Source organism: Mesorhizobium sp. P2_D6, assembly GCF_056404315.1.
This window is the reverse complement of sequence record NZ_JBFUEG010000004.1, coordinates 222,239-278,438: the sequence shown is the minus strand read 5'-3', so window position 1 is coordinate 278,438 and position 56,200 is coordinate 222,239. Positions and strand designations below refer to the sequence as shown.

The 56,200-nt window shown below is 63.5% G+C and carries 53 protein-coding genes and 1 tRNA gene (2 of these 54 cut by a window edge); 38 read left to right on the top strand and 16 right to left on the bottom strand.

Annotated features, from left to right (window positions below):
- Window positions 1–534 carry the 3' portion of an LPS assembly lipoprotein LptE gene (gene lptE / locus AC1D1L_RS10995; protein ID WP_477341168.1) on the top strand. The gene continues 42 nt to the left of window position 1, outside the view, so the window shows 534 of its 576 coding nt (coding positions 43–576); its start codon lies beyond the left edge, outside the window; its stop codon occupies window positions 532–534.
- 219 nt (window positions 535–753) lie between these two features.
- Here the strand turns inward: lptE and fsa are convergent, their stop codons facing one another.
- Entirely contained in the window at window positions 754–1,410 is a 657-nt protein-coding gene (fsa, locus tag AC1D1L_RS10990) for a fructose-6-phosphate aldolase (protein ID WP_477341166.1), read from the bottom strand.
- Window positions 1,411–1,501: 91 nt separating this feature from the next.
- Here fsa and AC1D1L_RS10985 point away from each other — a divergent pair, with 91 nt between their 5' ends.
- From AC1D1L_RS10985 to AC1D1L_RS10970, 4 genes are all read left to right on the top strand, one after another.
- On the top strand, window positions 1,502–3,685 hold the full coding sequence (locus AC1D1L_RS10985; protein ID WP_477341164.1) for a primosomal protein N': 2,184 nt from the start codon (window positions 1,502–1,504) through the stop codon (window positions 3,683–3,685).
- 336 nt (window positions 3,686–4,021) lie between these two features.
- The gene (locus AC1D1L_RS10980; RefSeq protein ID WP_477341163.1) at window positions 4,022–6,169 is read left to right on the top strand and encodes a TonB-dependent receptor; all 2,148 of its coding nucleotides are present in this window, start codon (window positions 4,022–4,024) and stop codon (window positions 6,167–6,169) included.
- Window positions 6,170–6,208: 39 nt separating this feature from the next.
- The gene (locus AC1D1L_RS10975; protein ID WP_477341161.1) at window positions 6,209–6,559 is read left to right on the top strand and encodes a hypothetical protein; all 351 of its coding nucleotides are present in this window, start codon (window positions 6,209–6,211) and stop codon (window positions 6,557–6,559) included.
- Window positions 6,556–7,842, top strand: coding sequence for a RhtX/FptX family siderophore transporter (locus tag AC1D1L_RS10970; RefSeq protein ID WP_477341159.1), 1,287 nt, complete (start codon window positions 6,556–6,558; stop codon window positions 7,840–7,842). The genes AC1D1L_RS10975 and AC1D1L_RS10970 overlap by 4 nt, the downstream gene beginning before the upstream one ends.
- A gap of 11 nt (window positions 7,843–7,853) precedes the next feature.
- Here AC1D1L_RS10970 and AC1D1L_RS10965 read toward each other — a convergent pair whose 3' ends face one another.
- On the bottom strand, window positions 7,854–9,029 hold the full coding sequence (locus AC1D1L_RS10965; protein WP_477341157.1) for an MFS transporter: 1,176 nt from the start codon (window positions 9,027–9,029) through the stop codon (window positions 7,854–7,856).
- A 113-nt stretch (window positions 9,030–9,142) separates the two neighbouring features.
- Here AC1D1L_RS10965 and AC1D1L_RS10960 point away from each other — a divergent pair, with 113 nt between their 5' ends.
- The 11 genes from AC1D1L_RS10960 to AC1D1L_RS10910 all read left to right on the top strand — a co-directional run bounded on the left by AC1D1L_RS10960 (window position 9,143) and on the right by AC1D1L_RS10910 (window position 22,054).
- Window positions 9,143–10,915 carry an IucA/IucC family protein gene (locus AC1D1L_RS10960; protein ID WP_477341155.1) on the top strand — a complete coding sequence of 591 codons (1,773 nt, stop codon included), beginning with the start codon at window positions 9,143–9,145 and terminating at the stop codon, window positions 10,913–10,915.
- Window positions 10,912–11,976: a GNAT family N-acetyltransferase gene (locus AC1D1L_RS10955; protein ID WP_477341153.1), complete on the top strand. Its 1,065-nt coding sequence runs from the start codon at window positions 10,912–10,914 to the stop codon at window positions 11,974–11,976. Before AC1D1L_RS10960 ends, AC1D1L_RS10955 begins: the two co-directional genes overlap by 4 nt.
- On the top strand, window positions 11,973–13,799 hold the full coding sequence (locus tag AC1D1L_RS10950) for an IucA/IucC family protein (protein WP_477341152.1): 1,827 nt from the start codon (window positions 11,973–11,975) through the stop codon (window positions 13,797–13,799). The genes AC1D1L_RS10955 and AC1D1L_RS10950 overlap by 4 nt, the downstream gene beginning before the upstream one ends.
- Window positions 13,783–15,117, top strand: coding sequence for a lysine N(6)-hydroxylase/L-ornithine N(5)-oxygenase family protein (locus AC1D1L_RS10945; RefSeq protein WP_477341150.1), 1,335 nt, complete (start codon window positions 13,783–13,785; stop codon window positions 15,115–15,117). The genes AC1D1L_RS10950 and AC1D1L_RS10945 overlap by 17 nt, the downstream gene beginning before the upstream one ends.
- Window positions 15,118–15,449: 332 nt before the next feature.
- A complete protein-coding gene (locus AC1D1L_RS10940; RefSeq protein WP_477341148.1) occupies window positions 15,450–16,145 on the top strand; it encodes an aspartate/glutamate racemase family protein in 696 nt (231 codons plus the stop codon).
- Between the two features lie 96 nt (window positions 16,146–16,241).
- Window positions 16,242–16,637 carry an AGROH133_08824 family phage infection protein gene (locus AC1D1L_RS10935; protein ID WP_112559758.1) on the top strand — a complete coding sequence of 132 codons (396 nt, stop codon included), beginning with the start codon at window positions 16,242–16,244 and terminating at the stop codon, window positions 16,635–16,637.
- A gap of 247 nt (window positions 16,638–16,884) precedes the next feature.
- On the top strand, window positions 16,885–17,445 hold the full coding sequence (locus tag AC1D1L_RS10930) for a F0F1 ATP synthase subunit delta (RefSeq protein ID WP_477341146.1): 561 nt from the start codon (window positions 16,885–16,887) through the stop codon (window positions 17,443–17,445).
- On the top strand, window positions 17,445–18,974 hold the full coding sequence (gene atpA / locus AC1D1L_RS10925) for a F0F1 ATP synthase subunit alpha (RefSeq protein ID WP_023822025.1): 1,530 nt from the start codon (window positions 17,445–17,447) through the stop codon (window positions 18,972–18,974). Before AC1D1L_RS10930 ends, atpA begins: the two co-directional genes overlap by 1 nt.
- A 32-nt stretch (window positions 18,975–19,006) precedes the next feature.
- A complete protein-coding gene (locus AC1D1L_RS10920) occupies window positions 19,007–19,891 on the top strand; it encodes a F0F1 ATP synthase subunit gamma (protein ID WP_112559755.1) in 885 nt (294 codons plus the stop codon).
- A gap of 70 nt (window positions 19,892–19,961) precedes the next feature.
- Entirely contained in the window at window positions 19,962–21,545 is a 1,584-nt protein-coding gene (gene atpD, locus AC1D1L_RS10915) for a F0F1 ATP synthase subunit beta (protein WP_185970412.1), read from the top strand.
- Window positions 21,546–21,646: 101 nt separating this feature from the next.
- On the top strand, window positions 21,647–22,054 hold the full coding sequence (locus tag AC1D1L_RS10910; protein WP_192252660.1) for a F0F1 ATP synthase subunit epsilon: 408 nt from the start codon (window positions 21,647–21,649) through the stop codon (window positions 22,052–22,054).
- A gap of 159 nt (window positions 22,055–22,213) precedes the next feature.
- On the opposite strand, the gene AC1D1L_RS10905 is transcribed toward AC1D1L_RS10910, so the two are convergent.
- The gene (locus tag AC1D1L_RS10905) at window positions 22,214–23,713 is read right to left on the bottom strand and encodes a mannitol dehydrogenase family protein (protein ID WP_477341143.1); all 1,500 of its coding nucleotides are present in this window, start codon (window positions 23,711–23,713) and stop codon (window positions 22,214–22,216) included.
- A gap of 173 nt (window positions 23,714–23,886) precedes the next feature.
- Here AC1D1L_RS10905 and uxaC point away from each other — a divergent pair, with 173 nt between their 5' ends.
- The 11 genes from uxaC (at window position 23,887) to AC1D1L_RS10850 (ending at window position 35,133) form a co-directional block, all read left to right on the top strand.
- Window positions 23,887–25,296 carry a glucuronate isomerase gene (gene uxaC, locus AC1D1L_RS10900; protein ID WP_477341141.1) on the top strand — a complete coding sequence of 470 codons (1,410 nt, stop codon included), beginning with the start codon at window positions 23,887–23,889 and terminating at the stop codon, window positions 25,294–25,296.
- 38 nt (window positions 25,297–25,334) lie between these two features.
- Window positions 25,335–26,312, top strand: a complete 978-nt coding sequence (locus tag AC1D1L_RS10895; protein ID WP_477341139.1) for a TRAP transporter substrate-binding protein — start codon at window positions 25,335–25,337, stop codon at window positions 26,310–26,312.
- A 70-nt stretch (window positions 26,313–26,382) separates the two neighbouring features.
- On the top strand, window positions 26,383–26,946 hold the full coding sequence (locus tag AC1D1L_RS10890) for a TRAP transporter small permease (protein ID WP_477341137.1): 564 nt from the start codon (window positions 26,383–26,385) through the stop codon (window positions 26,944–26,946).
- Complete coding sequence (locus AC1D1L_RS10885) at window positions 26,947–28,227, top strand: TRAP transporter large permease (RefSeq protein ID WP_203280293.1); 1,281 nt, start codon at window positions 26,947–26,949, stop codon at window positions 28,225–28,227. It abuts the gene before it with no gap.
- Window positions 28,228–28,260: 33 nt separating this feature from the next.
- Complete coding sequence (locus AC1D1L_RS10880; protein WP_477341135.1) at window positions 28,261–29,037, top strand: FadR/GntR family transcriptional regulator; 777 nt, start codon at window positions 28,261–28,263, stop codon at window positions 29,035–29,037.
- Window positions 29,038–29,057: 20 nt separating this feature from the next.
- Window positions 29,058–29,909: a 5-dehydro-4-deoxy-D-glucuronate isomerase gene (gene kduI, locus AC1D1L_RS10875; RefSeq protein ID WP_477341133.1), complete on the top strand. Its 852-nt coding sequence runs from the start codon at window positions 29,058–29,060 to the stop codon at window positions 29,907–29,909.
- Complete coding sequence (gene kduD / locus AC1D1L_RS10870; protein ID WP_477341131.1) at window positions 29,906–30,673, top strand: 2-dehydro-3-deoxy-D-gluconate 5-dehydrogenase KduD; 768 nt, start codon at window positions 29,906–29,908, stop codon at window positions 30,671–30,673. Before kduI ends, kduD begins: the two co-directional genes overlap by 4 nt.
- Window positions 30,674–30,683: 10 nt before the next feature.
- Complete coding sequence (locus AC1D1L_RS10865) at window positions 30,684–31,022, top strand: cupin domain-containing protein (RefSeq protein WP_477341129.1); 339 nt, start codon at window positions 30,684–30,686, stop codon at window positions 31,020–31,022.
- Window positions 31,023–31,269: 247 nt separating this feature from the next.
- Window positions 31,270–32,016: a sulfotransferase gene (locus AC1D1L_RS10860; RefSeq protein ID WP_477341127.1), complete on the top strand. Its 747-nt coding sequence runs from the start codon at window positions 31,270–31,272 to the stop codon at window positions 32,014–32,016.
- Window positions 32,017–32,237: 221 nt separating this feature from the next.
- Window positions 32,238–34,076, top strand: coding sequence for a DNA helicase RecQ (gene recQ / locus AC1D1L_RS10855; RefSeq protein WP_477341125.1), 1,839 nt, complete (start codon window positions 32,238–32,240; stop codon window positions 34,074–34,076).
- Between the two features lie 418 nt (window positions 34,077–34,494).
- On the top strand, window positions 34,495–35,133 hold the full coding sequence (locus AC1D1L_RS10850) for a glycoside hydrolase family 25 protein (protein WP_477341123.1): 639 nt from the start codon (window positions 34,495–34,497) through the stop codon (window positions 35,131–35,133).
- Between the two features lie 29 nt (window positions 35,134–35,162).
- On the opposite strand, the gene AC1D1L_RS10845 is transcribed toward AC1D1L_RS10850, so the two are convergent.
- Window positions 35,163–36,104, bottom strand: a complete 942-nt coding sequence (locus AC1D1L_RS10845; protein WP_352556795.1) for an AraC family transcriptional regulator — start codon at window positions 36,102–36,104, stop codon at window positions 35,163–35,165.
- 127 nt (window positions 36,105–36,231) lie between these two features.
- Here AC1D1L_RS10845 and AC1D1L_RS10840 point away from each other — a divergent pair, with 127 nt between their 5' ends.
- A complete protein-coding gene (locus AC1D1L_RS10840; protein ID WP_477341121.1) occupies window positions 36,232–37,125 on the top strand; it encodes an SDR family oxidoreductase in 894 nt (297 codons plus the stop codon).
- Between the two features lie 52 nt (window positions 37,126–37,177).
- On the opposite strand, the gene AC1D1L_RS10835 is transcribed toward AC1D1L_RS10840, so the two are convergent.
- The 3 genes from AC1D1L_RS10835 to AC1D1L_RS10825 form a co-directional block, all read right to left on the bottom strand.
- The gene (locus AC1D1L_RS10835; RefSeq protein ID WP_477341119.1) at window positions 37,178–37,507 is read right to left on the bottom strand and encodes a hypothetical protein; all 330 of its coding nucleotides are present in this window, start codon (window positions 37,505–37,507) and stop codon (window positions 37,178–37,180) included.
- 88 nt (window positions 37,508–37,595) lie between these two features.
- Window positions 37,596–37,874, bottom strand: a complete 279-nt coding sequence (locus AC1D1L_RS10830) for an Atu4866 domain-containing protein (RefSeq protein ID WP_477341466.1) — start codon at window positions 37,872–37,874, stop codon at window positions 37,596–37,598.
- Between the two features lie 26 nt (window positions 37,875–37,900).
- Window positions 37,901–38,629 (bottom strand): SDR family oxidoreductase, encoded by a 729-nt coding sequence (locus AC1D1L_RS10825; RefSeq protein WP_477341117.1) that lies wholly within the window; start codon window positions 38,627–38,629, stop codon window positions 37,901–37,903.
- A 112-nt stretch (window positions 38,630–38,741) separates the two neighbouring features.
- On the opposite strand from AC1D1L_RS10825, the gene AC1D1L_RS10820 reads away from it, so the two are divergent.
- Window positions 38,742–39,635, top strand: a complete 894-nt coding sequence (locus AC1D1L_RS10820; protein WP_477341115.1) for a LysR family transcriptional regulator — start codon at window positions 38,742–38,744, stop codon at window positions 39,633–39,635.
- A gap of 40 nt (window positions 39,636–39,675) precedes the next feature.
- On the opposite strand, the gene AC1D1L_RS10815 is transcribed toward AC1D1L_RS10820, so the two are convergent.
- On the bottom strand, window positions 39,676–40,722 hold the full coding sequence (locus AC1D1L_RS10815; protein ID WP_477341113.1) for a class I SAM-dependent methyltransferase: 1,047 nt from the start codon (window positions 40,720–40,722) through the stop codon (window positions 39,676–39,678).
- Window positions 40,723–40,992: 270 nt separating this feature from the next.
- Here AC1D1L_RS10815 and AC1D1L_RS10810 point away from each other — a divergent pair, with 270 nt between their 5' ends.
- Window positions 40,993–42,972: a putative bifunctional diguanylate cyclase/phosphodiesterase gene (locus tag AC1D1L_RS10810; protein WP_477341111.1), complete on the top strand. Its 1,980-nt coding sequence runs from the start codon at window positions 40,993–40,995 to the stop codon at window positions 42,970–42,972.
- A 193-nt stretch (window positions 42,973–43,165) separates the two neighbouring features.
- Here the strand turns inward: AC1D1L_RS10810 and AC1D1L_RS10805 are convergent, their stop codons facing one another.
- The 6 genes from AC1D1L_RS10805 to AC1D1L_RS10780 all read right to left on the bottom strand — a co-directional run bounded on the left by AC1D1L_RS10805 (window position 43,166) and on the right by AC1D1L_RS10780 (window position 46,849).
- Window positions 43,166–43,369 (bottom strand): hypothetical protein, encoded by a 204-nt coding sequence (locus AC1D1L_RS10805; RefSeq protein ID WP_477341109.1) that lies wholly within the window; start codon window positions 43,367–43,369, stop codon window positions 43,166–43,168.
- Between the two features lie 514 nt (window positions 43,370–43,883).
- A complete protein-coding gene (locus AC1D1L_RS10800; protein ID WP_477341108.1) occupies window positions 43,884–44,105 on the bottom strand; it encodes a hypothetical protein in 222 nt (73 codons plus the stop codon).
- A 524-nt stretch (window positions 44,106–44,629) separates the two neighbouring features.
- Window positions 44,630–44,827: a hypothetical protein gene (locus AC1D1L_RS10795; protein ID WP_477341106.1), complete on the bottom strand. Its 198-nt coding sequence runs from the start codon at window positions 44,825–44,827 to the stop codon at window positions 44,630–44,632.
- 84 nt (window positions 44,828–44,911) lie between these two features.
- On the bottom strand, window positions 44,912–45,622 hold the full coding sequence (locus AC1D1L_RS10790) for a pentapeptide repeat-containing protein (RefSeq protein WP_352593052.1): 711 nt from the start codon (window positions 45,620–45,622) through the stop codon (window positions 44,912–44,914).
- A 350-nt stretch (window positions 45,623–45,972) separates the two neighbouring features.
- Entirely contained in the window at window positions 45,973–46,191 is a 219-nt protein-coding gene (locus tag AC1D1L_RS10785) for a hypothetical protein (protein WP_477341104.1), read from the bottom strand.
- 568 nt (window positions 46,192–46,759) lie between these two features.
- Window positions 46,760–46,849: transfer RNA gene (locus AC1D1L_RS10780), tRNA-Ser, on the bottom strand.
- A 347-nt stretch (window positions 46,850–47,196) separates the two neighbouring features.
- Here AC1D1L_RS10780 and AC1D1L_RS10775 point away from each other — a divergent pair.
- The 3 genes from AC1D1L_RS10775 (at window position 47,197) to AC1D1L_RS10765 (ending at window position 49,003) form a co-directional block, all read left to right on the top strand.
- Window positions 47,197–47,910: a 50S ribosomal protein L21 gene (locus tag AC1D1L_RS10775; RefSeq protein WP_477341102.1), complete on the top strand. Its 714-nt coding sequence runs from the start codon at window positions 47,197–47,199 to the stop codon at window positions 47,908–47,910.
- A 100-nt stretch (window positions 47,911–48,010) separates the two neighbouring features.
- Complete coding sequence (gene rpmA, locus AC1D1L_RS10770; RefSeq protein ID WP_015315190.1) at window positions 48,011–48,280, top strand: 50S ribosomal protein L27; 270 nt, start codon at window positions 48,011–48,013, stop codon at window positions 48,278–48,280.
- 135 nt (window positions 48,281–48,415) lie between these two features.
- A complete protein-coding gene (locus AC1D1L_RS10765) occupies window positions 48,416–49,003 on the top strand; it encodes a GNAT family N-acetyltransferase (protein WP_477341100.1) in 588 nt (195 codons plus the stop codon).
- A 195-nt stretch (window positions 49,004–49,198) separates the two neighbouring features.
- Here AC1D1L_RS10765 and AC1D1L_RS10760 read toward each other — a convergent pair whose 3' ends face one another.
- Window positions 49,199–50,062, bottom strand: a complete 864-nt coding sequence (locus tag AC1D1L_RS10760) for an endonuclease/exonuclease/phosphatase family protein (RefSeq protein WP_477341099.1) — start codon at window positions 50,060–50,062, stop codon at window positions 49,199–49,201.
- Between the two features lie 170 nt (window positions 50,063–50,232).
- Here AC1D1L_RS10760 and obgE point away from each other — a divergent pair, with 170 nt between their 5' ends.
- The 5 genes from obgE (at window position 50,233) to AC1D1L_RS10735 (ending at window position 55,841) form a co-directional block, all read left to right on the top strand.
- The gene (gene obgE, locus AC1D1L_RS10755; RefSeq protein ID WP_477341097.1) at window positions 50,233–51,264 is read left to right on the top strand and encodes a GTPase ObgE; all 1,032 of its coding nucleotides are present in this window, start codon (window positions 50,233–50,235) and stop codon (window positions 51,262–51,264) included.
- Window positions 51,265–51,266: 2 nt separating this feature from the next.
- The gene (proB, locus tag AC1D1L_RS10750; RefSeq protein ID WP_477341095.1) at window positions 51,267–52,445 is read left to right on the top strand and encodes a glutamate 5-kinase; all 1,179 of its coding nucleotides are present in this window, start codon (window positions 51,267–51,269) and stop codon (window positions 52,443–52,445) included.
- Between the two features lie 3 nt (window positions 52,446–52,448).
- Window positions 52,449–53,735, top strand: coding sequence for a glutamate-5-semialdehyde dehydrogenase (locus AC1D1L_RS10745; RefSeq protein ID WP_477341093.1), 1,287 nt, complete (start codon window positions 52,449–52,451; stop codon window positions 53,733–53,735).
- Window positions 53,736–53,898: 163 nt separating this feature from the next.
- A complete protein-coding gene (locus AC1D1L_RS10740) occupies window positions 53,899–54,486 on the top strand; it encodes a nicotinate-nucleotide adenylyltransferase (protein ID WP_477341091.1) in 588 nt (195 codons plus the stop codon).
- Between the two features lie 74 nt (window positions 54,487–54,560).
- Window positions 54,561–55,841, top strand: a complete 1,281-nt coding sequence (locus AC1D1L_RS10735) for an MFS transporter (protein ID WP_477341089.1) — start codon at window positions 54,561–54,563, stop codon at window positions 55,839–55,841.
- Between the two features lie 15 nt (window positions 55,842–55,856).
- Here AC1D1L_RS10735 and AC1D1L_RS10730 read toward each other — a convergent pair whose 3' ends face one another.
- Window positions 55,857–56,200, bottom strand: partial view of a mechanosensitive ion channel family protein gene (locus tag AC1D1L_RS10730; RefSeq protein WP_477341087.1) — the end only. 511 nt of this gene lie beyond the right edge of the window; only the last 344 of its 855 coding nucleotides appear in the window; its start codon lies off the right edge, out of view; the stop codon is at window positions 55,857–55,859.

Genomic DNA, 56,200 nt, shown 5'->3' with positions numbered 1-56,200 from the left:
CGCGCCGCGCTGTACGGCATGGTCGCCTCGATGACGCTGGTTTCGGCCTGCACGGTCAGGCCGCTCTATTCCAGCGCGCCGTTGACGGCAGGCTCGACCGTCAGCGCTTCAGCCGAATTGGCGTCGATCGCGGTCAAGCCGGTCAAGACCCGCTACGCCCAGCAGGTCCGCAACAATCTGATCTTTGCCTTTGGCCAGGGCGCCGGCGAGCCGCCAGCGCCGGTCTACATGCTCGATCTCGGCGTCACCGAACTTGTCGAATCGGCTGCTGTGGTGCAGGTCCAGACCGACGAGGATGAGCCGACCGCAGGCACGGTGACGCTGACGGCGAACTATGTGCTGACCGATGCCAAGACCGGTGCGGTCATCGCCACCGGCAAGCGCTCGATCCCGTCATCCTTCGACAAGCCAAGGCAGGAGTTCGCTTCCTACCGGGCGCAGCTCGACGCCGAGAACCGCGCCGCGCGCGAACTGGCTGAAATGGTGAGCCTGTCGGTCGCCCAGGACTTGGTCAGGCACGGCAAAAAGGCCTGAGAGACCGTTTGGAAATTCTACTCCGGCGGTCATCTGATGGCGTTTTCTGCGCTTCCGGTGCTCACGGACCGAAATGTCCGCTGCGCTCCGGTTCTCGAAACCACCACCATATGACTCGCCAGAGCGAATTTCGAAACGGTCTCTGAGCGTTGCCCAATATGCGGATCGCAATAAAAAAGGCCGGTTTCCCGGCCCTTTCGTTGATATCGAAGCCTGATCTCAGCCGATCTTCTGGCCGGTCTTGGCCCAGTCGGCGAGGAACTGTTCGAGGCCCTTGTCGGTCAGCGGGTGCTTGACCAGGGCCTTTAGCGTCGCCGGCGGGGCGGTGATGACATCGGCGCCGATCAGCGCGGCCTGCTTGACGTGGTTCACGGTGCGCACCGACGCGGTCAGGATCTCGGTCGGGTAATCGTAGTTGTCATAGATCTGCCGGATCTCCTGGATCAGCTCCATGCCGTCCGAACCGGTGTCGTCGATGCGGCCGACGAAGGGCGAGATGAACGAGGCGCCGGCCTTGGCGGCGAGCAGCGCCTGGTTGGCCGAGAAGCACAGGGTGACGTTGACCATGCGGTTCATCTGGGTACGGATCGTCTTGCAGGCCTTCAGCCCGTCCAGAGTCAGCGGCACCTTGATGCAGACATTGGGCGCGATCTTGGCCAGCACCTCGGCCTCCGCCATCATGTCCTTGTATTCGGTCGCCACGACCTCGGCCGAAACCGGGCCCTTGACGATGTCGCAGATCTGCTTGGTGACATCGGCGATCTTGCCGCCGGATTTCAGGATCAGCGAGGGATTGGTGGTAACGCCGTCGAGCAGCCCCAGGTCGTTCAGTTCCTTGATGTCCTTGATGTCAGCGGTGTCGACAAAAAATTTCATGGGGGTCTCCTGAAAGATTTCCATGTGCAGGTTATGCACATTTGGGGGTTGCCCTTTGATCTAGACCAAAGTCGGGGCAAGGTCACGCCCGATGATCGAAGATTCGCCCTTTGTCGCAGCCGCGCCGGTGCTGGTGCCGATGCCCGCCGAACGGCCCTACACCTATGCGGTGCCCGCCGGCATGCGCGTGGTACCGGGCTCGATCGTGCGCGTGCCGCTCGGTCCGCGCCAGGTTGCCGGCATCGTCTGGGACGGTGTGACCGAACAGGTCGACGCGAAGAAATTGCGGCCGATCGAGCAGGTTTTCGACTGCCCGCCGATCGACCGCGGCATGCGCCGCTTCGTCGACTGGATCGCTCAGTACACGCTGTCGCCGCCCGGCATGGTGGCGCGCATGCTGCTCAGGGCGCCGGAGGCGTTCGATCCCGAACCGTGGATCGAGGGCCTGCAGCGGACGCTTCTCATGCCCGATCGGATGACGGACGCGAGGACACGCGTGCTGGAGACGGCGGAAGGTGGCCTCGCCTGGACGCGATCCGGGCTGGCGCATGCGGCAGGCGTGTCGTCGACGGTGATCGAGGGGCTCAAGGCGCAAGGCGTGTTCGAGACAGTGATGATCCCGCCGCGACCGGTGGTCGCAGCGCCCGATGCCTCTTACGCCCTGCCGGAGCTTATGCCGGATCAGGCTGATGCGGCCGCCATGCTGCGCGCCAATGTCGCGGCCGGTGCTTTCAACGTGACGCTTCTGGACGGTGTTACCGGATCGGGCAAGACGGAGGTCTATTTCGAAGCGGTGGCGGCGGCTCTCGACCAGCGCAAGCAGGTGCTGATCCTGTTGCCGGAAATCGCGCTGACGCATGCCTTCCTCGAACGCTTCCAGCAGCGCTTCGGCGCCAAGCCGGCCGAATGGCATTCCGACCTGCCGCCCAGAATGCGCGAAAAGGTCTGGCGGCAAGTGGCGGAAGGCGGCGTGCGCGTCGTCGCCGGCGCGCGCTCCGCACTGTTCCTGCCGTTCCGCGAGCTCGGCCTCATCGTCGTCGACGAGGAGCACGACCCCGCCTACAAGCAGGAGGACCGCGTCTTCTACAATGCCCGCGACATGGCGGTGGTGCGCGGCCATATCAGCAGCTTTCCGGTGGTACTGGCATCAGCGACGCCGTCCGTCGAAAGCCGGGTCAATGCGCAGCAGGGCCGCTACAGCAGGGCGGTGCTTTCGGCGCGCTTTGCCGAGGCCGCCCTTCCCGACCTCAAGACCATCGACATGCGGCGAGCGCCGCCGGCGCGCGGCGGCTTCCTGTCGCCGCTGCTGATCGATCAAATGCAGCGCACGCTGGAGAAAAAAGAACAGTCGCTGCTGTTCCTCAACCGACGTGGCTATGCGCCGCTGACGCTGTGCCGGGTCTGCGGCCACCGCTTCGGCTGCCCGGTCTGCTCGGCCTGGCTGGTCGAGCACCGCTTTCGCGGCCAGCTTGTCTGCCATCATTGCGGGCACAATGAAAAGCGGCCGGAGGCCTGTCCCGAATGCGGCACGCTCGACCATCTCGTCGCCTGTGGGCCGGGCGTCGAGCGCATAGCCGAGGAGGTTGTGGCGCATTTCCCCGACGCGCGCACCATCGTCTTGTCCTCCGACCTGATGGGCGGCGTGCGGCGGCTGCGGCTGGAGCTGGAGGCCATCGCCAATGGCGAGGCCGATATCGTCATCGGCACGCAACTCGTCGCCAAGGGGCATAACTTCCCGAACATGACGCTGGTCGGTGTCGTCGATGCGGATCTGGGTCTCGCCAATGGCGATCCGCGCGCTGCCGAGCGCACCTTCCAGTTGCTCAGCCAGGTGACAGGCCGCGCGGGGCGCACCGGCAAGAAGAGCCTCGGCCTGCTGCAGACGTTCCAGCCGGACCATCCGGTGATGCGGGCGATCGTCTCGGGCGATGCCGAGGCGTTTTACGAGCGCGAGATCACTGAGCGCGAACGCGCCGCGCTCCCACCCTTCGGCCGGCTCGCCGGCGTCATCGTCAGCGCAGTGACCCGGGCGGAGGCCGAGGGCCATGCACGCGGCCTGCGCCGCGCCGCACCCCAGGCCAGCGACCTGTTCGTGCTTGGCCCGGCCGAGGCGCCGCTGTCGCTGCTTGGCGGGCGCCACCGCTTCCGCTTGCTGATCCAGGGCGAGCGGCGGGCCGACATGCAAGGCTTCATCCGCACCATGCTGGCCGAAGGGCCGAAGCAACGCGGCTCGGTCCGCGTACAGGTCGACATCGACCCGCAAAGCTTTTTGTAAGCAAAGGCTAACGCTCGCGGCGGCGCCCCGAAGTCGTTTTGTCAAGAAAGCTCAGCGTCTTAGCATGCGCTAAAATGCGCGTGGCTCATATACCTGACTGCCGTTCCGTTTGCTGAGTAATCCTGATCAAAAAACTCATAAAATAAATGTTGACTCGTTTTATCATGAATTATAACTGGGCCTTTCCGCTTTGGCACTGGGGATCAGGGCATGGTTGGGGGCAGCATGCGCAGATTTTACATTTCACTTCTCTGGTCATCGGCTTTGGGGTCGTCGATCCTGGCAGGCGCGGCATTCGCCCAGGAAGCCGCCCCAACAGATAGTCAGGGAGCCACCGTGCTAGACCAGATCCTGGTCACCGGCCGCAATGAAAGGTCCATTTCCAGCGTTGCCCAGTCTGTCCAGGTCGTGGAACGGGAACAGGTCGAGGAAGCTGCGCAGGAGAACATCGACGCCGCGACCCTGATCAGCCGCGTCGTTCCCGGCTACGCGCCACGCAACCAGACCATTTCGGGCGCCTCGGAAACCTTCCGCGGGCGCAGCGTGCTCATCATGGTCGACGGCGTGCCGCGCAACACGCCGCTGCGTGACGTGTCACGCATTCTGTCGATGATCGACCTGAATTCGGTCGAGCGCATCGAGGTCATCAACGGTGCGTCCAGCCTCTATGGCGCCGGCGCCACCGGCGGCACGATCAACTTCATCACCAAGCGCGGCGACAGCGACAAGCCGAAGGTGACGGTGCGCACCGGCGTCACCGCCTTCACCGAGAATCCCGGCAAATCGGCGGGGCCTAGTACCAGCATCTCGGTCGAGGGCAAGAAAGGCGATTTCGACTATTTCTTCTCGGCCTCCGGCGATCTGTCGCGCCGCACCTATGACGGCCACGGCAACGAGATAGCTTCCGACGCCATGCTTGGGCAAGGCGGCGGCGACCGCACCGGCACGGGCAATCTGTTCGGCGTGGCCGGTTATCAGTTCGATGCGCGGCGCTTTGAGGTCAGTGTCGACTGGACCTATGCCAACCAGAAGCCGGACTGGTTCACCGATTACACGACCAATCCTGTCTCCCCGGATTTCGGCGATCCCTATGAAGGCAAGCCGCTGAAGGAAGATTCGAAATACCTGACCGCCAAATACACCGACAGCGACTTCGCGCTCGGGAACCTCGAGGTCAAGGCGTTCTACAACGACATCTTCAAGCAGTCGCCCTTCACCAAATTCTCTGCCGTCAACAGTCAGGTCTACCTGCCGACAAACCCGACGCGGCCGGTGATCCTGCCGCCGGGCACGGACCCGACGGCCGACTTCAACCAGACGGCGCTGCAGTCACGGCGCAGCGGCGTCAATCTGACCGTCAACACGCCGATGGACTTCATAAAGGAGGGCAGCACGCTGACCTGGGGCACCGACTACGTCTTCGATGCCACCGATCAACAGCTGACCAACGGTCAGCACGCCATCTCGCCCACGACCCAGAACTCGGTCGCCTTGTTTGCGCAGGGCGAAATTCCGGTGACGGATCGTTTTCGCATCAGCGGCGGGGCGCGCTTCGACCAGTTCTACCTCAATGTGGAGGATTTCACCCGGCCTGCCGCCGCGGTCCTGCTTGGCCGCAACATTATCGGCCTGCCGGCGATCCGGGTGACCGGCGGCTCGTTCGACTACGATGCCGTCACCTTCAATGCCGGCGCCGTCTACGATGTGACCGAAAGGATGCAGCTTTTCGGCAATTTCTCGCAAGGCTACAGCCTGACCGACATTGGCGGCTTCACCCGCCGTGCAGGGTTGAACTCGAACGCCGAAACCTGCGACGCCTATGGCACCGCCATCCGGCCGCTGCTGCCCTGCACCAACGCACCGGACTATGCGATCAGCTATGCCGATATCGCGCCGGAACCCCAGCTGGTGAACACCTGGGAAGCCGGCCTGCGCGGGGACTGGGGCGACTATCGCGGCGGCGTCAGTACCTATCTGTCGACCTCGGACAACGGCGTCAGCTACGACATCGCAAACAACCGGGTGTCGCAGCAGAAGGAACGCATCTGGGGCGTGGAAGCCAATATCGAGGCCGACCTCAGCGGCATGTTCACGCTTGGCGGATCGGTCGGCTATGTCGAAGGCAAATACGATGCGGATCGCGACGGCCACATCGAAGCCAACGAATATTTGCCCAACAACCGCATTCCCTCGACCTACAAGGGGCTGGTGTATCTCACGACCCATTTCGAGAACGAGCTGACCCTGCGCAGCGAGCTGGAGCTGTTGTCCGGCCGCGACCGCATCGCCACACAGGAACTGGACGGTGCCGCGCTGGTCAATCTCGCCGTCTCGAAGAAGTTCGCCAATGAGAGCGTGCTGAACCTTGCGGTGCGCAACGTGTTCGACGCCTACTACATCAACCCTTCCGCATCGGCGACGCGCGGTGCCGACGTTCCCGGTCTGGGACGTTCGGTCGCGCTGTCCTACCAGATCACCTTCTGAGGGGCGGCGATGGCGGTGTCTCTCCAACGAAACGGTGCATTGGTCTCGCTGCTGGCAGAGGCTCCCGCCGATCCGGCGGATGGCGGGGCCTATGTCGAGGCGCTCGGCCGTCTTTCGCTGGAACAAGAGCCGTTCGTGCTGCTGGTCGATATCGGCATCGAGATCGCGCTAAGCGACACCCAGCGCAAGGCACAAAACCTCTGGTACAAGGCAGAACACGACCGGCTCGAAAAGGTCTGCCGCGCCTGCGCGCTGGTGCGCCCCGCGGCCGACGCGAACATGCAGCGCGTCTGGCAAAGCCTGTTCGGCTTTCCGGTGCTCGTCACCCGCAGCCGGGCGGAGGCCGACGCCTTCCTGAGCGGCTACGCGCCGAAGGGACATGCCAAATGAGCGGCGACGCCGACCGACCGGCGCCTGCCGGGCTTTCGCGCCTGCGGCTCTTCGTCGTCCTGGCCTGCCTCTATCTGGCGCAGGCCATTCCGAGCTATCTGTTCGCGGCGGCGATCCCGCCGATCCTGCGCGAGCAGGGCGTCTCGCGCACCGCCATCGGCATGATGGCGCTGCTGATGCTGCCGCTGGTGTTGAAATTCCTGTGGGCGCCGCTGGTCGACCGCTTCCGGCCGTTGGCCCGCGCACATCGCGCCGGCTGGGTCATCATCACCCAGGTCGGCGTCATCGCCGGCATCGTCCCCATGCTGTGGATCGAGCCGACCGATGTCGCCGGTATCTTTGCCGTCGGCCTTGTTGTGAGCCTTTTGATGTCGACGCAGGACATCGCCACCGACGGCTACGCGGCCAAGTATCTCGATCCGAAGGACAGGCCGATCGGCAATGCGATCCAGGGCGGCTCCGTCGCGCTCGGTGTCGTCCTCGGCGGCACGCTTGGCCTGTTGACCTATCATCATGCCGGCTGGCAAACCATGGTGGCCATGGTGGCCGCGCTGTCGGTCATCCCGCTGTTTGCCGCCTTCGCCATGCGCGAGACCGATCCCGTCGCCAGCGCGCCGCAGGCCGTCATAAACCGCCCCTCCATCCTGCGCTTCCTGCGCCGGCCCGAGGCACGCCAGATCCTGTGGATCGCGCTCATCTACCGGGCCAGCGAAGGGCTGGTGAAGTCGATGGAAGGCTCCTATCTCGTCGATGCCGGCGTGCCGCTCGACATCATCGGTTATCTCTCGGGCGGCGCCGCGCTCACCGTCGGCCTCGGCGGCTCGGCGCTGGCGGCGTGGCTGCTGCACAAGCGGGGCGCCGCTTCGGTGCTCGGCCTGCTCGGCGCGCTGCGCACCATCTGCTTCCTGATCTTCGCGCTGCATGCTTTCGGCGCCATTGCCGGCTTCTGGCCGATCTTCGGCGCCTCGTTCCTACAGACGCTGGTGCGCTATATGGAGATCGTGGCGCTCTACAGCCTGTTCATGACCGTAACCTCGTCGGACCAGCCGGGCACCGATTTCACCATCCTGTCCTGCGCCCAGCTCATCGTCTACCTCGTGGGCTCCATGGTTGCCGGGCGCCTCGCCGACATGCTCGGCTACGCCGCGCTGTTCACCCTGGCGACCGTGCTGTCGGGCATTGCTGTGGTGGCGACCTATCGCATGCTGAGCGCCCATTTTGCCGATGCCGCAAAAGCCCGGCCGGAAGCTCCGACGCAGCCGCTGCCGGAGGTCGCCGAATGAGCGCGGTTTGGCTAGTGCTTGCGAAGCATGGCGGCCAGACAGGCGGCGGCCAGCGCCAGCGCCGCGCAGCCGGCCAGCGGCGCAAAGGGCCAGAGCGTGAAGGCAAAGCCGCCGGCCAATGCGCCGATGCTCTGGCCGAGCACATGGGTGCTGGTGAGCCAGCCGGCCGCGGCGCCTTGCTCGGCGGGCTCCAGGCGCTTCATCAGCCAGGCGGTGTAGCCGGGCGTCGCCAGCGCAATGCCGGCCGCCGCCACCATCAGGGACGTCGCCGAGACGACATGGCTGGCCGTGACGGCCAGTATCGTCATGCCGGCGCAAACCAGGACGCAGCCGACGACAACGCTGTTGCGCTCTGCCAACCGCAGGCGGGCTACGACCAGCCCCTGAACCAGAACCATGACGATGGCCACCAGCATCAAAGCGAGGCCGGTCACCGTCGTCGCCTGCGCCGCGCCAAGGGCGAAACGCTGCTGGACCATGGGGCCGAGCATCATCTGCACCTGTCCGAAGCCCAGCGTCAGGCACAAGCCGATCGCCAGGCAAGGCAGAGCGCGGCGATCGAAGGGCGATATTCCGCGGCCGGCATCGGCCGCCCTGGCGTCGCTCTGTCCGCCGCTTTGCTCTCTGCCCGGCGCGAGCCAAAGCAGCAGCGGACTGAACAGGAACAGGATGGGCGGCAGCAGCGGCGACAGCACGGCAGCCGCCGCCGGCAGCGCGCCGGCCAGCCGTCCCATGCTGACGCCGGCGCCGAGCAGCCCCAGCGCCGCCTGGCGCCGGTCGTCGGCAACCGAGCGGCTCGCCCAGATCTGCGCCGTCGGCATGACGCCCGACGCGGCGAAGCCGTAGACGAAGCGCGAGAGCATCAGCAGAGCGATGCCGAGCGCGGCTTTGGTCCCGGCTGTCAGCAGCATGGCGAACACCGCCTGACCGGCCAGCATGGCGAGGCCAAGCAGGCGCAACAGCCTGGCGTGGCCAAGCCGTTCGCCCATGCGGCCCCACAGCGGCGAGCCGACCAGGAAGGCCGCCGCGCCGACAGCGGTTGCCGCGCCGACGGCAAATGTGTCGAGCCTCAGCCGCTCCATCACCAGGGGAACGAGCGACACGAAGGCCGACTGGCCGAAGCCGATCGCGGAGACAGCGATTGCCAGGCGGCGCAGAAGCGAAGATCGATTTTCCGTATTGTTCATCACAACGAGAAGCTTATTTCTTATTTGTGTTATATTATCAATAGAAATATTGGGATCTGTAAAAGTATAATATCCTATAAATGCAATATCGTTCAGAGTGTATGAGGACGGGTATGGAGCGAATAAGACCAGAAGCTTCCTCTGCATTAAGCCCGTTCCTCAACGCGCTGCTGCGGGAATGGGATGGCTGGGAATTCATCGACGCGAGCCAAACCGGATTGTTCGGGCCGCAGGCGAATGTGCTGCGCCTGAATTTCCCGGCCTCGCGCGCGGTCGTGCTCGTCGAGGCGCGGCATCGCTCGAAGGTCGGTTACCACGATTTCGCGATGCCGCTCTGGCGGCTCGATGCCGATGGCGAAGCGACCGAGCTTGACCTTTTCAGCCTTTTGGCGCTGATCCTGGCGGAGTCAGACATTGCCGGCCGGGCGACACCGAAAAGCCGGCTGACTTTCCTGCGCCGCAGCCTGGCCAGCATCACCGCGATCGCAGAGGCGACTGCGGCGCGTGGATCGTCGCGGCCCTTCTCCGAACGCGATCCGGATTTCATCGAAGCAGAGAGCGCGCTGCGCTTTGGCCACGCCGTGCATCCGGCGCCGATGAGCCGCGAAGAATTCACGCAGACGGATTCCGAGCGCTTCGGACACGAATACGGCAATCAATTCAAGCTGCGCTGGTGGGCCGTCGATCCGGCCATACTCGCCGGCGGCAGCGTCGAACCGCTTGAAATCACCGAGATGGCCCGCGGGCTCGCCGTCAGCGATGCGCAGCTGCTCGCCCGGGCCAGCCGGGAGCAAGGCGAGGTTCTCGTTCCGATGCATCCGTGGCAGGCGGCGCGGCTGATGCTGGAAGACCGCGTCGAAGGCCTGTTCCGCGCCGGCCGCATCGTCGATCTTGGGCTCGGCGGGCCAGCATGGCGGGCCACGACCTCGCTGCGTACGGTTCATTCAGCTGAAACCGAGTGGATGCTGAAATTCTCGCTCAGCCTGCGCCTGACCAACTCGCGGCGCATCGTTGAGGAACACGAATGCCGGCGCGGCCTTTCGGTGCACCGGCTGGTCAAGGGCACACTTGGCGACGCCTTGAAGACCCGCTGCCCGACCATGACGGTGCTGGGCGAGCCGGGCTGGTTCGGCCTGCGCGACGAAGACGGCCGGCTGATGACGGACACCATCGTCTCGTTTCGCGAAAATCCGTTCCGCGGCACGGGCAGCCCGCGGGCTGCCGTTCTCGGCGCGCTTTGCGAGCGCCATCCCGGCTGTAGCGAGAGCCATCTGTCCGACCTGGTCCGCCGCATCGCCCGCGACGAGAAGAGACCTGTCGAGGAAACGGCGCGTCAGTGGTTTCAGCGTTTCCTCGAAACCGCAATCGAGCCTTTTATCGTTGCCTTCTCGGAATTCGGCCTGCTGTTCGGCGCCCACCAGCAGAACCTTGTCGTCGGCCTTTCCGGAGGCTGGCCGAATGCGCTCTATTTCCGCGACTGCCAGGGCACCGGTTATGTCGAGGAATTCCTGCCCAGGTTGCGCGAATTCCTGCCCGAGGCCGGTCAGGCGGGAGATCATGTCTTCCCGGCGGAAGCAGCCGCGAAGCTGTTCGGCTACTATTTGATCGTCAACGGCGCCTTCGCCGCCATCGCAGCGCTTGCCGCCGCTGGCCTCGCCAGGGAAGGCGACCTGCTGGCGATATTCCGCCGCTCGCTCGAGCGGCTGGTCGCCACGCCGATGGCCGACCGGTCCTGCGTCGACTATCTGCTCAACGCGCCGACGCTCTACGCCAAGGGCAATTTCCTGATCGCGCTGCGCGACATCAACGAGAACACCGAAGTGACCGACCCGCTGGCCGGTTACGTCGAGCTTCCCAACCCCCTGCATGTGAGAGAGTACGCATGAACATCGAGGCTGCGAAAAACTGGTCGCCCGCCACCGCTGGCGGCAACGAAGGATGGCAGCATCTGGCCTCCGCCGCGGAGCCGCTCGCCATCCGTGCCGGCGATGGCCATGTCAGCCTGGTCAATGCTGACGGAACAGCGGCCGGACAGGCCCGCATCTCCGTCGCGGATGGCCGCCTGCTGATCGATGACGTCGCCTTCGCCGGCGGACGTCTCGACCAACCGCAGATCCTGGCGGGTCTGGTCGATGCCGCGCTGCGCCTGCATCCCTCCTTCGACCGCGCTTTCCTGCCGGTTGCCGAGACGCTGTGGCCGGTTTCGACGCTGGCCACCGAGGCGGCAGCGGATGAACCGGAACGCGCGATCATCCATCGCTCGGTCCTGCGCCAGCTGCCGCTCTTATGGCGCAGCCAGGCCTCGCATTCCACCTATCCGGCGCTGACGACCGCGATCGGCCCGGAAGACCGACTGCCGCCGTTGCGTCAGCCGCGCCCCTGCGGCCCGATGTACGAGCGCTGGATTGCCGAGATCGGCCTCACCGTGTCGCTGCGTCCGATCGACCGCCGGACCGATCTCGATCTCTTCCATCGCTGGATGAATGATGGCCGTGTCGCCTTTTTCTGGGAGCTTGCCCAGAGCCATGAGGAGCTCGACAAATATCTCGCCGAGCAGGAAAGCGATCCGCACATCTTCGGCGTCATCGCCAGTTTCGACGGCGAGCCGACCGGCTATTTCGAGTTCTACTGGGCCAAGGAGGATCGGCTCGGGCCCTATTACGAGCCGCTCGACTGGGACCGTGGCTGGCATGGGTTGATCGGCAATACGCGCCATCTCGGCCGGCCGAAGACACTGGCTCTGTTCCGTTCCGTCACCCACTATCTGTTCCTGGACGAGCCGCGCACGCAGCGCATCGTCGGCGAGCCGCGCGCGGCGCACCAGAAGATGCTGAGCTATTGCGCCGATGCCGCCTACGACAAGGTCAAGGAGTTCGATTTTCCGCACAAGCGCGCGGCGCTGGTCTGCTGCGAGCGCGAGCGCTTCTTCCGCGAGGTGCCGCTGTGACGGTGCAGCAACCGATCGCCAAGGCGGGGGCATGCTGGACCGCGGTCAACCGCGAGGCGGTCGCCAAGGCCATTTCCGAACTGACCTTCGAGGAGTGCCTGTCGCCGCGCGAGCTTTTGCCCGGCCGATGGGAGCTGACGCCCGGCCCCGGCGTGACCTATCGTTTTGCCGCGACACGGCGCATATGGGGCCAGATCGCCGTCCGCCCCGAGACGCTGACCCGCGATGCCGGCATCGAGCTGCCGGTCGACGATGCGGTCGCCTTCTTCGCCGACGCGCGCGAGACGCTCAGCATGTCGCCGGCAACGTTCTGCACCTATGCGAAAGAACTCTACAACACGCTGATGGCCGACATGCGCATCGCCAAGGCGCGCGACGGCCGACCGGCGGCCGAGCTTGCGGCGCTGCCGGACACCGAGTTGCAGGCCTTGCTCGACGGCCATCCGAAGGCGCCTGCCAACAAGGGCCGGCTCGGCTGGGGGCGGGAGGATTTCGAGCGCTACGCGCCTGAATCCGCCGCGGCCGTCCGGCTCTTCTGGCTTGCCGCCGCACGCGACCGTTGCCAGCTGGCGCTCGACAGCGGGCTTGACGAAGAGGCGCTGCTGCAGGCCGCACTCGGTGGCGAGGAGCGCGCAAGGCTCGAAACGGCTTTCACCGCCGCTGGGGTCTCGCGGTCGACGCACAGGCTGCTGCCGGTGCACCCCTGGCAATGGCAGGCGATGATCGCCTCGCAATATGGTGGCGAGATTGCCGCCGGCCGGCTGGTGCCGCTTGGCCCGTTCGGCGACCCGTTCCTGCCCTTGCAGTCGCTGCGCACACTTGCCAATGCGGCACGGCCCGAGGCGCTGCACGTCAAGCTGCCGCTGACCATTCTCAACACCTCGGCCTGGCGCGGGGTGCCCGGAAAATACATGGAGATCGGTGCCGATCTGTCGCGCTGGCTGGCCACGGTGGCGGCCGCGGACCCGGTGCTCAAGAACGTCAAGGTCTTAAGGGAAGTCGCCGGCGCCTTCTATCCGCATCCGCACTACACCGGCGTTGAAGGCGGGCCCTACCAGTTTTGCGAGATGCTGGGCGCCATCTGGCGCGAAAGCCCCGAAAAGGATCTGGCCACGGGCCAGCGCCCGATGATGATGGGCGCCTTGCCGCAGCGCGACGCCCGTGGCAGGCCGATCGCCAGCGCCCTGATCGAAGAATCCGGCCTTGGTCCGGAGGCATGGCTGGACCGCCTGTTCTCTACGGTCTTCGTGCCGCTCTACCACTTCATGTGCCGCTACGGTGTCGGCTTCATCGCCCATGGCCAGAACGTCACGATCATCCTCGACGGAGCGACGCCTGTCGGCGTGGCGGTCAAGGACTTTCAGGGCGACCTTGACCTGGTCGACCAGCCGTTTCCCGAACTGGCCGGCCTCGACCCAAAAATCCTGTCGACGCTGAAGCGCCGGCCACCGGCGCATCTTCTCCAGCATTTGCAGACTGGCCACATCGTCAGCGTCCTGCGCTTCCTGTCCGAGGCGCTGGCCGCCCATGACCGCTTCGACGAGAGGACTTTCTACGGCATCCTTGCCGACGCCATCCGGCGCTACCAGGTGCAGAATCCTGAACTGGCGGACCGGTTCGCGCTTTTCGATCTGTTCGCGCCTAAGATTCCGCGCATCGCCATCAACAAGGTGCGGTTCGCGATCGGCTATGGCGATAGCGGCGAACGCCCTCTGCCCGACCTCGGCACACCGCTCGACAATCCGCTCAACCCGAGTCAGCCCGGCGATCTCCCCTCGGCCCAGCCAGCTCCAGAAGGAGCTCGCCATGACCCAAGCACTTGACCTCGCCGGCATCGGTATCGGGCCGTTCAACCTCAGCCTCGCCGCTCATCTCGATGCGGTGGATGGTTTTGAAGCGCGCTTCTTCGACCGGGCGACGCGGCTTGAATGGCACCCCGGCATGATGCTGCCGGGCGTCGAACTGCAGACGTCTTTTCTCAAGGACCTCGTCACCGCGACGCATCCGACCAGTCCATGGTCGTTCATGTCCTATCTGGTCGCGCAGAAGCGGTTCTACGAGTTCCTGAACGCAGATTTCTCCGCCATCCCGCGGCCGGAATTCGCCCGCTATCTCGCATGGGTCGGCGAGAACCTGTCTTCGCTGCGCTTTGCCAGTGCCGTCGATCAGATCGACTTCGACGGAACGAATTTCAGGCTCCGTATTGGCCGTGAGGAGGTGAGCGCGCGCAATCTTGCCATTGCCGTCGGGCTGAAGCCCAACATCCCTGCCTGGGCGCGAGCGGCGGCCTCCGACCAATGCTTCCACAACGCCCAGGCCGCCAACCGTCTCAATCGCCTGACCGGGCAGCGCATTGCCGTCATCGGCGGTGGCCAGAGCGGCGCCGAAGTGCTGCTGCATCTGATCTCCTCCGACCGCTTTGCCGGCCGCGAGATCGAGTGGATCTCGATGCGACCAAATTTCCTGCCGCTGGACGACTCGCCCTTCACCGACGAGCTCTTTACGCCGGGCTATGTGGAAAACTTCCATCGGCTGCCGCAAGGGCGGCGCGAGACCATCCTGGAACAGCAGCTGCTTGCCGGCGACGGCGCATCGACGAGCACGCTGAAGGCGATCTACCGCCGGCTTTACACGCTGCGGCATCTGTCCGAGGAAACGACGACGGTCAACATGACGCCGCACCGCGAAGTGCTGAACGTGACACGGGAAGGCAGTGAATACCGGCTGATCATGCGCAACGGCTTCGACGGCGCCATCGAGAGGCGCACCGTCGATGCGGTGGTGCTGGCCACCGGCTATGCCTTTGCCATTCCCGACTGCATGGCGCCGCTGATGGACAGGATCGCGCTGGACGAGCGCGGCCACTACCGGCTCAACGCCAGCTTCGAGGTTGAGTGGGACGGGCCGGATGACCGGCGCATCTACGCGCTCAATGCCGGTCGCCTCAGCCATGGCATAGCCGAGCCGCAGCTCAGCCTGATGGCCTGGCGCAGCGCCAAGATCGTCAATTCACTGCTCGGGAGGGCACATTTCGATCTCGATTTGCCCGACCCCCCGGTTGCCTGGAGTTCGAGGCATACGGCACAAAGCCTGCATCATCTCGGCACCAGTGCGAGGATGACCGAATCGGGTGCGCGGTAATATTTGGCGCCATGGCCGAGGCGCGGGGTTCGGCCCGCGTTCAGGTTGACATCGACCCGCAAAGCTTTTCTGTGAGGCCGATCGTCCGGTTCTTCAGGCCGTCTGTTTTCCGGATTGCGATTGGAGGCAGGTATCCGTTTCCTCTTCGGCGTCGTTATGCTCGTTGTCGGTGTAGTTCTGGGTGGTGCTGCTGGTAACCGGTCGGCATCCCATCCTCTATGGTGCGATCTTTTTCGTCTTCCTTTTTTGGTTTCCAATTGTTTGGAATCACGTGAGGCCGCGACGCTAGCGTGCTCTATGGCGGCCTTGGCGCAACGAGAACGGATGACTAAATGAAAACCCTTGGCCTGCTCGGCGGCATGAGCTGGGAATCGACCGCCATCTACTACCGCCTGCTCAACGAGATTGTGCGCGAGCGATTGGGTGGGCTGCATTCGGCAAAGCTGCTGCTCCATTCCTTCGACTTCGCCGAGATCGCCGAGCGGCAGCATCACGGCGACTGGGACGGTGCGGGCGTGCTTCTGGCGGATGCCGCGCGCAAGCTGGAGGCGGGCGGCGCCGAAGGGCTGCTGATCTGTACCAACACCATGCACAAGCTCGCCGATCAGATGCAGGCGGCGGTGTCCATTCCACTTATCCACATTGCCGATGCCACGGCGATGGCGGTCAAGGGCGCCGGCGTCAGGCGGCCAGCGCTGCTGGCGACGCGCTTCACCATGGAGCAGGATTTTTACAAGGGCCGGCTGACCGACAAGTATGGCCTCGAACCAGTGGTGCCGGACCAGGCCGGCCGCGACATGGTGCATCGGGTGATCTATGACGAGCTCTGCCAGGGCATTGTCAGCGAACCATCGAAGGCGGCCTATGTCGATGAGGTCGCGCGCTTGCGGCGCGATGAAAAGATTGACGGCGTCATCATGGGCTGCACCGAGATCACCATGCTGATCGGCCAAGGCGATTTCGACATTCCGGTGTTCGACACCACGCGCATCCATGCCGAGGCGGCGGTTGAATTCGCGCTCTCGTGATGCGCCGTTGCTAAACTGCCCACCGCCATCTGGCGCGCAGTCTTTCCTTCGCTAGAATGGCCGCGATTTCAGACAGCCATTTGCGAGGGGACAAAGATGGAGTTTGCGTTTCCGTGGCCGACCAGCCAGGGCGAATGGCTGGCGTGGTCGAGCGCCGTCGTCACCTTGGCGCTGGGCCTCATATTCTTCCTCGCGCCGGGGCTCGCCTTCCGCATCCTCAGGCTGCAGGTTCGACCGGAAAAGGCAGCGGCCATCGCCGAAGGGCGCGGCCGCATGTCCGGCTTCTATCTCGGCGTCAGCCTGTGCTGCATTCTTTTGGCGCAGCCATGGCTCTATATGGCGCTTGGCTTCTCCTGGCTGTTCACCGCTTTCGGCCGTTTGCTGTCGATGATGTCGGATGGCGCGAACACGCCTTTCAACTGGGCGTCGATCATTGTCGAGCTGGTGCTGGCCGCACTGCCGCTCGCCTTCGTCTTCGGCTTTCTGCCCTGAATCGGCGGCCAATCCGAAGGCTTTGGTTGAACTCTGCCGCCGGATGCGACAATAGTGCCTGAAAAGCATGCGGAACGACGCATTGCGGTCTTAAAATGCCTGTGCTAGACGGCAATCGACTTTCGGCCGGGGATAGCGGAAGCCGCGTCTTCGTGCTTGGAAAAACTTAGTAAGGTCAAAGATTTAGCCAGAGTTTTTTGCTCGCGCCAACAATCTGCGGCCTGTCAGACAAGAGAAAAGACAGTCCGTGGCCCAATCGTCATCGCCAATCTCAGGTGTCGCAGAACGCTACGCGGGTTCGCTGTTCGAACTCGCACTGCAGTCCATTTCAGTGGCCAAGGTCGAGGCCGACCTCAACAGCTTCGCAACGATGCTGGATGGCAGCGCCGACCTGACCCGCCTCATCAACAGCCCGGTGTTCTCCAGCGAGGACCAGGCCAAGGCCATCGCGGCGATCGCCGACAAGGCCGGCATCACTGGTCTCACCGGCAATTTCCTGCGCGTGGTCGCCCGCAACCGTCGCCTCTTCGCCGTGCCCGGCATGATCAAGGCATTCCGCCAGATCGCCGCCGAGCATCGCGGCGAGACCGCTGCCGAGGTCACCTCGGCGCATGAATTGACGGCGGCCCAGCAGACCGAACTCAAGGCCGCGCTGAAAAGCGTCGCCGGCAAGGACGTGGCGATATCCGTTACCGTCGATCCGTCGCTGCTCGGCGGGCTGGTGGTCAAGATGGGCTCGCGCCAGATCGATACGTCGCTCAAAACCAAACTCAATTCGCTCAAGCTTGCACTGAAAGAGGTCGGCTGATGGACATCCGCGCCGCGGAAATTTCCGCAATTCTGAAAGACCAGATCAAGAATTTCGGCAAGGAGGCCGAGGTCTCCGAAGTTGGACAGGTGCTGTCCGTCGGTGACGGTATCGCCCGCGTCTACGGCCTCGACAATGTCCAGGCCGGCGAGATGGTCGAATTTCCCGGCGGCATCCGCGGCATGGCGCTCAACCTCGAAGCCGACAATGTCGGCGTCGTCATCTTCGGCGCCGACCGCGACATCAAGGAAGGCGACACCGTCAAGCGGACCGGCGCCATCGTCGATGCGCCTGTCGGCATGGGCCTGCTCGGCCGCGTCGTCGACGCGCTCGGCAACCCGATCGACGGCAAGGGTCCGATCAAGGCGACCGAACGCAAGCGCGTGGACGTCAAGGCGCCCGGCATCATCCCGCGCAAGTCGGTGAACGAGCCGATGTCGACCGGCCTCAAGGCCATCGACGCACTGATCCCGGTCGGCCGCGGCCAGCGCGAGCTGGTCATCGGTGACCGCCAGACCGGCAAGACCGCCATCATTCTCGACACGATGCTCAACCAGAAGGCGGTCCACGACAACGGCCCGGAGAAGGAAAAGCTCTACTGCGTCTATGTCGCGATCGGTCAGAAGCGCTCGACCGTCGCGCAGTTCGTGAAAGTGCTCGAAGAGCGCGGCGCGCTCGACTATTCGATCATCGTCGCGGCCACCGCTTCCGATCCGGCGCCGATGCAGTTCCTGGCGCCGTTCACCGCCTGCACCATGGGCGAATATTTCCGCGACAACGGCATGCACGCGCTGATCAGCTATGACGATCTGTCGAAGCAGGCTGTCGCCTATCGCCAGATGTCGCTCTTGCTGCGCCGCCCGCCGGGCCGCGAAGCCTATCCGGGCGACGTGTTCTACCTGCATTCGCGCCTGCTCGAGCGCGCCGCCAAGCTCAATGACGACAATGGCGGCGGTTCGCTGACCGCGCTGCCGATCATCGAGACGCAGGCCAACGACGTGTCGGCCTACATCCCGACCAACGTGATCTCGATCACCGACGGCCAGATCTTCCTCGAAACCAATCTGTTCTTCCAGGGCGTTCGCCCGGCCGTCAACGTCGGTCTGTCAGTGTCGCGCGTCGGTTCGTCGGCGCAGATCAAGGCGATGAAGCAGGTCGCCGGCTCGATCAAGGGCGAGCTCGCGCAGTACCGCGAAATGGCGGCCTTCGCGCAGTTCGGCTCCGATCTCGACGCCGCCACGCAGCGCCTGCTCAATCGCGGTTCGCGTCTGACCGAACTCCTGAAGCAGCCGCAGTTCTCGCCGCTCAAGGTCGAGGAACAGGTCGCGGTGATCTTCGCCGGTGTCAACGGCTACCTCGACAAGCTGGCGATCAATCAGGTCGGCAAGTTCGAGCATGGCCTGCTCAGCCACATGCGCTCGGCCGGTAAGGACGTGCTTGACGGCATCCGCAAGGAGAAGGCGCTGTCGGACGATCTGCGCGCCAAGCTGAAGGCCGAGATCGATGCCTTCGCCAAGACCTTCGCTTGAGAAAGCCGGACGGACGGGATCAGGTTTGAAGCATGCCTTCGTTAAAAGACCTTCGTAACCGTATCGCCTCGGTCAAGGCGACGCAGAAGATCACCAAGGCGATGCAGATGGTCGCCGCGGCGAAGCTGCGCCGCGCGCAGGAAGCCGCGGAAGCCGCGCGCCCCTATTCGGAGCGCATGGGTTTGGTGCTCGCCAACATCACCCAGGCGATCGGCGGCGGCGGCGATGCCCCGGCGCTGATGACCGGCACCGGCAAGGACGATGTGCATCTGCTCGTCGTCTGCACCGCCGAGCGCGGCCTGTGCGGCGGCTTCAATTCGCAGATCGCGCGCCTCGCCCGCGACCACATCCGCCGGCTGTTGGCCGACGGCAAGCAGGTCAAGATCATTTGTGTCGGCAAGAAGGGTTTCGACATCCTGCGCCGCGACTACGGTTCGATGATCCTCGAACGCGTCGATCTGCGTGAGGTCAAAACGCTCGGCTTCGTCAATGCCGACGCCATCGCCCGCAAGGTCATCCATCTGTTCGGCGAGGGCGGCTTCGACATCTGCACGCTATTCTATTCGCAGTTCAAGTCGGTGATCAGCCAGATCCCGACGGCACAGCAGATCATCCCGGCCGGTGTGGCCTCCGCGCCCGCCGAGGCGACCGCCGGCGGCAATGCCGTCTACGAATACGAGCCGGAGCCAGGCGAAATCCTGACCGACCTCATTCCGCGCAACATCTCGGTCCAGGTCTTCCGCGCGCTGCTCGAAAACGCAGCTGGCGAGATGGGCGCCAAGATGAGCGCAATGGACAATGCGACGCGCAATGCCGGCGACATGATCAACAAGTTGTCGATCACCTACAACCGCCAGCGGCAGGCGCAGATCACCAAGGAACTGATCGAAATCATTTCGGGCGCCGAGGCGCTCTAGGCGCGGCCGCCAGGAGGTCATCGACCTTGTGGTGGAGCGTGAGAAACAAAGGACGAAAAGGGTAAAGACGATGGCGAAAGCAGCGACCCCGAAGGCGGCAGCTCCCAAAGCGGCGGCAAAGGCTCCGGCAGCAGCGGCGAAGGCCGCTCCGGCCAAGACGGCGGCTGCGCCCGCCAAGGCAGCGGCCCCGGCCAAGGCTACGGCAGCGAAGACGACGGCCGCCGTTGTGAAGAAGACCGGCGTTGTCGGCAAGGTCCGCCAGGTCATCGGCGCTGTCGTCGACGTCCAGTTCGGCGATCACCTGCCGGCCATTCTCAACGCCATCGAGACGACCAATGTCGGCAATCGCCTGGTGCTCGAAGTTGCCCAGCATCTCGGTGAAAACACCGTGCGCTGCATCGCCATGGACTCCACCGAAGGTCTGGTTCGCGGTCAGGACGTCTATGACACCGGCGCGCCGATCACCGTGCCGGTCGGCCCGGGCATGCTCGGCCGCATCATCAACGTCATCGGCGAGCCGGTCGACGAAGAAGGCCCGGTCGACGGTATCGAAATGCGCGCCATTCACCAGCCGGCTCCGTCCTATGTCGAACAGTCGACGGAAGCGCAGATCCTGATCACCGGCATCAAGGTTCTCGATCTTCTGGCGCCTTACGCCCGCGGCGGCAAGATCGGCCTGTTCGGCGGCGCCGGCGTCGGCAAGACCGTGCTGATCCAGGAACTGATCAACAACGTCGCCAAGGCTCACGGCGGCTTCTCGGTGTTCGCGGGCGTTGGCGAGCGCACCCGCGAAGGCAACGATCTCTATCACGAGTTCATCGAGTCCGGCGTCAACAAGAAGGGCGGCGGCGAAGGCTCCAAGGCGGCACTGGTCTATGGCCAGATGAACGAGCCGCCGGGCGCACGTGCCCGTGTCGGCCTGACCGGTCTGACGGTCGCTGAATATTTCCGCGACCAGGGCCAGGATGTGCTGTTCTTCGTCGACAACATCTTCCGCTTCACGCAAGCGGGTTCGGAAGTGTCGGCGCTGCTCGGCCGTATTCCTTCGGCCGTGGGCTATCAGCCGACGCTGGCCACCGACATGGGCGCGCTGCAGGAACGCATCACGACGACGACCAAGGGCTCGATCACCTCGGTGCAGGCGATCTACGTGCCCGCCGACGATTTGACCGATCCGGCGCCGGCAACCTCCTTCGCCCACCTTGACGCGACGACCGTGCTCAACCGCGCGATCTCGGAAAAAGGCATCTATCCGGCGGTCGATCCGCTCGATTCGACTTCGCGCATGCTCGACCCGCTTGTCGTCGGCGAAGAGCACTATGCCGTCGCCCGCCAGGTGCAGTCGATCCTCCAGCGCTACAAGTCGCTGCAGGACATCATCGCCATCCTGGGCATGGACGAGCTCTCGGAAGAGGACAAGCAGACCGTGGCTCGCGCCCGCAAGATCGAGCGCTTCCTGTCGCAGCCCTTCTTCGTCGCCGAAGTGTTCACGGGCTCGCCGGGCAAGCTGGTCGACCTCGCCGACACCATCAAGGGCTTCAAGGGCCTCTGCAACGGCGACTACGATCACCTGCCGGAAGCCGCCTTCTACATGGTCGGCGGCATCGACGAAGCGGTCGAGAAGGCACAGCGTCTCGCGGCGGAAGCGGCATAAGAAGCGAATAGCGAATAGGGAGTAGCGAATAGGGATTGATGGGTTGAGCGGGTCTTCTTTCCCTACTCGCTACTCACTATTCCCTACTCGCTAAAATGATCATGGCTGAAGCTTTCCAATTCGAACTGGTCTCGCCGGAGCGGCTGCTCGTTTCCGAGCAGGTCGAAGCCGTCGTCATTCCCGGCGCCGAAGGCGAGATGACCGTGATGGCGCATCACGCGCCGGTCATGACCACGATCAAGCCAGGCGTCGTCACGGTGAAGACCGCCGGCGGCAAGGAAGAGCGTTATGTCGTGTTCGGCGGCTTTGCCGACATCCTGCCTTCCGGCTGCACGCTGCTGGCCGAATCGGCGGTTGCCGTCGGCGACATCGACCGCGCCGATCTCGCCCGCCGCATCCAGGACGCCAAGGAAGATGCTGCCGATGCCAAGGACGATCAGTCCCGCAGCAAGGCCGAGCAGTTCCTCGCCCAGCTCACCACGCTCGAAAGCGCGCTGCTGGCAGCTTAGGCCGCAGGCGAAAACAAACTACGAGACAGGCCGGGTTCAACTCGGCCTTTTTTTGTGCCCACAGATATGGCTGAAGCACGTCAGCAGTCGGACGGAGTCGCGACTTGCCGGCTCGGCAATGCGGGCTCTTTCGGATCAGAATCCGGGCCTGGATCGCCGTTAGGCCCGTCTCGCCTTTCCGAGCGCTGCGAGCGCAAGCGCTATCCCGCCTTGCCGGATATGGACGCGATGGGCGGCGACCAGTTCGATGAGCGGCTGACGCTCGGGCTTGCCGGTGGCGAAGCCGGCGAGGTCGAATACCGCCGCTACACGTTCCTGCGTCCGCCGTTCGCCGATAGCTGCCAGTGCGGCGTCGAGCGGATCGGTGAAGTGGGCTTCCGGCAAGCTTTTGCCGCGCGCCTCGCAGGCCGCGATCCAGGCGGCGATCACCAGCGTCAGATGCTCCGGGACCAGGCCGGCCTGGATACGCTCGATGGCGGAAGCGACGATGCGCTGCGGCAATTTCTGGCTGCCGTCATTGGCGATCTGCGCCGTGCGGTGCGCGAGTGCTGTGTTGGAGAAACGCTCGGCAAGTTCGGCCGTATAGGCCGACGTGTCGAGCCCGGCATCAGCGGGCAAGGTAGGGATCGCTTCGGTCCAGAGCCGGTCGACGAATTCACGGATCGACGGGTCGGCGAAGGCACGGTCGACGGTGGCGTGGCCGCTGAGCAGGCCGAGATAGGCGATGCCCGAATGGGCGCCGTTGAGCAGCCTGAGCTTCATGTCTTCGAACGGCCCGACATCCTCGACCATGGTGACGCCGAATTTTTCCCAGGCCGGTCGTCCCGCCGGGAAGCGGTCCTCGATCACCCATTGCCGAAACGGCTCGGTCATCACCGGCCAGGCGTCCGCGACGCCGAGTTCGCCGGCAATGCGCCCCCGGTCGGCATCGATGGTTGCCGGCACGATGCGGTCGACCATGCTCGAGGGGAATGCCACCGCATCGACGATGTGTTCCTCGAGCAGGGCATCGCCCGATGCAGCGGCCCGGGCATCGCGCAATTTGGCGAACGCGATCAGCAACCGGTGCAGCGTGGCGCCGTTGGCCGGCAGGTTGTCGCAGCACAGCACGGTGAAGGGTGGCGTGCCGGCGGCACGGCGGTGCGCCAGCGCTTCAGCCAGAAAGCCATGCGCGGTTTTCGGCGATCCGGGATTGGCAAGATCGTGGACGATATCGGGATGTCTTTCGTCGAGGCTGCCGTCGGCTGCTCTCAAATAGGCCTTTTCGGTGATGGTCAGCGTGACGATGCGGGTGCGCGGATCGGTCAGCGCGGCGAGCACCGCGCCGGGATCTTCCGGCGCCACCAGCATCGACTGGATCGAGCCGATTATTTGAAGCGCTTCGCCATCGCTGCCGCGCACCGCCAGCGTGTAGAGCCCGTCCTGCGGCGTCAGCGCATCGCGCGTGTCGGGGCTGCGCAGCGACACGCCGATGATACCCCAGCCGGTCTCGCCGGCAGCCAGGCAGTCATCGACATAGGCTGCCTGATGGGCGCGGTGAAAGGCGCCGACGCCGAGATGGACGATGCCTGGGGCGACGGCGGCGCGGTCATAGGCCGGGATCGCAGCCGAGGCCGGCAAGGATCGCACCGTGTCGTTGCAAAGGCGTCTGGTTGTCATGGTTTGGCTTGTCGGGCTCGGATTGATCGGTCGGGAGGCTAGCGGCGTAACATCCGTTCTCCCGCCGCACAATGACCCGGTGTCGGCTAAAAGTCATCATACAACAATCCAATTTTTGTATGTTGACATTACTTCTTGCCAATCCTATCGATAGCGCCCTTGGGAGGAGTGACGTGGCAGGATTGACCCACCCCGATCTGCTTTTTGCCGCTGAAGGGCGTGCGCTTTCGATCGCGCGCGATCTCTATGCCGGTGTCAAGGACCTGCCAATCGTCAGCCCGCACGGCCACACCGATCCGCGCTGGTATGCGCTCAACGAGCCGTTTCCGGACCCGGCGCAATTGCTGGTCGTGCCCGACCATTACATCTTCCGCATGCTGTTCAGCCAGGGCGTGCGGCTGGAGGACCTCGGTATATCAGCCCTCGACGGCTCGCCGGTCGAGAGCGACCCAAGGGCGATCTGGCGGCGCTTTGCCGAACACTACTATCTGTTTCGTGGCACACCGACGCGACTGTGGCTCGACCATGTCCTCGAGCATCTGTTCGGCATTGACGAGCCGCTCAACGCGAGCACCGCCGACCGCCACTACGATACCATCGCCGGCCTGCTCAAACAGGACGGCTATCGCCCGCGTGCACTGTTCGAGCGCTTCAACATCGAGGTCATTGCGACGACCGAGGGGGCGCTGGACGATCTCCAATGGCACAAGGCGATCCGCGACAGCGGCTGGCAAGGCCGCGTCGTCACCGCCTACCGGCCGGATGCCGTCGTCGATCCAGACTTCGAGGGCTTCTTAGGCAACCTCGACCGTCTCGGCGAGGTCAGCGGCTGCGATACCGGCACATGGGCCGGCTATCTCGACGCGCATCGCCAGCGCCGCGCCTTCTTCAAAAGCTTCGGTGCGACCTCGTCCGACCATGGCCATCCGACTGCGGAGACCGCCAACCTTTCCGATGCGGCATCGGAAGAGCTGTTCAACCGCATCCGCCGCGGCTCCCACGACGAGCGCGAGCGCAAACTGTTTCGCGCCCAGATGCTGACCGAAATGGCCAAGATGAGCCGCGACGACGGGCTGGTTATCCAGATCCATCCCGGCTCGTGGCGCAATCATTCGCCTGGTGTTTTCCAAAAATTCGGCCGCGACAAAGGCTTCGATATTCCGACCCGCACCGACTATGCGGCGGCGCTCAAACCTTTGCTCGACTGCGTCGGGCTAGAGCGCGACCTGACCATCATCCTGTTCACGCTCGACGAGACGAGCTATGCGCGCGAACTGGCGCCGCTCGCCGGCGTCTATCCGGTGCTGAAGCTCGGGCCGGCCTGGTGGTTCCATGACAGTCCGGAAGGCATGCGCCGCTTCCGCGAAATGACCACCGAGACCGCCGGCTTCTACAACACCGTCGGCTTCAACGACGACACCCGCGCCTTTCCATCCATACCCGCCCGTCACGATGTGGCACGCCGGGCCGACTGCGCCTTTCTCGCCCGTCTCGTCGCCGAGCACCGGCTACGGGAGGACGAGGCGCACGAGCTGGCGCGGGAGCTTGCCTACACGCTTGCCAAGAAGGCGTACCGGCTCTGAGCCGGGCGTCGTGAATTTCAAAAGGGAGGAAGACAGTCATGTTGCATTTTTCAAAACTGACGGCAGCCACATTCGCCTTCGGCTCGCTGATGATCGGTGTCGCCAACGCCCAGACCGTGCTGCGTTCGGCCGACACCCATCCGGATGGATATCCGACGGTCGAGGCGGTCAAATATATGGGCGAGCTGATCAAGGAGCGCACCGCCGGGCGCTATTCGGTGGAGGTCTATCATTCGGCGCAGCTCGGCGAGGAGAAGGACACGATCGAGCAGACGCAGACCGGCGTCATCGATTTGAACCGCGTCTCGATGGGGCCGTTCAACGGCATCGTGCCGGAAACCGCTGTGCCGTCGCTGCCCTACATGTTCCGCTCGGTCGACCAGATGCGCCATGTCATGGACGGGCCGATCGGCGACGAGATCCTGAAGGCCTTCGAGGCGCATGATCTGGTCGGTCTCGCCTTCTACGATTCCGGTGCGCGCTCCTTCTACAACACCAAGAAGGACATCACCTCGATCGCCGATCTCAAGGGCATGAAGTTCCGCGTCATCCAGTCCGACGTGTTCGTCGACATGGTCAATGCGCTCGGCGCCAACGCCACGCCGATGGCCTATGGCGAGGTCTATTCCGCGCTCGAAACCGGCGTGATCGACGGCGCCGAGAACAACTGGCCGAGCTTCGAATCCGCCAAGCACTATGAGGTCGCCAAGCACTACACCGTCGACCAGCACCAGATCGTGCCGGAAGTGCTGGTGATGGCGAAGCCGAGCTGGGACAAGCTGTCGCCGGAAGACCAGGCGATCGTCAAGCAGGCAGCCAAGGACAGCGTCGTCAAGATGCGCGAACTGTGGGACGCGCAGGAAAAGAAGTCGCGCGACATCGTCGAGAAGGCCGGCGTCAGGGTCAGCGAGATCGACAAGCAGCCGCTGATCGATGCGATGAAGCCGGTTTACGACAAGTACCTGTCGACGCCGGAACTCAAGGATCTCGCCGCGCGCATCCAGGCAACCAAGTAATCTCCTGGCGGGGCGGCCTAGCGCCGCCCCGCCAATCGTTGTTGACGGACGGAAAAACCGGGAGGGTCGGATGACAGCGGGAATGGCCAGGAGCGGAGCGCCACCGCGCTTCAGCGCGGTGCTTTCGAAGATTTGCGACGGCGCGCTCTATCTCGCCTGTATCGGGATGGTCGTCATGACCGCGCTCGTCGCCTACCAGGTGTTTTCCCGCTTCGTGCTCAACGCGTCGCCGAGCTGGACGGAAGTCACAGCCATCATGCTGATGAACTGGTTCATCTTCCTGGGCGCGGCGGTCGGCGTGCGCGAGAACTACCATATGGGCTTCGACGTGCTGCTCTACATCCTGCCGAAAGGCAGCAAATGGGCGCTGCGCACATTGTCCGACCTGATCGCGTTCGGCTTTGGCTTCGGCATGGTCTGGTATGGTTGCAAGCTGGTCGGGTTGACCTGGCACACCGTCATTCCGGCGCTCGAACTTCCCGGCGGCTTCGACTATCTGCCACTGGTCGCCGGCGGCGTTTTGATCTGCCTGTTCTCGGCCGAACGTATCGTGCTGCGCTGGTCGGGCGTCGACATCGACAAGGACATCAATCTCGAAGACGTGCCGGAGATGCCGGCCGTGCAGGAGGCCTAGATGGAACTCTGGATCCTGTTCGGCGTCTTCACGCTGTTGATGTTTGCCGGCACGCCAATCGCGTTTTGCCTGGGTGCCGCATCTTTCGCCACCGTGCTTTATCTCGGCCTGCCGCCCCTGGTGGTCTTCCAGCAATTGAAATCAGGCATGTCGGCGTTCTCGCTGATGGCGATCCCGTTCTTCATCTTCGCCGGCGACCTGATGGTGCGCGGCGGCATCGCGCAGCGCATCGTCTCCTTTGCTGGCTCACTGGTCGGCCATGTCAGGGGCGGGCTCGGTCAGGTCAACATCATCGCCGCGACATTGTTCGGCGGCATTTCCGGCTCGGCGGTGGCTGAAGCCGCTGCTGTCGGCGGGCTGATGATCCCGCAGATGAAAGAGCGCGGCTACGGCGCGGACTACGCTGTCAACGTCACCTCGATGGCGGCACTGATCGCGCTGCTTTTGCCGCCATCGCAGAACATGATCATCTATTCGATCGCCGGCGGCGGCAAGATTTCGATCGCCGACCTGTTCACCGCCGGCATCCTGCCCGGTCTGCTGTTCGCCGCGTCGCTGATGGTCACCGCCTATTTTGTCGCCCGCAGCCGCGGCTACCCGGTCGAGGCCTTCCCCGGCTTCTCGCGCGTCGGCCAGTTGGCGGTGATCGCGGTTCCCGGGCTGCTGCTCATCGGCATCATCTTCGGCGGCGTCCGCTCAGGCATTTTCACGGCGACGGAAAGCTCCTGCATCGCCATCATCTACGCCTTGCTGGTCACCGTCTTCGTCTACCGCTCGATGGCCTGGAGCGATTTCGTCCATGCCACCAAGGGCGCGGTGCGCACGACATCGATGGTGCTTTTGATCATCGGCACGGCGGCCTCGTTCAGCTGGCTGATGGCCTATCTCAAAGTGCCGGTTCTGCTGATCGCCGGGATGAACGCCATCTCCACCGACCCGCTGGTGGTGCTGCTTTTGCTCAACGTCCTGATGCTGCTGCTCGGCACCTTCATGGATATGGGGCCGATGATCATCATCTGTACGCCGATCTTCCTGCCGCTGGTGACGCATTACGGCGTCGACCCAGTGCATTTCGGCGTCATCACCATCCTCAATCTCGGCATCGGCCTGAACACGCCGCCGGTTGGCACGGTGCAGTTCGTCGCCTGTGCGGTTGGCAAGATCACGGTATGGGAAGCGATGCGATCGATCTGGCCGTTCTATGGCGCGGGTATCGTGGTCCTAGGACTGGTGACGTATATTCCGGCGATCTCGCTCTGGCTGCCGAGTGTCTTCAAATAGGGCAAATAGGGCGTCTTCAAACAGGGGTGCGACATGGCATCGGATAGCGCTGTTGATCTCAGGGTCGAGAGAAAACCCAAACTGTCGGAGACCGTCGTCGCGGCGATCCGCAAGCAGCTGCATGCGGGCGAGATCCTGCCGGGCCACAAATTGCCGACCGAGGGCCAGTTGACCGAGACTTTCGGCGTCAGCCGCACCGTCATCCGCGAGGCGCTGGCCAAGCTTTCCGCCGACGGCCTGGTCGAGGCGCGCCAGGGCGCCGGCGTCTTCGTCACCGAACACATCTCGACCATGTTCGGCGCGCTCGCCGCAGACATGGGAGCCAAGGATTCGGTCGCGCTCAACGTGCTCGAGGTGCGCCTGGCCGTCGAAATCGAATCGGCTGGGCTCGCCGCCATCCGCCGCAATGCGGCGCAGGAAGCGGCGATCCAGGAAGCGTTCTTCGAATTCGAGCGCCTGCTTCTCAACAGCGAGCCGACCGGTCCGGCCGATCTCGCTTTCCACCGGGCAATCGCCAGCGCCACCAACAACCCGTTCTATGTCGAGATGCTCGATGTGCTGGGCCGGCGAGCCATTCCCTGCGACGTGACCTCGCCCTGGTCGACCGAACTGGTGCAGTCCGACAGCTATCAGCGCGGGCTGCAGCGCGAGCATCTGGTGATCCTGGATGCGATCACATCGGGTGACGCCGAAGCCGCGCGCGAGGCGATGCGCGCCCATCTCACCGCCAGCCAGCAGCGCTATCGCGAGCGCCTGCACGCACGCCAGGTCTTTTATGCCGACTCGGTCAAGGCGGCGGAAACCGAATAGAAGAATCAGCTGGAGCAATGATGGATCATCCCCATACCGACTATACCTCGCGTTTCGCCATCGACCCGGTAGCCGCGGCGTCCATGGGAACCGACGAGTTGCGTCACAACTTCCACATTGACGACCTGTTCCAGCCGGGACGCGTCAGCCTGACCTATACCCATTATGACCGCATGATCGTCGGCGGCGCCGTGCCGGTGGCGGAATCGCTGCCGCTGGAAGCGATCAAGCCGACGGGCACCAGGAATTTTCTCGACCGCCGCGAGCTGATCATCGTCAACATCGGCGGCGCCGGCTCGGTGACGGCAAATGGCGAGACCCACCCATTGCAGGCACGCGACATGCTTTATCTCGGCATGGGCAGCACCGATGTGTCGTTCGCGTCGGCCGATACGGGCCAGCCGGCCAAGTTCTACCTGCTCAGCGCGCCGGCGCATCACACCCATCCGAACCGATTGATCCGTATCGGCGACGCCAAGCGTCTCGACCTCGGCAGCAAGGAGACCTGCAACGAGCGCTCGATCTTCCAGTTCATCCATGCCGAGGGCGTCAAGACCTGTCAGCTGGTGGTCGGCATGACCCAGCTGGCGCCGGGCTCGGTGTGGAACACTATCCCTTGCCATGTGCATGACCGACGCATGGAGGCCTATCTCTATTTCGATCTGCCGGAGACGGCGCGCGTCTTCCATTTCATGGGCGAGCCGGACGAAACCCGACATCTCGTCATGGCCAATGAGGAGGCGGTGCTGTCGCCGGGCTGGTCGATCCATTCGGGCGCCGGCACCTCCAACTATGCCTTCATATGGGCGATGGCCGGCGACAATGTCGACTACACCGATGTCGATCCGGTGCCGCTGGGCGAATTGCGTTGAGCGGGCCGTCCACCTTCAGCCTCGCCGGCAGGCGCATCCTGGTCACCGGCGCCAATACCGGCATCGGCCAGGGCATCGCGGTCTCGATTGCGCGCGCCGGCGGCACCGTCATCGGCGTCGGCCGCTCGGCGATGGATGACACGCAAAGGAAGGTCGGCGAGGCCGGCGGGCAGTTCGAGGCCGTGCGGTGTGATCTCGCCGATCATGACGCCGCCAAGGCGATGCTCGACCAGGTCTGGGAAAAGACTGCACCGATCGACGGCTTGGTCAACAATGCCGGCATCATCCGGCGCGCCGATGCGGTCGATTTCACCGAGGCCGACTGGGACGACGTCATCGACGTCAATCTGAAGACGCTGTTCTTTTTGAGCCAGGCTTTTGCCAGGCGCGTGCTGGCCGATCCCGGGCGCCGTGGCAAGATCGTCAACATCGCCTCGGTGCTGAGTTTCCAGGGCGGCATCCGCGTGGCGTCCTACACCGCGTCGAAACATGGCGCGCTCGGCATAACAAGGCTGCTCGCCTGCGAATGGGCGGCAAAAGGCATCAACGTCAACGCCATTGCGCCGGGCTATATCGAAACCAACAACACCGAGGCGCTGCGCGCCGATCCCGACCGCAGTGCGGCCATACTGGCGCGCATCCCGGCCGGTCGCTGGGGCGAGCCGGAAGACATAGGCGACGCCGCCGTCTTCCTGCTGGCGCCGGCGTCCGACTATATGCATGGCGCGGTGGTTCCGGTCGACGGCGGCTGGCTGGCGCGATGAGGAGAGGGTCATGACCGAGCAGAAGATTTTCGCGCAGGCCGGCGAGAGCGCCTGGATGCCGACGCCGGACGGCAACAGGCGGCGCGTCCTCTTGCATACGGATGAGCTGATGATGGTCGAGTTCAGCTTCGACAAGGGCGGCGTCGGCGCGCTGCATTCGCACCCGCATGTCCAGGCAAGCTATGTCGCCGAAGGCCGCTTCGAGGTGACCATCGACGGCCGCATCGAAACCATCGAGACCGGTGGCAGCTTCATCGTGCCGTCCAATCTGGTGCACGGCGTCAAGGCGCTGGAGGCCGGCCGCCTCGTTGACAGCTTTACCCCGCATCGGGCCGATTTCCTGGCCTGATAGCCTTTCCGGTCTGTTCCAGAAACGGAAAACCCGCGCCTCTTGGGAGGCGCGGGCCTGTTGCCTGTGCGCTTGTAGCGCAGCGGTACTCGAAACATCGCCGCAGGGTTCGGACGGTGCCGCAACATTGTGAAGATAGGTTTAACGCAACTCGCCCCTTCAGCACTTGAAACACGGCCCCATATCGGCCAATCAAATAATGCGGGTCACGGCTATGTGCTCCAAAAGGGGCCGGGGGAAAAGGGATTTGCCAAAGCTTGAGGCAGTTGTCGGTTTTCTCATGGCGCGCTCAAGCCGCGAGCTTGCTCGTCTGGTGACGTCGCTGACAATTCGCTGGCGATCGAGACCGAATGCGAAGGCGGCGCGCGCCAACAAGATCTTCATAGCCGGGTGCGCACGCAGCGGAACGACCCTGACGCAAAGCATCATGAACACCTTCGAGGACACCTTTGTTTGGAAGCCCGAGGCGCGGCACACAAAATTCTATCTGCTGGATTGCCAGGAAAACAATCTGGTCATCAAGCGCGCCTCCAGGACCTTCGCCCATCTTGCGAAGCTGCCCGCCGGCATCGGCCTTATCTACTGTGTTCGACACCCTTTGGATGTACTGACCAGCATGCATCCGCAGACCAGGAAGGAGCGTCGATTTCATACCACGGCCGACCGCTGGGTCCTGGAATACGATGCGCTGCTGAGCTTGAGAAAGGCGCAGCCGGGGCGGGATGTTCTTTACGTGCGCTACGAAGACACGATTGCTGACCCGGACGCCGTGCAACAACTGATCGCAAACCGGTTCGGACTTCGTCCGAGAATGCCGGCGGCCGAGGGCGTGCAAGGCCCGATCCACTCACGCTCGCTGCGGAAATGGGAACGCAACGAAGAATATCTTGCCTATCTTCAGCAGCAGCTGTCACCGGCGGTTCTTGCACCTATGCATGTCTTCTGTCGCGAATTCGGCTATGACATGCCTGCCTGGGCCGGCTCAACCGGCTGAAGCAACCAACGCCGCTGCAGCCCAAGCCGCACGCCAAGGCGAAGACGACAGTGCTCGACAGGCCGAGCAAGACAAAGATGATGCCCAGCGTCATCGTCGGTTTCCTGCGAAGGAGCGTTGTGGCCGGGTGGTGGCTGCGCTACTCACAAGGGACACGCGGTGAATCATTTGGCCGATCTCCACATCCCTTCGAAAATCGCTTCCTGCACGGTGTCCGACTGATGCCGGCACAAGCAGCGAGTGTACCGACGCACGATCCCAAACGGCGTGTCCTCAAGGACGTGTTCGGCTTTGACGATTTTCGCCCGGGCCAAGCGTCGGTGATGGAGGCGCTGCTTGCCGGCCGTCATGTGCTGGCGGTCATGCCGACGGGTGCCGGCAAGTCGCTCTGCTATCAGGTGCCGGCGCTGGTCAAGGGTGGGCTGACGATCGTCGTGTCGCCGCTGGTGGCGCTGATGCAGGATCAGGTCGCGGCACTGCGCCTTGCCGGCGTCGCGGCTGACACGATCAACTCGTCGATCGATCGCGACGCCAATGTCGCGGCATGGCGGCGTGTTGCGTCGGGCCAGTCGCGGCTGCTCTATCTGGCGCCGGAGCGGCTGATGACCGAGCGCATGCTCGATGCGTTGGCCAGGCTCGATGTCAGGCTGATCGCCATCGACGAGGCGCATTGCATTTCGCAATGGGGGCCGGCGTTCCGGCGCGAATATGAAGATCTGTCGCAGCTGCGCGGCATCTTTCCCGACGTGCCGATCATTGCGGTGACGGCGACGGCGGACGAGACGACGCGGGCAGACATCGAGACGCGGCTGTTTGGCGGGCGTGTGGAAACGCAGGTGCTCGGCTTCGACCGGCCGAACATCAAGCTTGCCATCGAGCCCAAGCAGGACAGCAAGCGGCAATTGCTCAATTTCATCCAGCGCCATCAGGGCCGCAGCGGCATCGTCTATTGCCTGTCGCGCAAGAAGACCGAAGAGATGGCGGCCTTCCTCGAGAAGAACGGCGTCACCGCGCTCGCCTACCATGCCGGGATGAGCAAGGAGGCGCGTGACGCCAACCAGAACGCTTTCATGACGCTGTCGGGCGTCGTCATGGTAGCGACCATCGCCTTCGGCATGGGCATCGACAAGCCTGACGTCGCCTATGTCTTCCACACCGATCTGCCGGGCAGCCTGGAGGCCTATTACCAGGAAATCGGCCGCGCCGGCCGCGACGGCCGGGCGGCGGAGGCGCATATGCTCTACGGTCTCGGCGATATCCGCATGCGCCGCATGTTCATCGAGGACGAGGACGCTGCTGTCGAGCACAAGCGCCGCTCGCATGGCCGGCTCGACACGCTGATCGGCTATTGCGAGACGGCGGAGTGCCGGCGCCAGGTGCTGCTCGGCTATTTCGGCGAAGAGGCTTCGCCTTGCGGCAATTGCGACAACTGCCTGGAGCAGTCGCCGCGCGCCGACGGCACCACCGAGGCTGGCATCATACTGGCGGCGGTCGCGCAAAGCGGCGAGCGCTTCGGCGCCGGCCATGTCATCGACATCCTGCTCGGCCATGAAACCGAAAAGGTGACGGGCAGGGGCCATCACAGGCTGGCAGCTTTCGGCAGCGGGGCCGCACACAAAAAGGACTTTTGGCAGTCGCTGATCCGTCAGTTGGTCGCGAACGGCTTCCTGGTGCCGGATCCAGGTGGCCATGGCGGCTTGGCCATCGCCGACAAGGGTCATGCGCTCGGCCGTGGCGAGGTTCCGTTCCAGTACCGCGTCGAGACGCGCACCCGCGCGGCGCGCCGTGCGGCTCGTGCCGGCCAGAATCCCCAGGGTGAAAATGTCGATGCGTCGTTGCTCGCCACCCTCAAGACGCTGCGGCTGCGTCTGGCCAAGGAGCGCCAGGTGCCGGCCTATGTGGTGTTTTCCGACCGCACGCTGATCGACATGGCCGAACGCCGCCCGCATGACCTCGACGCTTTCGCCGAGGTGAACGGCGTCGGTGCGGCCAAGCTCAAGGAGTTCGGCAAGGTTTTCCTGAGCGCCATTGCCTCGCATCAAGCCGATGGATCGGTGTGATCACGAGTTGCGGCCCATTTGCATCTGATTGGGCAAATGGATTTCGGCGGGCGGCATCGGCCACAATCTGCCGCAGGAAGCGCCGCAGGCTTTCGCCAGGCGGTGATCGACGTCGACGGACATTGATCCTGTCGCGGGAAAACGAAACGGGCGGCCATTGGCCGCCTGTTGTGGAAGGACGCAAAGCCCGACGCTGTCAACGAGCGGATCGCCCGCTTCCTGCAAAACAGGACTGTGTGAAGGCGTTCACAGAGGCGAACTTAGATAGGGCTAATATGCCCTAACTTAGCGAAGACGAGACAGCCGGTTTTTCCATTCCGCATCTGTCCTCGCCGAGCTTCGGGGGACTCTGCAACTTGCATGAAACGAACGGGGCGCGCCGAATTTTTCGGCGCCCGCTTGGCTATGGGAGCAGGGCATGCCGACGCGTGAGGGGATCGACGTTTCGCATTATCAGAACGAGGCCGGGGGCAGCGGCGCCAGCGCCATTAAGTGGACGCGGGTCGCCAATGTCGGGGTCAAGTTCACCTTCGTCAAGATATCCGACAAGACCAGCAAGGACGCATTCGCGGTGCGCAATGTTGCCGATGCCAAGGCGGCGGGATTGCTGGTGGGGGGATATCACTTCCTGCGCAACACCGCTTCCGGCGCCGACCAGGCGCATGCCTTCCTCAACACGGTGTCGTTCGGCAGCGGCGACCTCATTCCATCGCTCGACATCGAACTCATTCCGGCAACGCCGGCGGCGCGGGGCGCCTATGTCCAGAAGGCGAAGGATTGGGTGGCGGCGGTGCGGTCCGCCCATAGTGGCCGTTGGCCGTTCATCTACACCCGCGCCAATATCTGGCAGGCGCTGGGCAACCCGAGCGGCTTCGGCAACTGCCCGCTCTGGCTCGCCCGCTACGGCTCCAGCCCGCCGCCGATACCGTCAGGCTTCACCAACTATGCCATCTGGCAATTCAGCCAGTCGGGCAGCATCGACGGGATCACCGGCAAGGTGGACGAGAACCATCTGGCGATGTCCTTCGCCGAGTTTCGCTCGCGCTACAGCCTGTAGGCAAGGTGATCCGGCATCGGATCGCCTGCTCAGGCGGCTTCGCGTTCGCCCTGCGCCGGCGAGTCCGTTTCCAGGCGCCGGCTGTATTGGCGCGGCGAACAGCCCATGACGCGCTTGAACGCCGTGCTGAAGGCGCTTTCGGATTCATAGCCGAGCGCCAGCGCAATAACCGACACCGGATCGCCGGAATGCATCAACCTGTCGCCGGCGAGCATCATGCGCCAGCGCGTCAGATAATCCAGGGGTGAGGCCCCGACCGTCTGCTTGAACTTCAGCGCAAAGGTCGATCGCGACATGCCGGCGCGCTCGGCCAGCGTCTGCAATGTCCAGGCATGCGCCGGGTCTTCGTGCATGGCGGCGATCGCGGCGCCGATCTGCCTGTCGGTCAGCGCGAACAGCCAGCCGACGCTGTCACGAGCCCCCATATGCAGGCGCAAGGCCTCGATCAGGATCATATGGGCGAGATGCTCGACGATGAGAAAGCCGCCGGGACGCCGCTGGCGCAATTCCTGCATCATCCGCTCCACCGGCCAACGCAGCGCCGAATGGTCGCTGTCCCCACGGATATGGACGATGGGCGGCAGCATCCGCAACAGGATGCCGGCATGGTCGCCGGACAGCGCGAAGCGGCTGCTGACCAGCAGGAAATCGCCGCCGCCATTGTGGGTGGTGATGCCGCCGGTGCGCGCCGGTGAAAAGATCGTTCGGGCGTCGACCGTCGGCAGGCCTAGATCGCTGGCAAGCCGAAAAGGCCGGCCGCGCGGCAGCAGGAAACAGTCGCCGGCGTCAAGGCGCACCGCGTCATCGACCCCCTCGACCGACAGCCAGCATCGACCGGAGACCACGGCGCCGCATTTGATGGCGGCCTGCTGGTCGGGGAATTGGATCGCCCAGTCGCCACCGGCCTCCAGGCCTGCGGACAGGTAATTGCGCGGCTTCAGGAGCGACAGCACGTCTGACAGCGGATCCATGAGCAGTACCGGACGATTGCGAAGATATTTCGGATTTTACAGCATAGATCGTATGATCTCAACCTTCTATCTCCTTCGGCAAGGGGCTGCCTCGCGCGGCCTTCGACGAAACCAAGGAGAAATCATCATGCGTGTGTTCGTTACCGGTGCCACCGGTTTTGTCGGTTCGGCCGTTGTGCGGGAATTGCTTGGGGCGGGTCATCAGGTGCTTGGCCTTGCCCGCTCGGAGGCGGGTGCGAAGTCGATCGTGGCCGCAGGGGCCGAGGCGCATCGTGGCGATATCGAGGACCTGGGCAGCCTGCGCAGCGGTGCCGCCCAGGCGGATGGCGTCATCCATACGGGCTTCAACCACGACTTTTCGAAATTCGCCGCCAGTTGCGCAGCCGACCAGCGCGCCATCGAAACGCTCGGCGCGGTGCTGGAAGGTTCGGAGCGGCCGCTGCTTGTCACCTCCGGCCTCGCCGGGTTTGCGCAGGGAAGGGCAGCGACCGAGGACGACAAACCCGCGCCTCCATCCGCCGCCATGCCGCGCGCTTCGGAAGCGACGGCCATGGCGCTTGCCGCGCGCGGGGTGCGCGCATCGACGGTACGGCTTGCGCCGACCGTCCACGGCGACGGCGACCACGGCTTCGTGCCGATGCTGATCGCCATTGCCCGTCAAAAGGGCGTCTCGGCCTATGTCGGCGACGGCATGAACCGCTGGGCCGCGGTGCACCGGTTCGACGCCGCCACCCTGTACAGGCTGGCGCTGGAGAAGGGGACCGGCGGCGTCAGCTATCACGCGGTTGCTGAACAAGGCGTGGCGGCCAGGGAGATCGCCGAGATCATCGGCCGCCGCCTCAACCTGCCGGTCGTTTCCAAAAGCCCCGAGGAGGCGGCCGGGCATTTCGGCTTCCTCGGCCATTTCATCGGCAGGGACCTGTCGGCTTCCAGCGAGCAGACCCGCAATGCGCTGGGATGGCTGCCGACCGGGCCGGGGCTCATTGCCGATCTCGACCGGCCCCGCTATTTCGAGGCTTGAACAAGGGATAGGTCAGGGGCCAGTTGCATTGCGTCAAGAGACAGCCAGGCGATCAGCGGCAGGGCGAATGAAGGGCCATCCGCAAAACCGCTGATCGCGCTCCGTCCATGTCGCTGCGCTGCAGCCGCAGCAAAGCCTGCACGGCCGCGGCAAGGACAAACAGGGCATAAAGGCTGCCCAGGGCCCAGACGAGTTGTTCGCCCGTCACTGGAATACCGGCCCGATGCAGCGCATCGCCGATGGCCGCTCCCGGTATCGCGATGAAGAAGGCGGCCGTGATGCCGAACAGGAAGCCGATCATCGCGCCGGGAAACGATGCTGCCGGCAGCGCGACGACCACCGCCAGCAGCATGAGCAGGATGATGAATGCGGGCTGCGACACTGCCGGGAAACTCCGCCAACTGACGACCGAGTAGCGGCAAAGGCCTGGAGATCTATTCCGATCGGCCCGGATTGCGCTCGGCGACCCGTCATTTGTCCCGGTAAAGGATCATGCCGGCGTGGTGCAGCACGCCATCAACAAAGTCTCCGTCGGCAGTGAAGCCGGTGTCGTCCCAATAATCGATGTGATTGCCCGTCACGACATATCGCCCGAGATAGGCGCGTTCGCGTTTTCCCCTTGCCTCGACATAGCGGCCGTTGGCCAGGAGTTCGTGGCGGATATTACGGTCGGCGGTGACCCACATGCCGACATAAGGATTGGTGTTCATCGGGGGGTGCTCGGTGGTTGCGGAGTTGAATAGCGCCAAGACAAGCGACGCGGCGACGGAACGCGTCAATGCGCCGCCCGCGTCGGGCGCACGACGATCTCGTTGACGTCGACATCGTCCGGCTGCTCGATGGCAAAGCGCACCGCCCGGCCGATGGCGTCGGGCTGCAGCGCGATGGCGCGATAGCTGCTCATCGCCGCCGCCGCTGCCGGGTCGGTGATCGTGCCGGCAAGTTCGCTCTCGACCACGCCCGGGTGGATGCAAGTGACGCGGATGTCGTTGCGTTCCTGCCGCAGTCCGTCGGAAATGGCGCGCACGGCATACTTGGTCGCGCAATAGACCGCCGCCGTCGGCGACACGGTAAGCGCCCCGACCGAGGCAATGTTGATGATGTGGCCCGAACCGCGCGCCGTCATCTCCGGCAACACCGCCGCGATGCCGTTGAGCACGCCCTTGATGTTGACGTCGACCATCTGGTCCCATTCATCTGTTTTCATCGATGCCATCAGGGACAGCGGCATGATGCCGGCATTGTTGACGATGACGTCGACCCGGCCCCAGGCCTGGCGCGCCGCGTCGGCGAAGGTCGCGACATCGGCGCGGTCGGTGACGTCGAGCCGGCGGGTCATGATCTCGCCGCCGTCTGCGCGGATTTTCTGGGCCAGAATTTCCAGCCGGTCGGTGCGGCGGGCGCCGAGCATCAGCCTGGCGCCGGCGGCGCCGAGTTCGCGAGCGATGCCGGCGCCGATGCCGCTGGAGCCACCGGTGACGAGAACGATCTTGTCGAGGGACATGGCAACTTTCCTTTATGTCTGGACTGAGAGGTGGGTTGCCAGGGAGATACGCCGAGAGCATTGTTGCGATAAGACACCCATTTCGCCACACTATGGAAAGCGAAGCTAACCAGTGTCACCTGACATCAATGCACTGGTGGTCTTTGCGCTTGTCGCCGAGGAGCGGAATTTCCGCGCTGCAGCCGATCGGCTGGGCGTCAGCCGCTCGGCCGTCAGCCAGACGATCAAGCGGCTGGAGGAGAGCCTTGGCATTGCCCTGGTGCAACGCACCACGCGCAGCGTTAGCCTGACCGAAGCCGGCGAGAGGCTCCATGCCGAAGTCGGACCGGCCATTGCCGACATGCGCTCCGCGCTCGAGGCGACACAGGCACTGCGCGACCGGCCGCGCGGGCAGTTGCGGCTGGCCGTATCTTCGGTCGCCGAACGCTTCCTGTCGGGACCGTTTCTTGCCGGGTTTGTCGAAGCCAATCCCGAGATCCAGCTCGATATCACGGTGACCGATGAAGAGTTCGACATCGTCGCCGAAGGCTACGATGCCGGGGTTCGGCTGGGCGAGGTCATCGCACAGGACATGATCGCGGTGCCGGTTGCCGGCGACGAGCGGCAAATTGCCGTCTGCTCGCCCGCCTATCGCGACCGGTTCGGCGTGCCGTCGCATCCAGCCAACCTTGCCCGCCATCGCTGCATCGGCTGGCGTCCGGCGCCCAAGGCCGCGCCGTATCGCTGGGAGTTCGCCGAATCCGGAAGGGAGTTCCGGGTAGACGTCGCGCCGGAGATCACAACGAATGACATGGCGTTGATGGTCAAGCTGGCGGTGGCCGGAGTCGGCATCAGCTTCGGCATGGAAGAGAGTTTTCGCTCCGCAATGGAGCGGAGCGAACTGATACCTGTGCTCGAGATTTACTGCCCGCGCTTTGCCGGCTTCTACCTCTATTACCCGAGCCGCAGGAATGCCGCGCCGAAGCTGCGCGTGCTGATCGACCATCTGAAGCGTTGGCAGCTGTGATGCCGAAAAGAGACCCGCGCGATTCCCCGCACTGTGTCAGTTAGAGGTCGCCCTTCCTGATTTTGCCGTAAACGATATTTCGGTTCGAGCCATAATAGACTTTCGCGTCGAAAGAGCTCCCACCGAGGGCGGCATTGATGATGTCCCACATATCGTCAGCCGAACGCAGGATGAGCGGCCAATCCATGAAGGTCTCCATGTAACCATCGGTCGTGATCTCGTCGCTGAAATTGGCAAACAGGAATTCGCCACCAGGCTTGACGAATTCCATGGCTCTTTGCAGCAGGCGGACGCCGATGGCACGCGGCAGGTAATCGTAAAGCCCCGATGCGTAGACGAGATCGAATGTGCCAAGAGCATAGGCGCGGCGAAGAATGCCGCGTACAGAGCCCTGGAGTGCCTCGACTGCCGTGCCGGCAAAGTCGTGGTTCACGGTGGCTACGCTGATGTGGTCCTGGTCCAGGCCTATCCAACGTTGCAATTTGCGCTTGGCCAACGCGTCAGAGCGTTCGGCTTCCCGCAGGTGGCCGCAGGCAATTGCCAGGACCTCCGCCTTCGCCACACCGCTGGCCGTCTCGTCGACGGTCCTGGCCAGGATATCTCGCCGCTCGCGCCCCGCCACCGAACTGGCGGCTTCACTGGTGTACGCGTAAATTTGCCGACCAAGTAAGGTCGACGAAGCCACGGCATCGTCGGCAGCGGGATGCTTGTAGTAAATGTCCAGCAGGCCTGCATCGCCTGAATACCCGCGCGGTTTTTCGACCGACCAACGCGTGAACGGATCCTGGATCAAATATTCCGCGACCCGATGCTGCTGAGCCAACGGGACGAGTTTCTGCCAGACCGCGGGAGCAACCTGCCGGCGGAGCTTATGGAGTCTGCCCGCCAGGCGGTGGACGATGGGGGCGGCCGGTTTGTGCCGCATGAAGGCTTGGTGAGCAAGATCCAGTATCAGGGCGAGCTGGGCCGTCCTGTCCCTCAACTCGTTAGTGTCAATCGTCTCTTCAGAGGTAGGGGCATGTTTCTTCATCAGTCTGGTGGTGACGAGGCTGTATTCGTCGAGCTGCACTTTTGGGTCGATTGGCATGCCAGTTTTACTCTCCGGTTTTACCCCCCGGTCCCCGGCAAACAGCATAGGTGCGTCGCTGCACGATGCGAACTATTTTAATAAAATTTTAATAAAACTTTAGCCAATTGAGCGGTCCTTCACCTTGCTGAACTGGCTAAATCCGAACCGCCTGTTTACCGTCGGTTAGCGACATCCGACTTTTCCTGCGGACAGTAACGCCTTCATTCTCCGACGGCGGGCGACCTCGGCTATTGCATTCGCTACTGCAGATCGTGGAGGAGCGTTGCAATGCAACTGAGCGAGGACGTTGCCCAGAAGGTGGCGGTTGCGATTGCACGCCCGCGGTGGCATTCGGCCGATCCGGAACTCCTGGCGCTGTTCCTGCAGAAAGATGCCGATGAAAATCGCAGGCTCGTGCGATGGGGTATTGCGGCTGCTGTAGTCAGCTATGTGGCCTATGGCCTCTTCGATTGGTTTCTTTTTCCGGATATCGCCGATCGGCTTGTTTTGACCCGCGTTGTGCTGGGGATCACTTCCCTGGCGCTTGTCGAATTTGTCGCCCGACGGGGCTTCGCCCTTGCCACCTTGCACCTTGTAGCGGCGCTGGCGATCGTATCCGGTGCCCTCGGATGGCTCGTCTCCGCCCTTGGAACAGAGCATCAGGATGCCCTCTCCCATTTCATGGTTTTTGGCACCGTGTTTATCCTGGGTGCGAATTTGTTCTTCAACTTCCGGTTTGGGCTTTCGGCCATTGCCTCGGCGACGGTCGCCGCAAGCTTTGTGTGCGCCGCGCTGTTCTTCCTCCAGGCCGACATCGTTGGCCGGGTCGTGCTGTCGGCCTATTTCGTGAATTGTCTGGTGTTGTCGCTGTATCTTTCCTGGCGACTTAGCTTGGAGCGGTACCAGACTTTCCTGCACGCACTTCGGGCACAGTTCCAGGAGCAGGCTGCTATCAGGAAGGGGCAGAAGCTAACCGAAATCGCGGACACCGATCCGCTCACGGGAATGAAAAACCGGAGAGCGATCATTCGAGAGTTCTCGGAGCTGCGCGAAGACTGGGCCGCGGACGACGACGAGATAGGCCTCATTCTGATCGACGTCGACTACTTCAAAAGGTTCAATGACGGACTTGGTCATCAAGCCGGCGACGATTGTCTGATCAAACTCGCCCAGGTCCTTTCCGAAATAGCGGCTTCGAATAACGCCGTCGCGGCACGCTATGGCGGAGAAGAATTCGTCATTCTCTGCAAGGTCACCGGACGGGCTCACCTTCACGAAATAACGCAGCAATTTTGTCGCGCTGTGGAGGACTTGGACATCTATCACCCTGATCGGGGTGACAAGCTCAACATTGTCACGATCAGTGCCGGAGCCTCGTTGACGCGCGCCGATCAGAGCATAGAGCTTAGAATCCTGCTGCAGGAAGCTGACCGCGCACTCTACGCGTCCAAGTTTGCGGGTCGGGCTACGTTCACAATTTACGACCCGCACGCCACCGGCCGGGATCGCTCCGGCGAAAATCTTTCAGAACTGCTGAAGCTGGCAGTTTCCAACCAGCTCGTTTCTGTCGCCTACCAGCCAATTTGCGACCTGGCGTCTGGACGGGTGCTGGGCCACGAGACGCTGATGCGGGTATGTGACTTCGACGGCACCATGATCAGTCCGTCCGTATTCATACCCGTTGCAGAGCAAACTGGCGCGATAGTGGAACTGGGTACGTGGCTGGTCGATCGAGCCTGCGGTGACATGGCTGAATACGGATTGGGCTCGGTCGTGACCGTGAACGTATCTGTTTTTCAGCTCAAGGTTCCTAACTTTTCACTCCGGATCACCGAAATCCTTGGTCGGCACGGCCTCGCCCCACAGAAACTGGCCATCGAAATCACCGAAGGCAGTGACATCTTTCTAGAGGCGCAAGCGGTAAGAAACGTGGAGCGGCTGCGAAAATTGGGCGTTCAGATCTGGCTGGACGACTTCGGAACGGGATTTGCTGGCCTTACATGGCTCCGCCGTTTCAAATTCGACGTGGTCAAGATCGACCGCAGCTTCCTCCACGATTGCCAGACGTCTCATGGCTTGAGCCTGTTGCGAGACATGGTCGGACTGCTTCGCAATCTTGGCCATGTCGTGCTCGCCGAGGGCGTTGAAACGGAAGAGCAGTACATATTGCTGCAGCGCCTGGGGGTAGATTTGATGCAGGGCTTCCTCACCGGGCATCCGGTCCCGATCGAAGAAGTAAACCAGATCAGGCAAGGCCTCGTTGCCTAGCAGGCGCCGATCGGGTGCTGGCTGCTACGCAACAAGGCGTCACTGCCCCACGGTCATTTCGGGCCAGGGCCCGATAAGCAACAAGGGCTTTCCCGCGGTATGGCGTTGCAGTGCATGGCGCTGGCCACAGGCGGGCGCCAGGGCGCGCGGAGGGCTTCGCGGGCGTAGGAGCCCCGCCGGCCGCCTGGTGGGCCTATTGCGCCCTCTGTCTCTTGGCTTGTGCGGCAATAGCGCAGAGGAAAGCGAGTGCGGCAGCGTCGCATGCCGTCCGCGACGGTCCTTTGGCGAAGAGCACGGCGTCCGCAATTGGGATCGTAAGGCCGTACTTTTGGGCGAAAGAGGTGATTTCGTACGGCTGATCGTCAGACGGATGGCGGATGTCGAATTCCAAATTCATGTGTCTAGTTCCTCCCAGTTCGCGACCCTTCCACTCCTTGGCCTGATGCAAAAATTAAACTACCGACGCATCGCGCGAGTCCAGCAATTGGAAATTGAGTAAAACGATGCACTTTCCGGTCGCGCCAACATTGGCAGACAGCGGTCGGCATAAATGCGCGCTGGCGAGGCTACTGGCGGCCCAGCGGTCAAGGGCGGGGGGCTTGGGGTTTGACCACCGGGCCTAACCGGCAATGGGTGCCGGCTGACAAGAGATCATATTCCATTAGGGAAGCCTAAACAAACGCGCCGGGATGATCGTGCTATAATCCCGCATGGCCGTCCGAATAGTGGCTGTCCTGGCGCTTCTTTTCGCCTTCGCCTACGGATTCGCAAAACTGGTGGAACGTTATGGCGGAGTTGGCGATCGGCCTCCTGCGTGTGAGCAATTGTCTGATTGCCCCGACCCGAACGCGCCGCCTCCTGAACCTGGGCTTAAGCCTTACTGAAGCCTCACCCCCGGACGCTCACCATCACTAGCATGGCCGCGCTTTGGGAGTAGCGACATACTTCAGGACGGCAAGCACACCACCCATGCTGGCGACAACCAGTGCCAGCAAGATGCCAGTAATCTGCACAACATTGAAAGCGCTTGGGAGATGATCGACCTTCGCACGCAGCGAAGTCACATCGGATTGGATCGATGATAGCTTAGTGTCGATCTTCTCAAACTTTTCCTCTTTCCCTGTCATCTTCAAGCCTTGCCTCCTATATTTCCCTCGTTGCGGCGACCCTCGAATGGAGATCGCCATGCCTCAAAAAACCCTCGCCGACACCCTTGCCGCCCGCGAATCTGTCTACGTCAATTGCGCGCACCCGGTTTGCTGCAAATCCACAAAGCTAGACGTCCAGGCGCTCATCGACAGGCTTGGTCCTGATCACGGGGTCAATGCATCAGGATCTCGTAGGGCTGTTCGCCTGCTGGATTGCAAGGCTCCCGACCGCGACCGCCGGCCGGTGTTCTTCACCGAGGTCCCTGACTATGACGGCAGAAGCAAATCACCACCGCACCGCCGGCACAAGAGTCCAAGGCCGGGGACCGTCCTCATCTGTTCGGCCGATGTGCCGGGCAAAGGAAGGTGCCAAATTGCACATGTGATCCTCCCCGGGTCACACCGCCGAACAGCCCCGTCAGCTAGTCCCTAAGTGGGCTGTTCCAAGAGCCCCACCGGCTGATTCCGGTGGGGCATCTTGCCTATCCAGGCCTCAGCCAGGCGGCGCGTCAATATTTGATTTTTTTCGATCCCATAGGGCCAAGCCCATCCGACACACGTCTCGCGACGTCCCTGACCAAATGATGGATCGCACTCGGCTCATGCGTCGCGTATGCCGTGAAGAATTCCATCGACTGTGCGACCTGATAGATCTCGCGGAAGTTCTGGGACATCAGCTCGTCATTATCGTCGAACGGATTCAACATGACATGTTCCATTCGCTCTACGGCGTCCGGGAACCTCGCGACGTAGGCTTTTAGGAATTCCTCGATGTGTTCGTCGCGCCGAGCCTATGGCTCGCTACAGGGCCAATCTTCAGGCCTCGTCAAGCCAGAAGGCAACTCGGTCCGGGCGTCTCCGCAAGCCATGTTGAGCTGCCACTGGGATAGACCCGCCGAATTGGAAAGATCGAGGCCCTCGATACGGGTCAGAAAGAAAAAAGCGCGGTCAAAGTCTATCGGCGCGGTGAACGTCGCTCCTCGGAAGTCCGCCCGCGCGAGATTGGCAAACGAAAAGCGGCTGCCGCTGATATCGGCGTCATGGAACTGCGCTCGCCCCAATTCCGCCTTTGTGAAATCAACATTGGTCAGATTGGCGTCCTGGAAATTCGAGCGCTGCACTTCCGCGCCCGTAAACACAGCGCCCTGCGCGTCCATATGGCTGAAGTCGGTCCTGTAGGCCTCGATTTTGTCGAACCGGGCGCCTTTGGCAGTCGAGTCGGCCAGTGAAGCACGCACAAGCGTTGCCTTCTCAAAATTTGCCGCAAGGAGATTGCTGTTCCTGAGGTCGGTCGAAGTGAAATCAACACCGATCAGGTTCGCCCCGCTCAGGTCCTGTCCTTTTAGGATGAGAAGCTTTTTGTCACAGTCCTGCCAATTGACGCCAGGCGCCGCGGCTGCGTCGCAATCTTGAGCGGCAGCGGCGTTCTGCCAAGCAAATACAATGCAAACCGCTAGAACCAAGCTGGATGTGCCGTAGGCTCTGGTTCGTCTCAAAGTCATTGTTGCTGGACCTCTGCTACTCGCCGACAACCTTACCACATCTGCGGACACTCGAAAGCGACGGCATTTTGCCCGCTAATCCCGCTAGTCCCCACCGCCAGATGAAAAGCCCGCCGCCGTTGAGGCAGCGGGCGAAAATGGTGGGCGTTGGACCTATTGAATGCAAGAGCCCGGCGGGTAGCGCTCAGGGTGCGACGGCGAGACGAGCATGAAATCGTCTTGAGTGCGCACAGGGATCATTCCGAAGTTGTTGCGGTAAGCGCGGTGGAACGGCAGAACGATCGTGTCGTTGCTCGGCTCGATCACTGCTGTGGCTGGGCTCTCCAAAGTACTCCGAACCGGAATAGTTTTCAGTTAACGTTCGGCGGCGTGTAGCTCTCCCACCGCGATAGACGGGTCTTGATGTCGAAGCGGGACGCCTCGAAGTTGGTGCCGGTGTTGGCCTTGTTTTTGCCGTCGGTCAGCCGATACAGCTCGTCGTTCTCGACATCGTCGACAGGGTGGGTCGATCGCACCACCCGCAGCCATAACGATCGTGCTCGATCGCAAACGTGCTTGACCTGGCTCATTTCTTCCTCCCGTCAATCTCCATGCTGCTCGAGGTTTTCATCGCGCACGCGGTCCCGGTCGGGCCTGCCCGAGCTCGGTCGGTGCGCTCAGCCTGCGCCTGATCTGTCATCCCGTCAATGTCATCGCATCCAGTCAGAGCCCGCTGCGTCGAAGCAGCAAACGCCGCTTCGTTCCCGCCGGTAGCGCATCCCCCGGCATTTCCAGCAGACGGGGCGGGTTCGAAAGTGGGGCCTCCACGATCTGCACGAGTGACCGCCCGCTAATCTTTAGTCGGATTTCCGACGTCGAGAACCTTTGTAGTATAGGCGACCCGCGTCAAACCTATCACGTGTCGCGGTCGGTGGACGCCGTAATCGCGAGTCGGCCTTAACTAGGCCCGTCGTTGCGAGAAAGGCCGACAACGGTCGACAAGCGATCCCGCCGAGATCGCCTTTTTCCGACGAAGCAAGGAACTCGGGAAATTTATCATCTTTGCCACGGTGACGAAAAGATAAGCGGAAACCGACGGAGGCAGTTCGGGGGCTATCGTTTTAATGCGAGAAAATATCTAATAACTTCAATCTGGGATGGCGGAGAGGGAGGGATTCGAACCCCCGATGGGCTTGCACCCATGCCGCATTTCGAGTGCGGTGCATTCGACCACTCTGCCACCTCTCCGCGGTCATGGTCGGCCGTTGCCGGCGCGGCGCACTAGATAACGGCTGGGCGGGCAGGTTACAAGGCCAAATCCGCGGCGAAATTCAGCTTCCTGCGCGGGCCTTGCCTGATCAGGCATTGGCGGCGTCGACAGGCGGCGTCGGCCCGCGTTCTGGAGCAAGGACCGGAGCAGCAGGGAATCGGGCCGTTTGCCTTGACTTCAGCCAAACCTTCGGTTAGGGGAAGCGCGCAATCGGCGTGGAGGGTTCTTCCGCGCCGCTTGTTTTTTGAACCCGCAGACTGACAAAAAGACGGCCGAACCGCCAGAGGCGGTTCATCAAGGCCGACCGAACAGCGAAAGGCAAAAAATGTTCGCAGTCATTAAAACGGGCGGTAAGCAGTATCGCGTTGCCGCCAACGATCTCCTGAAGATCGAAAAGCTCGAAGCCAATGTCGGCGATATCGTCGAAATCGGCAGCGTTCTCGCCCATGGCGAGGGCGAAAATGTCACCTTCGGCGCCCCGTTCGTCGATGGCGCTCTGGTCACGGCGGAAGTCGTCGAGCAGGGCAAGAACCGCACCGTCATCGCTTTCAAGAAGCGCCGACGGCAGAATTCGCGCCGCAAGATCGGCCACCGCCAGCTTCTGACCACGGTCAGGATCGCCGAGATCCTGCTGGGTGGCGCCAAGCCTTCCAAGAAGGCCGCAGCCAAGGTCGAAGCCAAGGCGCCGGAAGCCAAGGCAGAGGTCGCACCCGAGGCGAAGGCCGAGGCCGCGCCGAAGGAAACCAAGGCCAAGAAGGAAGCCAAGGCAGAAGCTGCCCCGAAGGCGGAAGCCAAGGCCGAGACCGCCGTCGCGGCGCCGCTGTTCAAGGCGCCGAAGGGCGAGCCGGACGACCTGACCGTGATCAAGGGCATCGGCCCGGTCGCCGCCAAGGATCTGGCCGAACAGGGCATCATCACCTTCGCGCAACTGGCCAAGCTGACCGACAAGGATGTCGCCAAGATCGATGAGCACATGCCCTTCAGCGCCGACCAGATCAAGGACTGGCGCGAGCAGGCCAAGGAACTGGCGAAGAAGTAATTTTTCCGGCGACAAGGTCGCCGGATCGGACTTGAAACGGAACGCGAACGCGTTCATAAGACTATTCAAGCGCCTCTTGAGGCGCATCGGAGTTAGTTAGATGGCACACAAGAAAGCTGGCGGCTCGTCGCGCAACGGTCGCGACTCGCATTCCAAGCGTCTGGGCGTGAAGAAGTTCGGCGGCGAAGCCGTCATCCCGGGCAACATCATCATCCGTCAACGCGGCACCACCTGGCATCCCGGCGTCAATGTCGGCATGGGCACGGACCACACCCTTTTTGCGCTTGAGACCGGCGCAGTCACCTTCAACAAAAAAGCCAACGGCCGAACCTACGTATCGGTCAACCCGATTACCAAAGCCGCGGAGTAGCCGGTTCCGCACTACAAAACCGGCGCCCATCTCGGGAACCGGTGTCTGGCCAACCAGTGAATGGATCGGGCCAGGAAAAGGATCAGGGGAGATGGGTTTTCCATCTCCCCTTTTTTCTTGCCTGGAGGACTGAAAATGGTTGCCGAAGCGGAAGACACCGAAGACGAAAGTTACGCGATAGACTGCCCGGTGCTGGCCACGGAGCGGCTGGTGATGCGGGCGCCCTGCGAAGCCGATATTGCGCAACTGGTTGAGCTTGCCGACAACCGTCATGTCGCCGAAATGCTGGCCCGCATGCCGCACCCCTATGGCGAGGCGGAGGCGCGCGCCTTCCTGGCCATGACCCGGTCGCGCCGGGCCGGCATTGCGTACGCCCTGACGCTGGCCGGCACCGACACTTTCGTCGGCTGTGCCGGCCTCAACATGACCGATCGCGGGCTGGAACTCGGCTACTGGATCGGCGAGCCCTACTGGAAGCGCGGCTATGCGACGGAGGCAGCGCATGCGCTGGTCGACCTCGCCTTCCAGCGGACGTCGACCCCGGTGCTGCAGGCTTCGACGCGAGTGATCAATCCGGCCTCGCGCCGGGTCATCCACAAGTGCGGCTTCCAGTATGCCGGCCAGGGCATGCTGAACTCGATCGTCGCCGGCCAGGTGCCGGTCGAGCGCTACCGGTTAGACAGGAAGACGTGGATCAGCCTGCGAAACTGGGTCCACTTCTAGGTGTATTGATATTCAGGTGAGGCCGGTCTGCGAATGGCGGCTTCCTGCGCTTCCGGTGCTCACGTACTTAAGTACGCTCAGCTCCGGTTCTCGGAAGCCACCATTCTCGACTCGGCCTGACCTGAATCTCAACACACCTAGGCGCGTGGCTCCAAACGACAGGTTTGGAAACGTCGGTTGTGAATCGGGCTTAACTCAGCCCATCTCAACCCAGACCGGCAGATGATCCGACCCGACGGCTTTTTGATCGACCCACAGGCGCTTCAGCGATCCGGCGAGCGAGGCCGAGGTGAAGATGTAGTCGATGCGCTTGTGGCGGCTTGTGTCTTGCGGCCGGTTGGGATCGACCCAGGTAACGATGTCCGACGCGTTGAGGCGCTGGGCGACATCGACGGCGAGATCGGCGGTCAGCGGCATGCCGAACTCATGGTCCGGGCGGCCGACGAGTTCGACATACTCCGAGGAGCCGGGAAGCATGTTGAAGTCGCCCATGACGATGAAGGCTTCGGGATAGGGCAGGTCCGGCAGGCCGATCTCGGGAATGCCGGAGAGACCGCCGCCCTCCAGGGCATAGTTCAGCAGGCGCTGGCGCAGAAAACGGATCTGGCTGGCGCGCTCAACCGGACTGCGATGGTCGAGATGGGTGGAATAGAAGCGAACGAAGCCGAGCGGGGTCTCGACCAGCGCCTCGAGCGCGCCGCGTTGGAAGTTCATCGCCTCCAGGCTGCGGCTGCGCGGCAAAAGCAGATTGCGCGACAGTTGGATGGGCGTCTTCGACAGCACCATGTTGCCGAGCTGGAAGGTGGTGGTGATGGCGCGGCCGGCTTCCAGGCGCGAACCGACATTGACCTCGAAATTGCTGCCGTAGGCGGCAAAATACTCGGGCAGTGCCTCGCCGATTTCGGCCACCATGTCGCGGTTGCCGTTCCTCGGATTGTTGCGGGTCACTTCCTGCAGCGCGATCACGTCGGCGCCGCGCACCGCATCGATGATGCGGCCGAGATCGTAGCGGCCATCGAGACCGATGCCGTACTGGATGTTATAGGTGACGACCTTCATTCCCACGCCCCCCACGCTCCGTCCCGCGAACACTGCTACCGCTTCCCCGGCAAAAGGGCATCCGGCGCTTTAGTCGCAAATCGGCCTCGCCCTTCGGTCCGCCTTGGTTTAGAGCAAGGCGCAAGGTTAGAGCAAAGCCGCAAGGCCAACAGCAGAAACTGCGTAGTCCAATGAAATTTCTCGATCAAGCCAAGGTCTATATCCGCTCCGGCGACGGCGGCGCCGGTTCGGTGTCGTTCCGGCGCGAAAAGTTCATCGAGTTCGGCGGCCCCGACGGCGGCGATGGCGGCCGCGGCGGCGATGTCTGGCTGGAAGCCGTCAACGGGCTGAACACGCTGATCGACTATCGCTACCAGCAGCATTTCAAGGCCAAGACCGGTGTCCACGGCATGGGCCGCAACATGACCGGCGCCAAGGGCGCCGACGTGACGCTGAAGGTGCCGGCGGGAACCCAGGTCTTTGCCGAGGACAATGAGACGCTGATCTGCGACCTGACCGTGGTCGGCCAGCGCTTCCTGCTGGCCAAGGGCGGCAATGGCGGTTTCGGCAACCAGCATTTCAAGACCTCGACCAACCAGGCGCCGCGCCGCGCCAATCCGGGCCTGCCCGGCGAAGAGATGAATGTCTGGCTGCGGCTGAAGCTGATCGCCGATGCCGGCCTGGTCGGGCTGCCCAATGCCGGCAAGTCGACTTTTCTTGCGGCGGTGACCGCGGCCAAGCCGAAGATCGCCGACTATCCCTTCACCACGCTGCACCCCGGCCTTGGCGTCGCCCGCATCGATGCACGCGAATTGGTCATCGCCGACATTCCGGGCCTCATCGAAGGCGCGCATGAAGGCGTCGGCATCGGCGACCGGTTCCTCGGCCATGTCGAGCGCACACGCGTGCTTTTGCATCTGGTCTCGGCGCAGGAGGAGAACCCGGGCAAGGCCTACAAGACCGTGCGCGCCGAACTCGACGCCTATGGCAATGGCTTGACCGACAAGGTCGAGATCGTGGCGCTCAGCCAGGTCGACATCCTCGATGCGGATGAGCGCAAGAAGAAGGCCGCGTCGCTGAAGCGCGCCGCCGGTCGCGCGCCGATGCTGTTGTCGGCGGTCACCGGCGAAGGCGTCGAAGCGGTACTGCGGGCGCTGATGGCGGTGGTTGGCGAAGCGCGCAACGCGACTGCCGCTCCCGTCGAGACCCGCTGGAACTCATAGCGATGACGGCGCAGTCGCTGACAAAATACCGGCGCATCACGGTCAAGATCGGTTCGGCCTTGCTGGTTGACCGCACCAGCGGCCTGAAGCGCGACTGGCTGGCCTCGCTGGCCGACGACATTGCGGTGCTCGCCAATGGTGGCGCCGAAATCCTGGTCGTGTCGTCCGGCGCCATTGCACTCGGCCGCACCATTCTCGGTCTCGGCAAGCGGGCATTGAAGCTTGAAGAGAGCCAGGCGGCGGCCGCCGTCGGGCAGATCGCGCTGGCCGGCGCATGGTCGGATGCACTTGGCAAGGGCGGGCTCAAATCGGGCCAGATCCTGCTGACGCTCGGCGACACTGAAGAGCGCCGCCGCTACCTCAATGCCCGCGCGACAATCTCGACATTGCTCAAGATGAAGGCGGTGCCGGTCATCAATGAGAACGACACGGTGGCGACCTCCGAGATCCGCTATGGCGACAATGACCGGCTGGCGGCGCGGGTGGCGACGATGATGGGCGCCGATCTTCTGGTGCTGCTCTCCGACATTGACGGACTCTACACCGCACCGCCGGCGGGCGATCCGCAGGCGAAGTTCATCCCCGTGGTCGACCGCATCACGCCCGATATCGAGGCGATGGCGGGGGCGGCGGCTTCCGAACTGTCGCGTGGCGGCATGCGCACCAAACTCGACGCCGGCAAGATCGCCACCGCGGCCGGCACTGCCATGATCATCACCTCCGGCACCAGGCTGTCGCCGCTGATGGCGATCGAGCGTGGCGAGCGCGCCACCTTCTTCAAGCCGAGCGCCAACCCAGTGAAAGGCTATAAGACCTGGATCGCCGGTCAGCTCGAACCGGCCGGGCGGCTCACTGTCGATGCCGGCGCCATCGGCGCGCTCTTGTCAGGCAAATCGCTGCTGCCGGCCGGCGTCAGGCTGGTCAGCGGCAACTTTTCGCGCGGTGATACGGTGGCGATCCTGTCGCCCGAGGGCCGCGAGATCGCGCGCGGGCTGGTTGCCTACGATGCCGCCGATGCCGTAAGGATCGCAGGCTTGAAAACCGCCGAGATCGAAACAGTGCTCGGCTATGAGGCGCGCTCGGCGATGATCCACCGCGACGATCTTGTGGTGAGCGATCCGGGTGGCCAGATACGAGCTGCCGGCCAGCTAAGGGCCGGGGGCGACGTAAGCGGAGGATGAGCCATGCTGAAGCTGCATGAAAAATCCGGGGATGACACGATCGCGCTGATGGCCGATATCGGCCACCGCGCCCGCGCCGCCGCCCGACCGTTGGCCATCGCCACCACCACCGCCAAGAATGCCGCGCTTCTCGCCATGGCCGACGCGATCATCGCGCGCCAGCAGGAGATTCTCGACGCCAACGGCATCGATGTGTCGAATGGCCACGAATCGGGCTTGTCCGCCTCGTTCATGGACCGGCTGAAGCTCGATCCGGCGCGTATCCGCGCCATGGCCGACGGCGTTCGCGAGATCGCAGAACTCAAGGATCCGGTCGGCGATGTGATCGCTGCCTGGGAGCGGCCGAACGGCCTGCAGATCGAGCGCGTGCGCACGCCGCTCGGCGTCGTCGGCGTCATCTATGAGAGCCGGCCGAATGTGACGGCCGATGCCGGCGCTCTCTGCCTCAAGGCAGGCAATCCAGTGATCCTGCGCGGCGGCTCGGATTCGCTCAATTCGTCCGCCGCCATCCATGCCTGCCTGGTCGAGGGGCTGAAAGCCGCCGGCCTGCCGGAAGACGCTATCCAGCTGGTGCCGACCACTGACCGCGCCGCCGTCGGCGAGATGCTGAAGGGTCTCTCCGGCAATCTCGACGTCATCATTCCGCGCGGCGGCAAAAGCCTGGTCGGGCGGGTGCAGAGCGAGGCGCGGGTACCGGTCTTTGCCCATCTCGAAGGCATCTGCCATCTCTATATCGACCGCTCGGCCGACCTCGATATGGCGGTGAAGATCGCCGTCAACGCCAAGATGCGCCGCACCGGTGTCTGCGGCGCTGCCGAGACGCTGTTGGTCGATCGTGCCGTGGCGTCGACCCATCTGGTGCCGATCCTCGACGCGCTGCGTGCGGCCGGCTGCGAAATCCATGCTGATCTGGAGGTGATGAAGCTGTTCTTCGACGCCAAGCCGGCGACCGATGCCGACTGGGTGACCGAATATCTCGACGCCATCATCGCGGTGAAGCTGGTCGACGGCATTGCCGGCGCCATCGACCATATCGAAACGTTCTCCTCGCATCATACCGAGGCGATCATCGCAGAGGATGCAAAGGCGGTGGAGCGCTTCTTCAACGAGATCGATTCGGCGATCCTCTTGCACAATGCCTCGACCCAGTTCGCCGATGGCGGCGAGTTCGGCATGGGCGCCGAGATCGGCATCGCCACCGGCAAGATGCATGCGCGCGGACCGGTCGGCGTCGAACAGCTGACCTCGTTCAAATACCGCGTGCGCGGGTCGGGACAGGTGAGGCCTTGAGCGCTGGCCTTACCCTCCCCCTTGTGGGGAGGGTGGCGAGCGTAGCGAGCCGGGTGGGGGTACGACGCTGAATTCTGCAACACCCCCACCCCGCTCCGCTTCGCGGATCGACCCTCCCCACAAGGGGGAGGGTAAGGGCGCTATTTCCTCCCGCTATTTCAAAATGCCCCACGCCGAAAAGGGCCTTGCAGTTGGCCTGTTTGGCGGCTCGTTCAACCCGCCCCATGCCGGTCATGCGCTGGTGGCGGAAATCGCGCTGCGGCGCCTGGCGCTCGACCAGCTGTGGTGGATGGTGACCCCAGGCAATCCGCTGAAGAGCACCAGGGAATTGGCGCCGCTCGGCGACCGGCTGCTTCAGTCGGAGCAGATCGCCAAGAACCCGAAGATCAAGGTCACGGCTTTCGAGGCGGCGCATCATATCCGCTTCACCGCCGACACGCTGGAGCTGGTCAAGGCGCGCAATCCCGGCGTCGACTTCGTCTGGATCATGGGTGCCGACTCGTTGCGCGACTTCCACCGCTGGCAACGCTGGCGCCAGATCGTCATGACCTTCCCGATCGCCGTCATCGACCGCCCGGGTGCGACGCTGTCCTTCCTGTCTTCGGTGGTCGCCAAGACCTTCGACTATGCCCGCGTCGACGAGGGCGACGCGCCCCGGCTCGCGCGCATGAAAGCGCCGGCCTGGACTTTTATTCACGGCCCGCGCTCGTCGCTGTCGTCGAGCGCTATTCGCAAGCAGGCCAAGGGATAACTCCGTAAGGCCAGATCGCCGATGTCGCTTTTACGGCGGTCTTTCGCCACTGGCTGGGCGATGCTGCGCTGGATATGGCCAATCCAGTGAACCAAAACGACATCGACCCGGACCACGGCGCCCCACCGGCGCCGGTGATCGCCATTGCCAGCGTCGTCGTATCGATGGCGCTGATCGCGGTCGGCAACGGGTTGATGTTTGCCTATATCCCGGTCCGGCTCGGCGTCGAGCGCTTCGATCCGACCTGGGCCGGGCTGATCATCACCGGCCTGTCGGCCGGCGGCCTTGCCGGCTGCATCCTGACAGGACCTCTCGTCAGAAGGGTCGGGCACGCCCGCGCGTTCATGGTGCTGTCGGCGCTGATTGCGCTCTCCAACGCGGCCATCGGCGCCGGCACCTATCCGCTGCTGTGGATCGCGGCGCGCGCGCTTTACGGCTTTGCCATATGCGGCCTGTTCATCGTTGCCCAGAGCTGGCTCAACGATGCCGTAGCCAACGCCATTCGCGGCCGGGTGATGGCGGTGTTTTACGTCGCCTATGTCGCCGGGCTCGGCGTTGGCTATGCCCTGCTTGCGGCGGTCGACATCGCGTCGGCGCAGGCGCCGCTGATCGGCATTGCCTTCACCGCGGTGTCGATCCTGCCGGTCGGCATGACCCGTCTAGCTCAACCGCCACCACCTCGCGCGGCCTCGGTGGCGCTCGGGCGCGCCTGGCGAATCTCGCCGGTCGGCGTGGCCGGCATGTTGGCCGTCGGCGGCCTGTCGATGGCGATTTCGGGCTTCGCGCCGATCCACGCCACGGCCAAGGGCTACAGCCAGGCCGATGTGGCGCTGCTGCTCTCGGCCATGCCTGTCGGCACGCTGATCCTGCAGATCCCGCTCGGCTGGATCTCCGACCGTACCGACCGCCGCTACGTCCTGGCCGGCGCCGCGGCGCTTGCCATCGTCGCCGGCCTGCTCGCCATCGGCTTCGACGGCGGCGCGCTGGCGGTGCTGGTGGTGATCTACGTGATCTGGGACGGCGCCTCGGAGTCGATCTATTCGCTGGCCAGCGCGCATGCGGCCGACCGCGCCGGCAAGGACGACATGGTGGCGCTGTCGAGTTCGCTGCTGTTTGCCTGGTCGCTGTCTGGTTTCATCGTGCCGGGCATCGTGACGGCGCTGTCGGCTGTCTATGGAACGCAGGCCTTCATCTATGTGGCGATCGTCATCGCCACCGTCTTTTGCCTGTTCGTGCTGTGGCGGGTGGCGACGACTCGCGCCGTGCCTGCCACGGAGACCGGCAGTTTCGCGCCGATGTCGGCGCAGGCGCCGCTGCCGGTGGAGCTCGCTTTCGCCCCTGAAGAGCAGCGCTAGACGAGTTCCACAAACCTACTGTCGGGTGGCGGAAGCCTCCTGCCGGGCCTCCGGCGGCGGCGCCGGAACCGAGATGGCCTCGGCGTCGAAGGCCTGCTTGACGCGTTTGGTGAGATCGATCTGGGTGGCGAAGAAATCCGCCGCCGATGTCCAGTAGCGCAAGGTGATGGCGACGGTGGCATCGCCGACGGTGGCGACAAAGGCAATCGGCGCCGGCTCGCGTTTGATGCGACGCTCGCCACCGGCAACGCCCAGCATGGTCTTTTGCGCCAGGTCGATGTCGTTCCACGAGCCGATGGTGAGCGTGATGTCGGTGCGGCGCACGCCGTTGCGGGTAAAATTGCGAACCGGCTGGTTCC

Excerpts from the sequence above, each read along its gene's own strand:
- fsa (WP_477341166.1), bottom strand. The coding sequence starts at position 1,410 with ATGAAATTTTTTGTCGACACCGCTGACATCAAGGACATCAAGGAACTG.
- AC1D1L_RS10985 (WP_477341164.1), top strand. The coding sequence starts at position 1,502 with ATGATCGAAGATTCGCCCTTTGTCGCAGCCGCGCCGGTGCTGGTGCCG.
- AC1D1L_RS10970 (WP_477341159.1), top strand. The coding sequence starts at position 6,556 with ATGAGCGGCGACGCCGACCGACCGGCGCCTGCCGGGCTTTCGCGCCTG.
- AC1D1L_RS10965 (WP_477341157.1), bottom strand. The coding sequence starts at position 9,029 with ATGAACAATACGGAAAATCGATCTTCGCTTCTGCGCCGCCTGGCAATC.
- AC1D1L_RS10960 (WP_477341155.1), top strand. The coding sequence starts at position 9,143 with ATGGAGCGAATAAGACCAGAAGCTTCCTCTGCATTAAGCCCGTTCCTC.
- AC1D1L_RS10955 (WP_477341153.1), top strand. The coding sequence starts at position 10,912 with ATGAACATCGAGGCTGCGAAAAACTGGTCGCCCGCCACCGCTGGCGGC.
- AC1D1L_RS10945 (WP_477341150.1), top strand. The coding sequence starts at position 13,783 with ATGACCCAAGCACTTGACCTCGCCGGCATCGGTATCGGGCCGTTCAAC.
- AC1D1L_RS10940 (WP_477341148.1), top strand. The coding sequence starts at position 15,450 with ATGAAAACCCTTGGCCTGCTCGGCGGCATGAGCTGGGAATCGACCGCC.
- AC1D1L_RS10935 (WP_112559758.1), top strand. The coding sequence starts at position 16,242 with ATGGAGTTTGCGTTTCCGTGGCCGACCAGCCAGGGCGAATGGCTGGCG.
- atpA (WP_023822025.1), top strand. The coding sequence starts at position 17,445 with ATGGACATCCGCGCCGCGGAAATTTCCGCAATTCTGAAAGACCAGATC.
- AC1D1L_RS10920 (WP_112559755.1), top strand. The coding sequence starts at position 19,007 with ATGCCTTCGTTAAAAGACCTTCGTAACCGTATCGCCTCGGTCAAGGCG.
- atpD (WP_185970412.1), top strand. The coding sequence starts at position 19,962 with ATGGCGAAAGCAGCGACCCCGAAGGCGGCAGCTCCCAAAGCGGCGGCA.
- AC1D1L_RS10910 (WP_192252660.1), top strand. The coding sequence starts at position 21,647 with ATGGCTGAAGCTTTCCAATTCGAACTGGTCTCGCCGGAGCGGCTGCTC.
- AC1D1L_RS10905 (WP_477341143.1), bottom strand. The coding sequence starts at position 23,713 with ATGACAACCAGACGCCTTTGCAACGACACGGTGCGATCCTTGCCGGCC.
- AC1D1L_RS10895 (WP_477341139.1), top strand. The coding sequence starts at position 25,335 with ATGTTGCATTTTTCAAAACTGACGGCAGCCACATTCGCCTTCGGCTCG.
- AC1D1L_RS10890 (WP_477341137.1), top strand. The coding sequence starts at position 26,383 with ATGACAGCGGGAATGGCCAGGAGCGGAGCGCCACCGCGCTTCAGCGCG.
- AC1D1L_RS10885 (WP_203280293.1), top strand. The coding sequence starts at position 26,947 with ATGGAACTCTGGATCCTGTTCGGCGTCTTCACGCTGTTGATGTTTGCC.
- AC1D1L_RS10880 (WP_477341135.1), top strand. The coding sequence starts at position 28,261 with ATGGCATCGGATAGCGCTGTTGATCTCAGGGTCGAGAGAAAACCCAAA.
- kduI (WP_477341133.1), top strand. The coding sequence starts at position 29,058 with ATGGATCATCCCCATACCGACTATACCTCGCGTTTCGCCATCGACCCG.
- AC1D1L_RS10865 (WP_477341129.1), top strand. The coding sequence starts at position 30,684 with ATGACCGAGCAGAAGATTTTCGCGCAGGCCGGCGAGAGCGCCTGGATG.
- recQ (WP_477341125.1), top strand. The coding sequence starts at position 32,238 with ATGCCGGCACAAGCAGCGAGTGTACCGACGCACGATCCCAAACGGCGT.
- AC1D1L_RS10850 (WP_477341123.1), top strand. The coding sequence starts at position 34,495 with ATGCCGACGCGTGAGGGGATCGACGTTTCGCATTATCAGAACGAGGCC.
- AC1D1L_RS10845 (WP_352556795.1), bottom strand. The coding sequence starts at position 36,104 with ATGGATCCGCTGTCAGACGTGCTGTCGCTCCTGAAGCCGCGCAATTAC.
- AC1D1L_RS10840 (WP_477341121.1), top strand. The coding sequence starts at position 36,232 with ATGCGTGTGTTCGTTACCGGTGCCACCGGTTTTGTCGGTTCGGCCGTT.
- AC1D1L_RS10825 (WP_477341117.1), bottom strand. The coding sequence starts at position 38,629 with ATGTCCCTCGACAAGATCGTTCTCGTCACCGGTGGCTCCAGCGGCATC.
- AC1D1L_RS10815 (WP_477341113.1), bottom strand. The coding sequence starts at position 40,722 with ATGCCAATCGACCCAAAAGTGCAGCTCGACGAATACAGCCTCGTCACC.
- AC1D1L_RS10810 (WP_477341111.1), top strand. The coding sequence starts at position 40,993 with ATGCAACTGAGCGAGGACGTTGCCCAGAAGGTGGCGGTTGCGATTGCA.
- AC1D1L_RS10805 (WP_477341109.1), bottom strand. The coding sequence starts at position 43,369 with ATGAATTTGGAATTCGACATCCGCCATCCGTCTGACGATCAGCCGTAC.
- AC1D1L_RS10795 (WP_477341106.1), bottom strand. The coding sequence starts at position 44,827 with ATGTTGAATCCGTTCGACGATAATGACGAGCTGATGTCCCAGAACTTC.
- AC1D1L_RS10790 (WP_352593052.1), bottom strand. The coding sequence starts at position 45,622 with ATGACTTTGAGACGAACCAGAGCCTACGGCACATCCAGCTTGGTTCTA.
- AC1D1L_RS10785 (WP_477341104.1), bottom strand. The coding sequence starts at position 46,191 with ATGAGCCAGGTCAAGCACGTTTGCGATCGAGCACGATCGTTATGGCTG.
- AC1D1L_RS10775 (WP_477341102.1), top strand. The coding sequence starts at position 47,197 with ATGTTCGCAGTCATTAAAACGGGCGGTAAGCAGTATCGCGTTGCCGCC.
- rpmA (WP_015315190.1), top strand. The coding sequence starts at position 48,011 with ATGGCACACAAGAAAGCTGGCGGCTCGTCGCGCAACGGTCGCGACTCG.
- AC1D1L_RS10765 (WP_477341100.1), top strand. The coding sequence starts at position 48,416 with ATGGTTGCCGAAGCGGAAGACACCGAAGACGAAAGTTACGCGATAGAC.
- AC1D1L_RS10760 (WP_477341099.1), bottom strand. The coding sequence starts at position 50,062 with ATGAAGGTCGTCACCTATAACATCCAGTACGGCATCGGTCTCGATGGC.
- obgE (WP_477341097.1), top strand. The coding sequence starts at position 50,233 with ATGAAATTTCTCGATCAAGCCAAGGTCTATATCCGCTCCGGCGACGGC.
- proB (WP_477341095.1), top strand. The coding sequence starts at position 51,267 with ATGACGGCGCAGTCGCTGACAAAATACCGGCGCATCACGGTCAAGATC.
- AC1D1L_RS10745 (WP_477341093.1), top strand. The coding sequence starts at position 52,449 with ATGCTGAAGCTGCATGAAAAATCCGGGGATGACACGATCGCGCTGATG.
- AC1D1L_RS10740 (WP_477341091.1), top strand. The coding sequence starts at position 53,899 with ATGCCCCACGCCGAAAAGGGCCTTGCAGTTGGCCTGTTTGGCGGCTCG.
- AC1D1L_RS10735 (WP_477341089.1), top strand. The coding sequence starts at position 54,561 with ATGGCCAATCCAGTGAACCAAAACGACATCGACCCGGACCACGGCGCC.